Raw genomic sequence first — 42,587 nt, 5'->3', positions numbered from 1 at the left:
CCTCTTCCTGCTGAACCAGCAGTTGGAGTGGCTCAACGGCCAGGGCGGCCTCGCCTTCTCCACGGCCCGGACGAAGGACTCCTCAACCCGCCTGCGCGCGACCGGCCCGGCGCGGGACGGCGCCCGGCCCGGCGCGGGACGGCGCCGTGCGTGACTGCGGACGGGCACACCCGCCACCGGCCTGGGCCACGGGACCGGGACCGCCGTCCAGCCGTACCCGGCGGCCCGGCCGACAGGTCGGTGGACAGCCGCAGGACGCGCCGGGCCGAGACCGCCGGCCATCCCACGCCGAGACGCCGGACGGCCGCCCGGCTGGGGTGCCGGGCGGCCGTCGGGGGACCTGTCCGTCGTCAGCCCTGGCGGGCCTTGAAGCGGGGGTCCTTCTTGTTGATCACGTAGACCACGCCGCGGCGGCGGACCACCTGGGCGCCGGGCCTGGCCTTCAGTGAGCGCAGGGACTTGCGCACCTTCATGTCTCTGTCCTCCTCGGGTCAGCCGCGGGCGGGGGCGGTGCGGCCGTAGCGGCGCTCGAAGCGCTCCACCCGGCCGGCGCTGTCCAGGACCCGTGTCCGGCCGGTGTAGAAGGGGTGCGACGCCGACGAGACCTCGACGTCGATCAGCGGGTAGGTGGTGCCGTCCTCCCACTCGATCGTCCGGGACGAGTCGGCGGTGGAACGGGTCAGGAACGCGGTGTCCGCGGCGCGGTCGCGGAAGACCACGAACCGGGAGTCGGGATGGATGCGGGACTTCATGGGGTTCCTTCCAGGGGCGGTGGGGTGTTTCGCGTCAGCGCTCTTCGCGGAAATCCACGTGGGCGCCGGCCACCGGGTCGTACTTGCGCAGGACCAGCCGGTCGGGGTCGTTCCGGCGGTTCTTGCGGGTCACGTAGGTGACGCCCGTCCCGGCCGTCGACTTCAGCCTGACGACGGGACGCGCGGTGCTGCGGGCCATGAGGTCCTCCCTTCCTCCACACCCGGAGTTCGTGATCCGAGCATGTCAATCACGACCGGTCCAACAACGCCCCCCGCCGTCGCATTCCCGGGCCGCGCTCCCGGGCCGCGGGACCGGCTAGCGCAGGAGCAGTTGCAGACCGCCCACGATCGTCGCCGCGATGACCAGCTGCTCGAACAGCCGCTGGTTGATCCGGTTCACGGCCCACTTCCCGAGGAACGCGCCGGGGACGACGAACGCCACGAGGGCCGCGTCGAGCAGCAGCGACTCGCCGTCGATCAGGCCGAGCCCGGCGCTGAAGGGGACCTTGGAGACGTTCACGATCAGGAAGAAGAAGGCCGACGTGCCGAGGAAGCCGAGTTTGCGGAAGCCGGCCGACAGCAGGTACATCGACATCACCGGGCCACCCGCGTTGGCGACCATCGTGGTGAAGCCGCCGAGGACACCGTACGAACCGGCCTTCGCCCGGCCCGCCCGGGTGGTGACCGCGTCCGGGTCGTCCGGCCCCGCGGCGGAGCGCCGCCGCCACAGCGTGACGCCGGCCATGAGCAGCAGGATCGCGCCGATAGATGTTCGTACGACCCCGTCGCCGGCCCACACCAGGAACAGGGTGCCGATCACCACTCCCGCCGCCACCGCCGGGAACAGCCGCCACAGCGTCGGCCAGTGGGCGTGCCTGCGGTAGGTGGCGACGGCCAGTACGTCGCCCGCGATGAGCAGCGGGAGCAGGACGCCGGTGGAGGCGCGGGCCGGGAGGACCGCGGCGAAGACGGCGAGGCTGACGGTGTTGGCGCCGCTGACGGCGGTCTTGGAGAAGCCGACGAGCAGTGCGGCGAGTGCCAGGGCGGCGAACCCCCAGCCGGATATGTGCCAGAGCGTCATCGTGTTCATGCGGAGACCGATGCTATGTCCGGACAAGCCCCCGCGGTAAGTACCGTCCGGCGTGAGTACCGTCCCACCGATCGGCCCCGGCGCGCGTTTGCTCCTGGTCAGCGGGGGCATTCGGGCTTCCACGACCGCTCGGGACGAGCCTCCGGGCGAACCGCTCAGAACGGAAGGAAGACGCGCGCCATGACCGTGGTGAAGAGCACGCTGCCCGACGGGGCACTTCAGGTCACCGGGACTGCTCTGCAGGAGACGCTGGTGGATCTGCTGGGCCTGTCACTGGTCGGGAAGCAGGCCCACTGGAACATCGTGGGTCCGCGCTTCCGGTCGATCCACCTCCAGCTGGACGAGGTGGTCGCCACCGCGCGCGCCTACTCCGACACGGTCGCGGAACGCGCCGCCGCCCTGGGCGTGCCGCCGGACGGCCGCCCGGAGACCATCGCGGCGGCCTACGCGCTGCCGGACGCCAAGGAGGGCTGGCTGCGGGACGACGAGGTCGTGGAGCTGATGGTGCGGACGCTGGAGGCGGCGATCGGACGGCTGCGCGAGCGGATCGCCGCGACCGACGAGCCCGACCCGGTCACCCAGGACCTGCTGATCACCATCACCGCCGACCTGGAGAAGCAGCGCTGGATGTTCGCGGCCGAGAACAGCTGAGCGCCGGGGACGTCCTCCCCGTGAACCGGTCCGACGTGCACACGTCGGACCGGTTCGACGTGTGCACGCGAACCCGGCCGCCCGACTCCCCGGCGCCGGTCCGCGTTCCGCGGTTCGGCGCGGGAAGCGTGAAACCCTGACCGGTAGGCGCGCATCCGAGCCCGTCGAGGAGGACGTCGTATGCCACCCCTGGTCGACCCCGTGCCCGGCGGGCACCCCGGCGATCTCGCCCGTGCGCACGCCCTGGCCCACGAACTGTCCGCACAGGGCGTGCGCGGCATCGTGCTGGCCTACGTGGACACCGCCGGGATCTGCCGGGTGAAGACGGTCCCCTGGCAGGGGCTGCACTCGGCGGTGGCCCGGGGCGTCGGCATGTCGCCGGTGTTCGACACCTTCCTGGCGAACGACGCGATCGTACGCACCGACGTCCTCGGCTCCCCCGACGGCGACCTGCGGCTCTACCCGGACCTGGACCGGCTCGTGGTACTGGCCGGGCAGCCCGGCTGGGCGTGGGCGCCCGTCGACCGGCTGACCCAGGAGGGCGACCGGCACCCGGGTTGCAGCCGCACCTTCCTGCGCCGGGTCGTCGCCGACGCCGAGGACCGGCACGGCGTCACCTTCCGGGCGGGCGTCGAGATCGAGTGGTCGCTCGGCCGGGCCGGCGCACCGGCCGACGAGTTCACGCCCGCGACCTCGGGTCCGGCGTACGGCGCGACCCGGCAGATCGAGCTGAGCGACTACACCGCCGACCTGCTCACGGCCCTGGAGGCGCAGGAGGTGCCGGTCGCCCAGCTGCACCCGGAGTACGCGCCGGGCCAGTTCGAGCTGTCCACCGGCGCCCTGGACCCGGTGGCGGCGGCCGACCAGAGCGTCCTGGTACGGCAGACCGTTCGCGCCGTCTCGCAGAAACACGGCCTGCGGGCCTCCTTCGCGCCGGCCGTCGCGGAGCGGGGTGTCGGCAACGGTGGCCATCTCCATCTCTCCGTGTGGCGCCACGGCGTCAACCTGCACGCCGGGGGCGACGCCCGGTACGGCATGACGGCCGCGGCGGAGTCCTTCGTGGCCGGGCTGCTGACGCACCTGCCGGCGCTGACGGCGGTGACCGCGCCGAGCCCGGCCAGCTATCTGCGGCTCAAACCCTCCCAGTGGGCGGGGGTGTACACGGCCTGGGGCCGGGAGACCCGCGAGACCGCGATCCGCGTCGTCACCGGCACGACCGGCCACCAGAGCGAGGACGCCAACCTGGAGATCAAGCCGGTCGACCTGGCCGCCAACCCGTATCTCGCGCTCGGCTGCGTGATCGCCGCGGGACTCGACGGGCTCACCACGGCGGCGCCGCTGCCCGCCGAGGTCACCGGCGACCCGGCGACGCTGATCCCCGACGAGGCGGTGGCCCGGGGGGTGCGGCGGTTGCCGACCTCGCTGCCGCAGGCCGTCGAGGAGTTCCGCAAGGACGAGGTGCTGCGGGCCGCGCTCGGACCGGTTCTCGCGGACGCGGTGATCGCCGTGCGCGAGGGCGAGACGGGATCCGTCGCCGGGCTCGACGACGCCGGGGTGGCGGCGGCCTACCGCTGGAAGTACTGATGACGGGGCCGGTCAGGGAAGCCCTCGACGCGCTGCCCCTCATCGACCACCACTGCCACGGCGCGGTCGCCGCCGACCTCACCGCGCCGGAGTTCGCGGCGCTGCTCACCGAGGGCGAGGCCTGGCCGGGCGTGTCACCGTTCGACAGCCCGGTGGGCATCGCCGTACGTCGGCACTGCGCGCCGCTGCTCGGCCTGGACCGGCACGCCCCGGCCGCCGACTACCTGGCGCGCCGGGCGGAACTGGGCTGGCAGGAGGTCAACCGCCGGTTCCTGAGGGCCGCGCACGCCGAGGCTTTCTGCCTGGACACCGGGTACGCGCCGGACCCGGTCACCTCCCCCGCCGAACTCGCCGAGGCGGCCGGCTCCGCCGCCTACGAGGTGGTGCGGCTGGAGGGCGTCGCCGAGGAGGTGGCCGCGCGGGGCGTCGAGGCGGGCGAGTACGCGGGCGCCTTCCGGGCGGCGGCCGAGGCGGCGGTACGGCGGCCGGGGGTGGTCGCGGTGAAGTCGGTGGCCGCCTACCGCACCGGGTTCGACCTGAACCCGGTGCGGCCCACGTACGCCGAAGTGACCCGGGCCGCCGCGCTGTGGCTGGCGGACGGCGGCGGCCGGCTCACCGACCCGGTGCTGATGCGCCATCTGCTGTGGACCGCCGTCGCCCTCGGGCTGCCGCTCCAACTCCACGCCGGTTTCGGGGACTCGGACCTCAGGCTGCACCACGCGGATCCGGCGCTGCTCACCGACTGGCTGCGGCTGACCACCGGCACCGTCCCGGTACTGCTGCTGCACTGCTGGCCGTACCACCGCCAGGCCGCCTATCTGGCCACGGTGTTCGAGCATGTGCACCTCGACGTGGGGCTGGCGCTGCACTACGTGGGCGCGGCGCGGGCCGGGGCGGTGCTCGCGGAGGCGATGGAGATCACCCCGTTCCGCAAACTGCTGTACAGCTCGGACGCCTATGGTGTGGCCGAGTTCCACCATCTCGGGGCGCTGTCCTTCCGGCAGGGGCTGGCCGGACTGCTCCAGGACCGGGTGGACGCCGACGAACTGAGCCCGGCCGACGCGGTGCGGATCGCCGCCTGGACGGGCCGCGAGAACGCCCGCCGCATCTACGGACTTCCCGCATCCGACACCGGCCGCGACTGAACGCGCGCCCCGCCCGGAAAGTATGATCAAGCAATGTCTGACATGACCGATACCACGCCCGGTTGGCTGTCCTCCGACGAGCTGGAGATGGCTCGCGCCCGCATGCCGATCCTGTACGTGGAGGCCGTGCCCGTGCGCGTCGACGACAGCGGCGAAGTCACCAGCATCGGACTGCTGCTTCGCATCGGCCCGGACGGCACGGTCAGCCGGACCCTCGTCTCCGGCCGTGTGCTCCACCACGAGCGGGTCCGCGACGCCCTGCTGCGCCATCTGGAGAAGGACCTCGGCCCGGTCGCGCTGCCCCGGGTACCGGCCTCGCTCCAGCCGTTCACGGTGGCCGAGTACTTCCCGACGCTCGGCGTCACCCCGTACCACGACCCGCGTCAGCACGCGGTGTCGCTGGCCTACATCGTGCCGGTCACGGGAGACTGCCGGCCCCGGCAGGACGCTCTGGACCTGGTGTGGTTCAGCCCGCAGGAAGCCATGCTGGAGGCCGTGCAGAGCGAGATGCCCGGCGGTCACGGAGTGCTGCTGAAGCAGGCCCTGGCGCATGTCGGGTTCGTGAGCTAGGAGTCGGCCGGCCGGACGCCGTCTCAGGGAGCGGCCACCTCGGCGGTGGCGGCGAGCCGGTCGCCGAAGCCGTTCGCGGCCGACCGGGAGGCCGACGCCTGGGCGGCGCTGCGGGCGGGGGCCGCCGGCGGGATGTCCTGTTCGGTCCAGATGCACTTGGCGTCGCTGAGGTAGCGGGCGCCCCAGCGCCGGGACAGGGCGGCGACCAGCTGGAGGCCGCGGCCCCCCTCGTCGGTGTAGGTGGCGTGCCGGATGCGGGGGGTGCTCAGGCTGCCGTCGTAGACCTCGCAGGTCAGGCTGCGGCTGCGCAGCAGCCGTAGCCGCATGGGCCCCTTGGCGTGCCGGATCACGTTGCCGACCAGCTCGCTCACCAGGAGTTCGGTGGTCATCGACAGTTCGTCGAGGCCCCAGCGGGAGAGCTGGTCGCGGACGAGCTCCCGGGCCCGGCCGGCCGCCCGGGGGTCGTCGGGCAGGCCGAAGGAGGCGACGTCGTCGGCGGGCATGGCCCGGGTGTGGGCGATGAGCAGCGCCGCGTCGTCGGTGGTGTGCTCCCGGTCCGGCAGCAGCTCCGAGACGACCGTGTCGCACAGCTCCTCCAGGCCCCGCGCGTCCGCCTCCTCGTCGGAGGAGGTGAAGCGGGCCGGGCGGACCGCGGCCCGGGACAGTACGCGCAGCAGCTCGGTCAGTCCCTGTTCGGCGTCCTGGGCGCCGGATTCGATGAGCCCGTCGGTGCACAGGACCACCAGACTCCCGTCGGGCAGCGGCAGTTCGTGCGCGGCGAACGGCGGCGTGGCGGCGCCGAGCGGTGGGTCGGGGCTCAGCACGGGGCTGTGGACGGTGCCGTCCGGGTACACGAAGACGGGCGGCGGGTGACCGGCCAGGGAGTAGCTGCACCTCCGGCCGACCGGGTCGTACACGGCGTACAGACAGGTCGCGTAGAAGTCCTCGCCGAGGTCGCTGACCAGGTCGTTGAGATGGCCCAGCAGTTCGTCGGGGGACATGTCGAGGTCGGCGAGGGTGCGGACGGCGGTGCGCAGCCGGCCCATGGTGGCCGCCTCGGCGATGCCGTGGCCCATCACGTCGCCGATCACCAGGGCGACCCGGTCGCCGGAGAGCGGGATCACGTCGAACCAGTCACCGCCGACCTGCTCGCCGCGGCCCGCGGGAAGGTATCGGGCGGCCGCGACGGCGGCGGGCGGTCTGGGCAGGGTGCGGGGCAGCAGGGCGCTCTGCAGTTCCTGGGCACGGGCGTGCTCCAGGTCGTACAGGCGGGCCCGCTCCAGGGCCTGGCCGACCAGGGCACCGCACGTGGTCAGCAGGGTGCGGTCCGCCTCGCCGAAGGAGTGCGGCCGGCTGTAGGACAGGATCGCCACCCCCACCACCCGTCCGGAGGCGGCCAGCGGCAGGAACGCCCACGCCATCTTCGGCGAGGTGCCCATCAGGATCCGGTCGGTGACCGCGGGGTAGCGCTGGTAGATGTCGGCCGGTGACTCCAGGAACAGCGGGCTGCGGGACCGCAGTACGTCGGTGACGGGCAGGCCCGCCTCGAGCGGCCCCTCGAACCGCTTCAGGTAGTCCACCGGGTAGCCGACCTCGCCGACCCGGGTGAGCCGGCCGTTCTCGAACACGGAGACGATCAGTCCCTCGGCGCCGAACGGGGCCAGGACGTGTTCGGCCACGGCTCCTACGACGTCCTGGACCGTCACCGCCTCGGCGAGCGCCGCGGTCAGCTCCGCGGCCCTGACGGTCCGCTCGTGCTCGGGCACGGACTCCCCGTGCGGGGGCCGGCCGTCGGCGCGCTCCAGGTGCTGGGCGGTCCAGGCGGCCACGGCATGGAGGAAGGACAGCTGTACGTCGTCGGGTCCGTCCGTCCCGGACAGCAGCACCGTCAGGGCGCCGATCGGGCCGCCGGCCCCGACCAGCGGTACCGCCACCGTGCCGGCGGCGCCGGTCGCGAGGCGGTCCCCGGCCGTCCGGACGAGGACACCGCGGCGCAGCGCACAGGACGGCGGCACGTCCTGCTCCTCGCTCAGCACGGCCCAGCGCCGGGCGGCCTCGGCGCTGACACCGTCCGACGCCACCAGGTCGAGCCGCCCCGTGCCGGGGTCCCATCGGTGCACGAGGGCGCCCCGGCCTCCGACGCCCGCCACCGCCTGCCGAAGCGCCAGGGCCAGCGCCTTCGCCCGCGCCCCCACGGCCGGGGACGGGTCGGTTTCGGCCCCCTCCGGGCGGTTCGGGCACATAACGACAGGTTAGCGCCGCGGATCGGGGCGACCACCGGAGAGGGGTCGGCCTCGGGGCGCCGGGCGGGGCTGTCGGCGAGCCGCTCAGCGGCTTACGAAATGTCCGCTCAATCCCGGATGACCCTTTGTGTTACGGGGCACTCAGCAGGCAGAAGGAGCGATCCCGGCAGTGACGAGGAGTAGTCATGGCTGAGCAGAAGACGTCCTCGGCCCTCACCGCGCCCCTGCGGAACGCGGCCTCGGCGGTGCGGAAGGTACCCGGCGCCGGAGCCGTGACCAAGGCCGCGGAGGGAACCCTGGACAAGATCGGTGCGGTGTCGCCCCGAGGCCGCCGGATGGCGGTGTACGCGGGAGCCGGGGTGTTGGGGGTGGCCGGAGTCGTGGAGTGGCCGGTCGCGCTGACCGGCGCCGCGGTGGCCTGGCTGACCCAGCCGCGGCCCGGGCAGGGCGAGAGCCCGGCCATGACGGCGACGACCGCGGAGACGACGGAAAGCGCGGGCCACGGCGCCTACGTGGCGATGGGCGACGCCGTGACGGAGCCCGGACCGGGCGCGGGCGTGGCGGGTCCGGGCCCGCTGCGCGGGGACGAGATGCCGGACGGACCGGCGACGGCGTCGGCCGGGTCCGCCACCACCGCGGCCGCGGCCGCCGCCCTCGGACCGGACGCACCGTCCGCGGCACCCCACGACCAGCCCGCACCCGCCGACCTCGACAGGCCCACCGGACAGCACCTGTCCACCGGCCTCGACGCACCCGCCGAGCAGGACGCCACGGCTGGACCGGGCATCTCCGCCGAGCAGGACACAGCGGCCGGCCCCGGCGGGCCCGCCGAGCAGGACACGGCAGCCGAACCGGGCACGCGCGCCGAACCGTACGACCTCGATCCGTACGACGACCCGCTCGCCCCACCCACCGGATCGACCGCACCGGGCCCGGCCGACGAGGACGATTCCCCCCACGTGGTCGCGCCGCCCGCCGACCCGACCGCGCCGCCCGCCGGCTGATGCAAACCGGGGGTGACGGGTGATGGCGTTCGGACTGCCGACAGTGCCGTCCCTGGCCGCGCGGGCGGTGTCCGCAGCGCCCGGGCTGCTGGCCAGGGCGGCCGCGCCGGGGATCGGCGCGGTCGCCGGCGCCGCCGCCGGGACCGCACGGGCCGGTGTCCGGAGCCTCGACACGGCCACCCGCATGACGCGCGCGGCACGCAACGCGCTGCTCGGGGCCGAACGGCAGTGGCGCTCCGGCGCCCGGGCGCACCTGGCGCTGCGGGCGGCGGACCCGGCGCGGGCCGGGAGGGCCGGCGGGGTACGCCGGCTCGCCGTGCAGGTCGCCGCCGAGCTGGCCGAGCACCCGGACGTGCTGTTCGCCTACTGGGACGAGGGGCTCGGGCGGCTGGTGGTGGCCGCGACCGAGGAGGCGGTCACCGACGACGTCCTGGCGTACGCGAGCGACCTCGCCGTCCGCTCCGGTCTCGTGGCGGACGACGGCGGCCCCGAGGACATCACGCACCCGGCGGACCGGCAGGGCATCCGCGCGGCGCTGGCGACCCTCGCGGCCGACCTGGTCGGCACCGGCGTGGGCGTCGCCGCGTACACGCTGCGGCTGCCGCCGTCGCCGCGGGCGGTGACCGCGGTGGTGACCGTCCTGCGGGAGAACCCCCGCTTCCGCGGCCTGCTCCGCGACCGCCTGGGTGCCGACGCCATGGACCTGCTGCTGACGTGCGCGAACGCGGCGGCCCACGGAGCCGGGCAGACCCCCGCGGCGCTGCTGCTCGACGGGGCCCTGCGCGGCTGCCGGCTCGCCGACACGATGGCGCGGGCGGCCGCCTTCGAGCTGTTCCACGACGAACTGTGCAACCCGGACCGGCCGAGCACCGGCGACGACGGCCGCCCGCGCCCGCCCCTGCGCACCACCCCGGCCGCGGACTACGCCAGCCACGCGTTCGCCGGCAGCGTCCTGGGCGCGGCCGCCACCCTGCTGGTCAAGCACGACGTCACCGAGGCGGCGGAGGCGGTGCTCGCGGCATCGCCGAAGGCCGCCCGGTACGGGCCGACCGCCTTCGAGTCGGTCCTCGGCGCCGTACTGGCCCGTTCGGGGCTGCTCTTCCGCGATACCGAGCGGCTGCGTGAGCTGGAACTGGTCGGCACCCTCGTGCTGCATCCGAGCGCGGTCCGGGGCGCGGACGGGGAGGCCGACCCCTGGACGGAGCCGGTGCTGGACGCGGCCCGGCGTGCCGGGCTGCGGGTCGTCCTGGTGGACGATCCGGCGCTGGAGGACTTCACCGGCCTCGCCGACCAGGTGGTGGACGCCCGACGGCCGCTGGACGACGTGGTGTGCTCCCTGCCCGAGGACTCGGGTGCGGTGATCACGGTGGCCCGGCTGTGGTCGGAGCGGGACCACGGGCTGTTGGCCGGGCTGCTCGCCGGGGACATCGCGCTCGCGCTCACCGACGCCGGCAGCACGGTCGTCTGGGGTGCCGACGCCCTCGCCCTGCACGGCCTGCCCGACGTGTGGCGGCTGCTGACCGCGATACCGGCCGCGCGCCGGGTGGGCCGGCGTTCGCAGATCCTGGCCCGGTCGGGGGCCGCGCTGTCCGGTCTGCTGGTGGCCGTCGGCGAGTCGAGGAGCGGGCGCGGCCGGCTGGCCGCGCTGCCCGGTATGCGGCACGCGCCGGTGGACGGTGCCGCCGCGACGGCACTGCTGTCGGGGACCTGGGAGGCGCTGCGGGTGGCACGGGCCGACGCGCCGCACCCCAGGGCCCGGGTGCACTGGCACGAACTGGGCGCGCGGGAGACCCTGGAGCGGCTGGAGCACGAACGGGAGCCGGGGTCGCCCGAGGAGCGGCAGCGGGCCGCGGAGCCGTCCCGTAACCCGCTGCTCACGCCGGTGCGGTGGACGCTGCGGCTCGCCGGTGCCGTGCGCAGCGAACTGGACGACCCGCTGACCCCGGTGCTGGCGGTCGGCTCGGCCGCGTCCGCGATCGTCGGCTCGGTGGTGGACGCCCTGCTGGTGGTCGGCGCGCTCGACCTGAACGCGCTGATCGGCGGCATCCAGCGGCTGCGGGCCGAACGGGCCGTGTCCGGGCTGCTCGCCGAGCAGAAGCGGCAGGCGCGGGTGGCGGACTCCCCCGACGAACCGGACACCCACACCGTCGACGCGGCGCGCCTGGCGCCGGGCGACGTGATCGACCTGCACACCGACGACGTGGTGCCGGCCGACGCCCGGGTGCTGTCGGAGGACGGCCTGGAGGTCGACGAGTCCGCGCTGACCGGGGAGTCGGTGCCGACGGAGAAGCACACCGCGGCGACCCCGCACGTGCCGGTGGCGGACCGGCACTCCATGGTCTTCGAGGGCACCACGGTGGCCGCGGGGCAGGCGCGCGCGGTGGTCGTGGACACGGGCGAGCGCACCGAGTCCGCCCGCGCCGTCCACCTGGCCGCGCGCACGCCGCCGGCCGCCGGAGTACAGGCCCGGCTGCACGAACTCACCGCGCAGGCCCTGCCGTTGACGCTGGGTGGCGGCGCGGCGGTCACCGGTCTCGCACTGCTGCGGGGCAGCCCGATCAGGGAGGCGGTCAGCGGCGGTGTCGCCGTGGCCGTGGCCGCCGTGCCGGAGGGGCTGCCGCTGGTGGCGACGGTCGCCCAGCTGGCCGCCGCCCGGCGGCTGAGCCGGGACGGGGTACTGGTCCGGGCGCCCCGGGCGCTGGAGGCGCTGGGCCGGATGGACACGGTCTGCTTCGACAAGACCGGCACGCTCACCGAGAACACCCTGCGCCTGGTGCGGGCGACCGACGACGAGGGACACGGCCACGCGGTGGGCGACGAAGGCGTGGCCGGCACCCTGCGGGTGGCGGCCCGGGCCTGCCCCCAGCTCGGCAACGGCGACGGGCCGCCGGACCACGTCACCGACGCGGCGGTTCTGGCGGCGGCCGAACCCGACCCCGACTGGGTCCAGTTGGAGGGACTTCCGTTCGAGGCGGCCCGCGGGTACGCGGCCGCCGTCGGCCGGTCCGGCGACGGACCGCCGCTGCTGGTGGTGAAGGGAGCACCGGAGACCGTCCTGCCGGCCTGCTCCGGCCTCCCCGAAGCCGCCTCGGCGACCGCGCAGTCGCTGGCCGCCGAGGGCCTGCGGGTCCTCGCCGTCGCCCAGCGCCGGCCCGACGCCGCGGAGGACGTCTCGGGCGTCCTCGAACAGCCTCTGGAGCAGTTGGAGTTCGTGGGCCTGCTCGCCCTCGCGGACTCCCCGCGCGAGACCTCCACCGCCTTGGTGCGCGGCCTCCAGGAGGAGGGCGTACGACCGGTGATGCTCACCGGCGACCATCCGGGGACCGCCCGGACGATCGCCGCGGAACTGGGCTGGCCCGCGGACACCGTCGTGGTGACCGGCGACGACCTCGCGGCCGCCGACCGCTCGGGCAGGGCTCGTGTGCTGCGCGACGCCGGTGTGGTGGCACGTGTCGCACCGGAGCAGAAACTACAGGTCATCGAGGCGCTGCGGGACGCGGGACGGGTGGTCGGCATGGTCGGGGACGGCGCCAACGACGCGGCGGCGATCCGGGCCGCCGATGTCGGCGTGGGCATCAACACCCGCGGTTCGGCCGCCGCCCGCAACGCCGCCGACCTCGTCCTGACCGACGACGACCTGACGGTGCTGATCGACGCGGTGCGGGAGGGCCGGGCGCTGTGGCACGGGGTCGCGGACGCCGTGGCCATCCTCATCGGCGGCAACGCGGGCGAGGTCGGTTTCGGTGTGCTCGGCACCCTGCTGGGCGGCCGGGCTCCGCTGTCCACCCGGCAGATGTTGCTGGTCAACCTGCTCACGGACCTGTTCCCGGCGATGGCGGTGGCGGTCACCCCGAAGGAGCCGGACGAGCCGGAGGACCCCGGCTCGCCGTCGGCCGCGCTCGGAGCGCCGCTGCTGCGGGGGATCCGGCACCGGGCGCTGACGACCAGCATGGGCGCGCTCATGGCCTGGCTCGCCGGCCGGGCGACACCGGGAACGGCCCGCCGTTCCAGCACGATGGCGCTGGCCGCGGTGGTCGGGACCCAGCTCGTGCAGACCCTGCTGGACCGCCGTGACAGCCCGCTGGTCCGGCTCACCGCGCTCGGCTCGGCGGCGGTGCTGGTCGCGCTCATCGAGACACCGGCGGTCAGCCACTTCTTCGGCTGCACGCCGCTGGGCCCGGTGGCCCTGACCGCGGTGGCCGCGTCGATCGCGCTGGCGGTCTGGAGTCAGCGCGCCCTGCCGTTCCTGGAGCGGAAGGTCACGGATCTGCTGCCCGGCACGTGAGCGCCTGCCGCCACCCGAGCGCTGCGTGCCCGCGGTGCGGAGCGGGTCAACGACCGCCGCTGGACGGCCGGATGGCGAGGCGTGAGACTGAGGGGATCCGACACCCCCGCCGCCAGGACGGTGACCATGGACGAGACGACAGCTCCGCCGCGGGTGGAGCTCACTGCGCGGGCCGCCGATCTGGTGCGTCGGCTGCACGCCGAACACGGGCCGCTGATGTTCCACCAGTCCGGCGGCTGCTGCGACGGCAGCGCGCCCATGTGCTACCCGGACGGCGAGTTCCGCACCGGCGGCTCGGACGTGCTGCTGGCCGAACTCGCGGTGGACGGCGTCACGGAGCCGGTCACCTTCTGGATGTCCCGCAGCCAGTACGAGGTGTGGAGCCACACCCGCCTGATCGTGGACGTGGTCCCCGGACGCGGTAGCGGATTCTCGCTGGAGGCGCCCGAGGGGGTGCGTTTTCTCACCCGTTCTCGCGTAGTCGACGGCTAGCCGCCCCGTAGGTCACCGACGTCTGCTGCACTTCCCTGTGTCCTGTGGAACTTGACGAGACATCAGGGGGTGCGGTGACGCATCGTCGGAGACGACCGGCAGCGACGACCCGAACTCTGTTCACGCTTCTCACCACGTCCGGCGTGCTGGCCGGTGCGGCCCTCACGGGGGCGGCACCGGCCGGCGCCGTGTCGGGGGCCGGCCGGATCTCGTCCGGGATCACCTATCGGCAGTTCGACGTCCCGGCGGCCAGGGGCACGGCCCACGCCCACGTCCTGACCGTCGACCTGACCGACCCGCACGTCCGGGTGGACCTGCTCACCCCGGGCGCGGTGGCCGCCCGTGCGCGGGTGTCCGCGATGGTCGACGCGGCCGGTGCCGTCGCGGGCGTGAACGGCGACTTCTTCGACATCACCGAGACCCAGCACCCGGGCGTCGAGGCGACCGGCGCGAGCGTCGGCCCGGCGATCGCCCACGGCCGGGTGCTCAAGTCCGCGGTGCCCACGGCCCAGCGGTTCGGTCCCTCGCTGCCGCCGGGCACCGCCACCACCGACGTCTTCGGCGTGGGCATGGACCGCCGGGCCCGGCTCGACCGGCTGGTGTTCACCGGCACGGTACGCACCCCCGCGGGAAGCCTCCCGCTGCGCGGGCTCAACCAGTACGCGCTGGCGCAGGGCACCGTGGGCGCCTACACCGCCGCCTGGGGTTCGGCCTCCCGCAGACGGGCCACCTGCGGTTCGGACGCCGACCGGGTGGCCGGCTGCAGCACCGACACCTTCGAGGTCCGGGTCCGCGACGGCAAGGTGGTCGGTACCTCCCGGGCCCCGGGCGGCGGCCCGATCGCGGCGGGTACGACCGTCCTGCTGGGCCGGGAGGCGGGCGCGGACCGGCTGCGTCGGCTCGTCAGGGGCGAACCGGTCGCGGTCCGCGGGCGGCTGGTGGCGTCCGGCGCCAGGACCCCCTACCGCTTCGCGGTCGGCGGCTACCCGGTGCTGCGCGACGGCGAGCCGTTGCCCGGTCTGGACGACAACGTCTCGGCCGTGCGTACGGCGGTGGGCTACGCGAGCGGGGGACGCAGACTCCTGCTCCTCGCCCTCGACGGCGCGACCGCCTACCGCAAGGGCATGACGATCGCGGAAGTCGCTTCGGAGATGCGGAAGTTGGGCGCGGCCGACGCGTTCAGCCTGGACGGCGGAGGCTCCTCCACGATGGTGGCCCGGACGGCGGGGGCGAAGACGGTGAGCGTGCTCAACCACCCGACCGACCGTCCGGAGCGCGCCGTGGCGAACGGCATCGGGGTGTTCTGGAAACCCTGACCGGCGGTCCCTGGGCCGACGGCGAGGGCCGTCGGCTCACGGCCGCAGGCTGCTGACCAGGTCGGCGGTCGCGGTGAGGCCCGTGCTGATGGTGGGCGCCATGCTGGTACTGGCCAGGAAGAAGCCGAGCACCATGCAGACCAGGGCGTGCGAGATCTTCAGCCCGCCCTGGCGCATGAAGAGCACGGCCACGAACAGGAGAAGCAGCACCACAGAGATGGAAACGGCCATCGCGAACCTCCTCCGCCACGCCCTGTCCGGGGCGCTCGGCCGCAAGTGTGGCGTAGCGGAGGGTCGGCCCGCGCAGGTGACACGTCCCCCGTTCGAGTGGTGTCACGCCGCGTGGTCAGCGTCGGGGCTGCCGCCCGGTCACGGCGCCTGGAGGTCGACGAGCCCGGCAAGCGTCTCCCGGTGCACCCCCGCCGTCCCGAAGGCGATCGAATCCGCCTTGGCGCGCTTCAGATACAGGTGGATCGGATGCTCCCACGTCATTCCGATCCCCGCGTGCAACTGCAACGCCTCCTCGGCCGCGTGCACGGCGACCGGCCCCGCGTAGGCCTGGGCGACGGCCACCAGGACATCCGCGTCCTCGCCGGAGGCGAGCGCGTCGGCCGCGCCCCGCGCGGCGGCCCGCAGGTTGACGACCTCCAGCCACAGCTGCGCCAACCGGTGCTTGAGCGCCTGGAACCCACCCACCGGCCGGTTGAACTGCTTGCGTTCCTTCAGGTAGCGGACGGTCTCCGTCAGCGCCCACTCGGCGACCCCGAACTGCTCCGAGGCCAGCAGCCCGGCCCCGGCCCGCAGCGCACGCCGTACGGCCGGTTCCGCGTCACCCAGGCGACGCCCCGCGGCCCCGTCGAGCGTGACCGTGGCCGGCGGCCGGGTGAGGTCGAAGGCCGGCCGCGGGGTGACGGTCACCGCCGCCGCCTCTACCGCGTACAGGCCGCCGTCGTCCCCCGGCACCAGCAGCACGTCCGCGGCGACCGCGTCCGCGATCCCGGTCAGCTCGCCGCGCAGCAGCCCGTCCTCGACCCGTACGGCGGCGAACGCGGCGCCCGGCGCCACATGCAGCCCGACGGCCAGCGTCCCGATCGTCCGCCCGGACGCCAGTCGCCCCAGCAGCTCCGCGTCGCCGCAGGCCAGCAGCGCCTCGGTCGCCACCACGGCACTGGTCAGATACGGCACGGGCGCCACCGCCCGCCCCAGCTCCTCCAGGACGACGGCGGCTTCCCGGTGCGAGGCGCCCTGGCCGCCCAGCTCCTCCGGCACCAGCAGACCGGCCAGCCCCATGCCGTCGGCCAGCGCCTTCCAGGCCGCCAGGTCGTGCGGGGCGTCCGACTCGGTGCGGGCGATGACGCCGGGGGCGTCACAGTGGTCGGTGAGCAGGTCCCGGACGGCGGAACGCAGCGCCTCTTCCTCCTCCGAGTACAGCAGGTCGGGCGGTGTGCTCATCGGGCCAGGTCCTTCCATGCGACGTCCTTGTCGGTGCGCGGCTCCGGGGGCAGGCCCAGGACGCGCTCGGCGACGATGTTCAGCAGGACCTCGCTGGTCCCGCCCTCGATGCTGTTGCCCTTGGCGCGGAGGTAGCGGTAGCCGGCGTCACGGCCGGTGAAGTCGACCAGTTCGGGCCGGCGCATGGTCCAGTCGTCGTACAACAGCCCCTCCTCGCCGCGGAGTTCCACCTCCAGGCCGCTGATCTCCTGGTTGAGGCGGGCGAAGGCGAGTTTCATGCCGGCGCCCTCGGGGCCGGGCTGGCCGGCGACGAGCTGCTGGCGCAGGCGTTCGGCGGTGAGCCGGGCGACCTCGGACTCCACCCACAGCTTCAGCAACCGCTGGTGCAGGTCGTGGGTGCGCAGCCCGGGGCGTTCGCGCCAGGTCCTCGCGACCGGGCCGATCATGCCGCCCTCGCGGGGCAGCCGCATGCCGCCGATGGCGACGCGCTCGTTGTTCAGCGTGGTCTGGGCGACCCGCCAGCCGTCACCGACCTCACCGAGGCGGTGGGCGTCGGGGATGCGGACGTCGGTCAGGAAGACCTCGTTGAACTCGGCCTCGCCGGTGATCTGGCGCAGCGGGCGCACGTCCACGCCGGGGTCGGTCATGTCGCAGACGAAGTAGGTGATGCCCGCGTGCTTGGGCACGTTCGGGTCGGTGCGGGCGATGAGGATGGCCCACCGGGAGTTGTGCGCGCCCGAGGTCCACACCTTCTGGCCGTTGACCACCCAGGTTCCCCCACTCTCGGCTTCGCTCGAGCGGGAGGGACCCCCATCCTCGCGCACGGCGCGGGTGCCGAGCGCGGCGAGGTCGGAACCGGCGCCCGGCTCGCTGAAGAGCTGGCACCAGACCTCCTCGCCGGTCCACAGCGGCCGCAGAAAGCGCTGCTTCTGCTCGTGGGTGCCGTACTTGAGGATGGTCGGCGCGGCCATGCCGAGGCCGATGCCGTTGCGCCGGGGGTCGTTGTCGGGGGCGCCGGCGGCTTGCAGCTCGGCGTCCACGACGGCCTGGAGGGAGCGCGGCGCCCCGAGGCCCCCGAGGCCCTCCGGGTAGTGCACCCAGGCGAGTCCCGCGTCGAAGCGGGCCCTGAGGAAGTCGAGTCGCTCCGTCGTGGCGGGCGGGTGGGCGGCCAGCAACTCGGCTGTGCGGCGCTTCAGTTCGGCGGCGTCGGTCATGCCTCGGCTCCCTTCGGTACGACGGCGACCCGGCCGGTGGTGACTCCGTCGCCGACCCGCTGCACGGCCGCCGCGGCCTCGGTCAGCGGCACCCGCTCGCTGACCAGCGGCTTGATGGCGCCGCTCGTGGCCAGTTCGGTGAGCTGCTCGTGGCAGTGCGCGATCAGCTTGGGGTTCTTGGTGGCGTACAGGCCCCAGTGCAGGCCGAGGATCGAGTAGTTCTTCACCAGGGCGTGGTTGAGCGCCGGGCTGGGGATGGTGCCGCTCGCGAAGCCGACGACCACGATCCGGCCCTCGAAGGCGACGACCTTGGTGGACTGGGTGTAGGCCTCGCCGCCGACCGGGTCGTAGACCACGTCGGCGCCGCGGCCGCCGGTGGCCTCCTTCACGGCGGCGACGACGTCCTCGGCACGCCGGTCGATCACGGCGTCACAGCCCAGTTCGCGGGCCACGGCCGCCTTGTCGGCGCCGCCGACGACACCGATGACCGTCGCCCCGGCCGCCTTGCCGAGCTGCACGGCCGCGCTGCCGACCCCGCCCGCGGCGGCGTGCACGAGGAGGGTCTCGCCGGCCCGGAGCGCCGCCCGGCGGTGCAGGGCGAACCAGCCCGTCTGGTAGCCGATGTGCAGCGCGGCGGTCTCGGCGTCGTCCAGCGCGTCCGGCGCGGGCAGCAGGGCGGCGGCGTCCGCGACCGCGTACTCGGCGAAACCGCCGTACGGCAGCGCGGGGTTGGCGATCACCCGGCGTCCGTCCTCGGTCTCCCCGCAGATCTCCACGCCGGGGGTGAACGGCAGCGGCGGGCGCACCTGGTAGTGACCCCGGCACATCAGCACGTCCGGGAAGTTGATGTTGGCGGCGCGCACCTTCAGCAGGACCTGGCCGTCGCCGGGGGTGGGCCGCTCCACCTCCTGGAGCCGCATCACCTCGCTCGGTTCACCGTTCTCGTGCACTTGCCATGCCTGCATGCGGTGCCTCCAGGGACTGCTCCGTCGGGGTCCACCGCATACTAAGCGGTCGCTTGCCACGGGGGGAACAGTGTCCTGGGTAACAGCCTCAGGTCTTGGGGCGCGCCCGGACGTGCATCCGCTCCCCCTGCGGCCCGAACAGGCTGAGGAACTCCACCGGCCCCTCCCCCGTCGACCCGAACCAGTGCGGCACCCTGGTGTCGAACTCCGCCGCCTCGCCCGCCCCGAGGACGACGTCGTGCTCGCCGAGCACCAGCCGCAGCCTCCCCGCCAGCACGTAGAGCCACTCGTAGCCCTCGTGGGTGCGGGGGTCGGGTTCGAGGTTCCGTCTGGGTTCGACCACCTTGAAGGCCTGGAGGCCGCCCGGCTGCCGGGTCAGCGGGTAGAAGGTGCGGCCGTGCCGCTCCATGGGCCTCGCCCGCACCCGGGGGTCGCCGACCGGCGGGGCGCCGACCAGTTCGTCCAGGGGCACCTGGTGGGCCTGCGCGATCGGCAGCAGCAGCTCCAGGCTGGGCTTGCGCAGCCCGGACTCCAGCCGGGAGAGGGTGCTGACGGAGATGCCGGTGGTCTCGGCCAGGGCGGCGAGGGTCACCTCACGCTCCTTGCGGAGCCGGCGCAGGCGTGGCCCCACGCCCGCGAGGACGTCGTCGGTGGTCATGGCAGGCATTGCAGTTTCGGCAACGCGGTTTGTCAATCCCGCGGCGGCGCGCCGTGCGCGGCCGGCCCACGGGGGTTACGGTCGCCGAAGCGCACCCGGCCACCCGCCAGGGCGACCGGAACCGCGCCGGAGAACCGGTCCCGGGGCTTCCCGGACCGTGACGACGAGCGGGCCGAGGAGACGGTGTGGACGGTCGAGAACGGCAGGGGGCACCGGCGGCGCCCGGGTCCGCAACCGCCCGCAGGCGGTTCCTCGGTCTGTGCGCGGGCGTCGGACTGGGGACGGCGGCCGCCTGCGAGCGGGCCTCCCCGGCCCGCCGGCCCGCCGCGCCGGACACCCGGCTGCCCGAGGCGGAGCGCGAGCGTCCGGGCACCGCCGACTGGCGCATCGGGTCCCTCGGCGCGCCCGACGCGATCGCCGGCTACGCCGACCGGGTGAGTGTGACACCGGGCGAGGAGTTCGGCCTGTCCGTGTCGACCACGGCCGCCGCGTTCCGGATCTCGGCGCTGCGGGTCGGCTGGTACGGCGGGCAGCGGGCCCGGCGGGTCTGGCACTCCCCCCGCATACCGGGCCGCGCCCAGCCGTCCCCCGGGATCCTCGCCGCCACCCGCACCGTGCGCGCCGGCTGGCCGCGCACGCTCACCGTGGACACCGCCGGCTGGCCGGCGGGGGCGTACCTGCTGCGCCTGGAGGCCGAGAGCGGCCACCAGCGGTACGTGCCGCTGATCGTCCGCTCCACGCACGGCGCCGGCCGCACTGTCCTACTGCACGCCCCGGCGACCTGGCAGGCGTACAACAGGTGGGGCGGGCTGAGCCTCTACGCCGGGTCCGACGGCGGTTACGCGGGCCGCTCGCTCGCCGTCACCTTCGACCGGCCCTACGACCTGAGCGGCGCGGAGAAGTTCCTGGTGTACGAGTGGGCCGCGGTCGTGCTGGCCGAACGCCTCGGCATACCCCTCGCCTACACCACCGGGACGGACGTGCACGCCGACCCGGGCGTGCTGGCCGGGGCCGCCGCCGTCGTCTGCCTGGGCCACGACGAGTACTGGACGCCCGAGCAGCGCCGCCATGTCACGGCTGCCCGGGACGCCGGCACCAACATCGCCTTCCTCGGCGCGAACACCTGCTTCCGCCGGATCCGGCTGGAGGCCTCGGAGACCGGCCCCGGGCGTACCGTCGTCTGCTACAAGTCCTCGTACACCGCCGACCCCTGTTTCCCCGCCCGGCCCGCCCTGGTCACCACCGACTTCCGCGCCGCTCCGGGCGCCGACCCGGAGTCCTCCCTCACCGGGGTGCTCTACGAGGGCTACCCGGTGGACGCCCCCTACGTCGTCACGGCGCCGGACCACTGGCTGTACGAGGGCACCGGAGTCCGCGCCGGCCAGGGCTTCGACCATCTGGTGGGCGTCGAGTACGACCGGGTCCCGCCCGGTACGACCGCCCCGGGCCCGCTGGAGATCACGGCCCACTCCCCGCTGGTGTGCGACGGCCGGAGCAGCCACAGCGACTCGGCGTACTACACCGTGGCCGGCGGTGCCGGGGTCTTCGCGTCCGGCACCATGCGCTGGGTGGAGGCGCTGATGGCGGCCACCGGCGACGGCGGCGGGCACCACGGCATGGACGCTGCCACCCGCGTCTTCGTCACCCGCACCACGGAGAACCTGCTGCGTGCCTTCGCCGAGGGCCCGGCGGCCCGCCACCGCCCGGCGCCGCGCCCCAACACCCGGCAGGTGTACGCGACCGCCCCGCCGTGACCCCGGCACCGGCACCGGGTGTCGGCGGGCCGTATCCGGAGCACTATGGCTGCATGCTGCTGACCCGGCTCGCCGAAGTGTCCCGGGAGGTGGCCGCCACCGCGGCCAGGTCCCGCAAGACCGCCCTGCTCGCCGAGCTCTTCCGGGAGACGGCCCCCGACGACGTACCGGTCGTCATCCCCTATCTGGCCGGGCGGCTCCCGCAGGGCCGCCTCGGCGTCGGCTGGAAGGTGCTGAGCCGGCCCGTCGAGCCCGCCGCCGAACCGACCCTCACGGTCCGCGAGGCCGATGCCCGGCTGACCGAGCTCGGCAAGGTCTCCGGAGCCGGTTCGCAGGCCGAACGGATACGGATCGTGGGCGAGTTGATGGGCGCGGCGACCGCGGACGAGCAGCGGTTCCTGCTCGGTCTGATCACCGGGGAGGTCCGGCAGGGCGCCCTGGACGCGGTCGCCGTCGAGGGGCTGGCCCGAGCGACCGGCGCGGACGCGGCCGACGTGCGGCGCGCGGTGATGCTCGCCGGGTCGCTCCAGGCGGTGGCCGAGGCGCTGCTCGCCGACGGCCCGTCGGCCCTCGCCCGGTTCCGGCTCACCGTGGGCCGCCCGGTGCTGCCGATGCTGGCCCACACCGCCGCCTCGGTCGGCGAGGCGGTACGGAAGCTGGGCGGCTGCGCGGTCGAGGAGAAGCTGGACGGCATCCGGGTCCAGGTCCACCGGGACGGGGGCACGGTGCGCGTCTTCACCCGCACGCTGGACGACATCACCGACCGGCTGCCCGAAGTCACCGGCGCGGCACGCGAGCTGGCGGGCGACCGGTTCGTCCTGGACGGGGAGGTGATCTCCTTCGACGCGGCCGGCCGGCCGCGCTCGTTCCAGGAGACGGCGGGCCGGGTCGGTTCCCGCTCGGACGTGGCGAGGGCGGCGCGCGAGGTCCCGGTCTCGCCCGTCTTCTTCGACGTGCTCGCCGTCGGCGACCACGACCTGCTGGACCTTCCCTTCGCCGAACGCCACGCGGAGCTGGCCCGCCTCGTCCCCGAGCCGATGCGGGTGCGCCGGGCGCTGGTGGCCGGGGAGCAGGACACGACGGCCGCCGAGGAGTTCCTCACCGCCACCCTCGACCGCGGCCACGAGGGGGTGGTCGTCAAGGCCCTGGACGCCCCGTACAGCGCGGGCCGCCGGGGCGCCGCCTGGCTGAAGGTCAAGCCGGTGCACACCCTCGACCTGGTCGTCCTGGCCGCGGAATGGGGCCACGGCCGGCGCACCGGCAGGCTCTCCAACCTCCACCTGGGCGCACTCAACCCGGACGGCACCCTGGCCATGCTCGGCAAGACCTTCAAGGGCATGACCGACGCGATGCTGGAGTGGCAGACCGCCCGACTGAAGGAACTGGAGATCTCGGACGACGGCCGGGTGGTGACCGTACGCCCCGAACTCGTGGTCGAGATCGCCTACGACGGCCTGCAGCGGTCCACCCGCTACCCGGCCGGCGTCACCCTGCGGTTCGCCCGGGTCGTGCGCTATCGCGAGGACAAGCGGCCTCAGGAGGCCGATACGGTGGAGGCCCTGTTGGCCGCCCACCCGGAGGTACGGCGTTGACGGAGCCGAAGCGGAGCGCGGGTCTGCTGTTGTTCAGGCGCACCGATGAGGGCGTCGAGGTGCTGCTCGGGCACATGGGCGGCCCGTACTTCGCGAAGAAGGAAGCGGGGGCGTGGGGCGTCCCCAAGGGTGAGTACGAGCCCGGTGAACCGGCCTGGGAGGCGGCCCGGCGCGAGTTCCGGGAGGAGCTGGGCCTGGCGCCGCCGGACGGCGAGGCGATCGCCCTGGGCGAGGTCCGGCAGGCCAACGGCAAGATCGTCACGGCGTGGGCGGTGGAGGCGGACCTGGACCCGGCCACGATCGTCCCCGGTACCTTCACGATGGAGTGGCCGCCCCGCTCGGGCCGGATCCAGGAGTTCCCGGAGCTGGACCGGGTGGCCTGGTTCGCCCCGGACCGCGCCCGCGAGGTGATCATTCCCGCCCAGGCCGCGTTTCTCGACCGGCTGGCGGAGCACTCGGGCTGAACAGGGGCCCACGCGTTGCGGTCGCCCGGACCGCGCGGGAAGGTCATAACAAGCCCGCTCCCAGGGAGGTCAGCCATGCCCATCGCCACGGTCAATCCGGCGAACGGCGAGACGCTCGAAACGTTCGAGCCCATGGACGAGGACGAGCTCGAACGCCGGCTCGAACTCGCCGAGGCGACGTTCCGTACGTACCGCACGAGCAGCTTCGCCGAGCGCGCCCGGCTGCTGCACCGGGCCGCCGACCTGCTGGACGCGGACCGGGACGACATCGCGCGCACCATGACCACCGAGATGGGCAAGCCGCTGAAGCAGGCCCGCGCGGAGGCCGCGAAGTGCGCGAAGGCGATGCGCTGGTACGCGGACCACGCGGAGGAACTGCTGGCCGACGAGGAGCCGGCCGAGACGGACGTGAAGGAGTCGGGCGCGTCCCGGGTACGGGTGCGCTACCGCCCGCTCGGGCCGGTGCTGGCCGTGATGCCGTGGAACTTCCCGCTCTGGCAGGTGGTCCGGTTCGCGGCGCCCGCGCTCATGGCGGGCAACGTGGGCCTGCTCAAGCACGCCTCCAACGTCCCGGGGACCGCGCTGTACCTGGAGGACCTGTTCCACCGGGCGGGCTTCCCCGAGGGCTGCTTCCAGACCCTGCTGATCGGTTCCGGCGCGGTCGACGACCTCCTGCGCGACGACCGGGTGAAGGCGGCGACGCTCACGGGCAGTGAGCCCGCGGGCCGGGCGGTGGCGGCCACCGCCGGCGAGATGATCAAGAAGACGGTGCTGGAGCTGGGCGGCAGCGACCCCTTCGTGGTGATGCCGTCGGCCGACATCGACCGGGCCGCGAGCGTCGCGGTGACCGCGCGGGTGCAGAACAACGGGCAGTCGTGCATCGCGGCGAAGCGGTTCATCGTCCACACGGACGTCTACGACGCGTTCGCCGAGAGGTTCGTGGCCGGCATGCGGGCGCTCACGGTCGGCGACCCGATGGACGAGGGGACGGACGTCGGCCCGCTCTCCAGCGAGCAGGGGCGCGCGGACCTGGAGGAACTCGTCGAGGACGCGAAGCGGTCGGGCGCCGAGGTGCTGTGCGGCGGGGAGCGGCCGGACGGGCCCGGCTGGTTCTACCCGCCGACCGTGCTCGCCGGGATCCACCGGGACATGCGGATCCACCGCGAGGAGGCGTTCGGGCCGGTGGCCACGCTGTACCGGGCCGGGGACCTGGACGAGGCGGTCCTCATCGCCAACGACTCACCCTTCGGACTGAGTTCGAACGTGTGGACGCGTGACGACGCGGAGGTGGACCGGTTCGTGCGGGACCTGGAGGCGGGCGGTGTGTTCGTCAACGGCATGACCGCCTCCCACCCCGCGTTCCCCTTCGGGGGTGTGAAGCGGTCCGGATACGGCCGTGAGCTGTCCGGGCACGGAATCCGGGAGTTCTGCAACATCACCACCGTTTGGCAGGGTGCGTGACGGTCGCGCGGCTACGATCCCGGGTGTGAACCGCGAAGTGACCCTGCCTCTGATCGTCGACGACCGCGGTACCTTGCAGGTGGCCGCGGCCGACGTGAGTAAGTTGTTGCGGACGTTGGGGGCGCGGTGGCTGCGTCTTGTCGAGGCCGACGAGGGCGGGCTGGACGAGGACACGGTGGCCGCTCTGACCATCGAGCTCGCGAAGCTGGCCGACCGGATCGACGTGGCCTGCATCGCTCACAGCAGCGGGCAGGGGGGGTAGCTCGGCGGGTGCGGGTCGCAGTGGGTGCGGTGCAGCACCGCGCGCCGCTGCGGCCACTGCCCTGACCTGGTCTTCTTCAGCCTTTTCCGCGGCCGGGGCGGACGGCGCGTCCTGCTCCTCGGGGGTACCTCCAGGGTGATTCGACCCTGACACGGGGTCACCGGTTCGGAGTAGTCCGACGCGAGATCGTCGCCCTCTCGGGTGATCGTGAGGGGACCACCTCCTGAGGTGAACCACCTTCCAACCGGCGGCCCCAAACCCGCCGGAAGGCTGAAAGCAGGCACGGTTCATGGCGACTTTGTGCAAACCCTCAGTGTCGGTCCCGGAGTACGTGATCACGATGGAGGAGACGCTGGAACTGGCGCGCTCCCACCACGAGAACCACCCGCAGCTGCCGTTGGCGCTGAGACTGATCGAGAACACGGGCGTTCGCACCCGGCACATCGTGCAGCCGATCGAGGAAACCCTCAAGCACCCCGGCTTCGAGGAGCGCAACAAGCTCTACGAGGCCGAGGCCAAGGCCCGGGTCCCCGCAGTCATCCAGCGAGCGCTCGACGACGCCGAACTCCTCACCACCGACATCGACGTGATCATCTACGTCTCGTGCACGGGCTTCATGATGCCCTCGCTCACGGCGTGGCTGATCAACGAGATGGACTTCGACTCCACCACCCGTCAGCTGCCCATCGCCCAGCTGGGCTGCGCGGCCGGCGGAGCGGCGATCAACCGGGCGCACGACTTCTGCTCGGCGTACCCGGACGCCAACGCGCTCATCGTCGCCTGCGAGTTCTGCTCGCTGTGCTACCAGCCCACCGACCTCGGCGTCGGCTCGCTGCTCTCCAACGGCCTGTTCGGTGACGGCATCGCCGCCGCCGTGGTCCGCGGCCAGGGCGGCACGGGCGTCGAGCTCGAACGCAACGGCTCGTACCTGATCCCGAAGACCGAAGAGTGGATCATGTACGACGTACGGGCCACCGGGTTCCACTTCCTGCTGGACAAGCGGGTGCCCGCGACGATGGAGCCGCTCGCTCCGGCCCTCCAGGACCTGGCGGGACTGCACGGCTGGGACGCCGCCGACCTGGACTTCTACATAGTCCACGCGGGCGGCCCCCGCATCCTCGACGACCTGAGCAAGTTCCTCCAGGTCGATCCGCACGCGTTCCGGTTCAGCCGGTCCACGCTCACCGAGTACGGCAACATCGCGAGCGCCGTCGTCCTGGACGCGCTGCGCCGGATGTTCGACGAGGGCGGCGCCGAGCACCAGGCGCGCGGCCTGCTCGCCGGGTTCGGTCCCGGCATCACCGCGGAGATGTCGCTGGGTCGCTGGCGGCGTTCGGACGAAGGGGCGGCCTGACCGAGATGACGCTCACCGAACCACTCGACCCGGCCGACGAGGCACCCGGCGCGGTGCCCGTGGCGGCCGCCTGTCCGGTCCGGCACTGGGAGGTGCCGGACCTGGCGGGGGTGGACTTCGACCCCACCCTGGCCGAGCTGATGCGCGAGGGCCCGGTCAGCCGGATCCGGCTGCCGAACGGCGAGGGCTGGGCATGGCTGGTCACCCGCTACGACGACGTACGCATGGTGGCCAACGACCTCCGGTTCAGCCGCGAGGCGGTGCTGGACCAGCCGGTCACCCGGCTCGCCCCGCACTTCATCCCCGACCCGGGCGCGGTCGGCTTCCTCGACCCGCCCGACCACACCCGGCTGCGCCGTACGGTGGCCCCCGCGCTCACCAGCAAGGGGGTGGAGCGGGTCCGGGAGAAGGCGCGCCGGATGCTGGACGAGATCGTCGACGAACTCGTCCAGGACGGGCCGCCGGCCGACCTCACGGCGACGGTCCTCAGCCCGTTCCCCATCGCGGTGATCTGCGAGGTGATGGGCGTACCGGCCGCCGACCGGCACAGCATGCACATCTGGACCCAGCTGATCCTGTCCTCCAGCCACGGCAAGGAGACCAGCGAGAGGGCCAAGCGCGAGATGAGCGCCTACTTCGGCGATCTGATCGCGCTGCGCGAGGACAGCACGGGCGAGGACGTGACGTCGCTGCTCGGCGCCGCGGTGGGCCGCGGCGAGGTCACACTGGAGGAGGCGGTCGGTCTCGCCGTCCTGCTGCAGATCGGCGGCGAGGCGGTCACCAACAACAGCGGGCAGATGTTCTACCTGCTGCTGACCCGTCCCGACCTCCTCGACCGGCTGCGCACCGAGCCGGAGATCCGCCCCCGGGCGATCGACGAACTCCTGCGCTACATCCCGCACCGCAGCGCGGTCGGGCTGTCCCGGATCGCCCTGCGGGACGTGGAGATCGGGGGTGTCCTGATCCGCGCGGGCGACCCGGTCTACGTCTCGTACCTGGCCGCCAACCGCGACCCGGACGTCTTCCCCGACCCGGAGACGATCGACTTCACCCGCAGCCCCAACCCCCACCTCGCCTTCGGGTTCGGCCCGCACTACTGCCCCGGCGGCCGGCTCGGGCGGCTGGAGGAGGAGTTGCTGGTCGACGCCCTCCTCGACCGGCTGCCCGGACTGCGGCTCGCCGTGCCCCCGGAGCAGGTTCCCTTCCGGAAGGGCGCGTTGATCCGGGGACCCGAGACCCTACCGGTGACGTGGTGATCGGCCCATGACGACGACCGAGGGACTCCTCGTACCGCCGGGCCACGGGCGTGTGGTCCAGACGCCGGCCCAGCGTGTCACGTTCAAGGTGACGGGCACGCACTCCCGGATGGCGTCCACCTTCGAGGTGGAGGTTCCGCCGGGCTTCGACGTGGGCGCCCATGTGCACACCCGCAGCGAGGAGCTGTTCTACGTCCTCGAAGGCGAGCTGGACGTCCTCGCCTTCGAGCCACGCGTCCGCACCCCCGACAACTGGCAGCGCTGGGAGTCGAGTTCGGGCACAAGGGTGGTACGGGCGACGCCGGGCACGGTGATCGTCGTACCCCCGGGCTGCCCGCACGCCTTCGCCAACCCGACGGACGCCCCGGCGAAGATGTTCTTCCAGGCATCCCCGCCACCGGACCACGAACGCTACTTCGAGGAGCTGCTGGAGATCCTGGGAAGCGGCGGTCCCCCCGATCACGAGGCGATCGAGGCACTCCGCAAGCGCTACGACATCGAGCAACTCACGCCCTTGAAGCACCGGTGAGGAGATTTGCCCAGGGGCGCTGGGGGTACCCCCGGCCGAAGGCCGGGGGGAGGAACTGCGCGAGCAACCCAGGCGCACCGCGAGCCCGCGACGCACCCGCACCCCTACGGCGCTACCGGATCGGCATCCCCGCCAACGTGCGGGCGATCACCAGCCGCTGGATCTCACTCGTCCCCTCGAAGATGGTGTAGATCGCCGCGTCCCGGTGCATCCGCTCCACCGGATACTCCCGCGTGTAGCCGTTGCCACCGAGGATCTGGATCGCCTGCGCGGTGACCTTCTTCGCCGTCTCGCTGGCGAACAGCTTCGACATCGACCCCTCGGCCGCGGTGAACGGCTTCCCGCTGATCCCCATCCAGGACGCCCGCCACACCAGCAGGCGGGCCGCGTCGATGGAGGTACGCATGTCCGCGAGCTGGAAGGCCACCCCCTGGTTGTCGATGATCGGCCGCCCGAACTGTTCGCGGGTCCTGGCGTAGTCGAGGGCGACCTCATAGGCGGCGCGGGCGGTACCCACCGCCATGGCCCCGACGGCGGGCCGCGAGGCCTCGAACGTGGCCATCGCCGCGTTCTTGACGCGCTCCCCGCCCGACTTGGCCCGCTCCCGGGCCCGGGCCAGCCGCTCGTCCAGCTTCTCCTTGCCGCCGAGCAGGCAGGAACCGGGCACCCGGACGTTGTCGAGGACGACCTCGGCGGTGTGCGAGGCGCGGATCCCGTGCTTCTTGAACTTCTGCCCCTGGGCGAGCCCGGGCGTTCCCGGCGGCACGATGAAGGACGCGTGGCCCTTGGAGCCGAGCTCCGGGTCGACGACCGCGACGACCACGTGGACGTTGGCGATGCCGCCGTTGGTCGCCCAGGTCTTCGTGCCGTTGAGCACCCACTCGTCCTTGGCCTCGTCGTAGACGGCCCTGGTGCGCATGGAGGCCACGTCGGAGCCGGCGTCCGGCTCGGAGGAGCAGAACGCGGCGACCTTGATGTCGTTCGGGTCACCGTACATCTGGGGGATCCAGGTGCCGATCTGCTCCTCGGTGCCGTTGGCGAGGACGCCGACGGCGGCCAGACCCGTGCCCACGATGGACAGGGCGATGCCCGCGTCGCCCCAGAACAGCTCCTCCATGGCCATCGGGATGCCGAGGCCGGTGGGGTCGAAGTACTGCTGCGCGTAGAAGTCGAGGGAGTAGATGCCGACCTTCGCGGCCTCCTGGATGACCGGCCAGGGAGTCTCCTCACGCTCGTCCCATTCGGCGGCGGCGGGACGGATGACGTCGGCGGCGAAACCGTGCAGCCAGTCCCGGACCTCCTTCTGTTCGTCGTTGAGCTCCATGGTGAACTCGGCCATGACCCCTCCAGCGGCGGCGCATAATGTGTTACTAGCGGTAACCCAAGTCTGTTACTGGTCAGTAGGAAAAGTCAACTCCCGAGGTCACCTCGGCAGCCAGTTCGATACGGGACGACTGTCAGGTGTTAGTTTGCGCAGGCGTCAGCGAAACAGCACGGGGTGGGGAGAGCACATGGACACCACACAGCGGACCGAACAGCAGCGGTCCGCCGACCGCCGACGGCGTGAGCTGTTGGAGGCCGCCGACCGGGTGGTGCTGCGCGACGGCCCACAGGCTTCCATGAACGCGATCGCGGCGGAGGCCGGCATCACCAAACCGATCCTGTACCGGCACTTCGGCGACAAGAGCGGGCTCTACGCGGCGCTGGCCAAGCGGCACACCGACGCGCTGCTGAACTCGCTGCGCGCGGCGCTGGACGCGCCCGCGGACCGCCGTGAGCGGGTCGAGGCGACGCTGGACACCTACCTCGCGGCGATCGAGGCGCGGCCGCAGGTGTACCGGTTCCTGATGCACCCCGCCGAGGGCGGCACCGGGGCGGACCAGGGGTTCGATGTCGGCAAGCACTCGGCGCCGCTGTTGCGGAGGATGGGGGAGGAACTGGCGCAGGTCATCGAGGACCGGTTGGATCTGGGGCCGAACAGCCAGCAGCTGGCCCGGGTGTGGGGGCACGGGATCGTCGGGATGATGCATGCGGCCGGGGACTGGTGGCTGGGGGAACGGCCGTGCTCTCGTGACGAGTTGGTGAAGAGTCTGGCCGATCTTCTGTGGGGACGGCTTGCCGCGGCGGGGGACAGAGTGGGAGGTCCCGGGTTCTGAGGGTCGTGTGGCGTCGCACGGCCGGTGGGGGCTGGTCGCGCAGTTCCTCGCGCCCCCTTCGGGGCGCGTCCGCTCACCGGTGCCAAGAGGATTTCGTCACCTGTCGCATCAGTCTGCGCCTGCGCCAGCCGGTGACGTGGTCGGCGTAGACGTGGCCCTCCAGGTGGTCGGTCTCGTGCTGGAGGCATCTCGCGAAGAAGCCCGTGCCGTCGATCGTGACCGGGTCGCCCTGGGCGGTGAAGCCCTCGACCACCGCGTGGTCGTAGCGCTCCGTGCCCGCCTCCAGGCCGGGCAGGGACAGGCAGCCCTCCGGGCCGCGCAGTGTGACGCCGTCCGTCGTGACCAGGCGCGGGTTCACCACGTGGCCCAGGTGGCGGACGTCCTCGTCGTCGGGGCAGTCGTAGACGAACACCCGCAGCGACTCCCCCACCTGGTTGGCCGCCAGGCCCACCCCCTCGGCCGCGTACATCGTCGCGAACAAGTCCTCCACCAGACGGGAGAGTTCGGGGCCGAAGTCGGTGACCTCCGCGCAACGGGCGTGCAGGACGGGGTCGCCGAGCAGGGTGAGGGGCCGGACCCGCCCGCGGGCGCCCGGAATGGAACCGTGTCGCATGGCCGCAAGGGTACGGTTCGAATCGGCCCCTGCCCGCCGCGCTGGCGAGGGCCGCAATTCGGGTGTGCGAACGGATCTCGATAGGCTTACCTCACACCACGTTGCCGGATGGCTGAGGCGCGGCGCGTACGCAAGGAGGATCGAGAACTGATGGCAGGCAACTCGGACCCGCTCACGCCGCGGGCCAAGCTGGCCGTGACCGCGGGCAAGGCGGTCGCGGCGGCATCGCGGGCAGCGGGGCGCGGCAGCGGATCCGTGATCGGGGGCCGGGTCGCTCTCAAGCTCGACCCCGACCTTCTCGCCCGGCTCGCCCAGAACCTGGACGTGACGCTCGTCTCGGCCACGAACGGCAAGACGACGACCACCCGGCTCATCGCCGAGGCGCTGAAGGCCGCGGGGCCGGTCGTGTCCAACGCGCTCGGCGCCAACATGCCGGCCGGTATCACGTCGGCGCTCGCGGGCGGCTCGGAGTCCAAGTTCGGTGTCATCGAGGTCGACGAGAAGTACCTGGCCGGGGTGGCCCGGGACACCGACCCGAAGTGCATCGCCCTGCTCAACCTCTCCCGCGACCAGCTCGACCGCGCCGCCGAGACCCGGATGCTCGCCGAGAACTGGCGGGAGGGCCTGGCCGGGTCCAAGGCCGTCATCGTGGCGAACTGCGACGACCCGCTGGTCGTGTGGGCCGCGTCCTCCTCCCCCAACGTGATCTGGGTCGCCGCCGGGCAGATGTGGAAGGACGACGCCTGGTCCTGCCCGTCCTGCGGTGGCGTGATGCAGCGGCCGGGCGACGACTGGTTCTGCGGCGAGTGCGGGTTCCGTCGGCCGACGCCGAGCTGGGTGCTGTCCGGGGACCACGTGCTCGACCCGCACGGGTCCGCCTGGCCCATCCACCTCCAGCTCCCGGGCCGCGCCAACAAGGCGAACGCCGCCTCCTCGGCCGCCGTGGCCGCCGTCTTCGGAGTGCCGCCGCAGGTCGCCCTGGAACGGATGTACCAGGTGCAGGCCGTCGCGGGACGGTACGACGTCGTGCAGTTCCAGGACCGGGACCTGCGGCTGCTCCTCGCCAAGAACCCGGCCGGCTGGCTGGAGACGTTCTCGCTGATCGACCCGCCGCCGACCCCGGTGATCCTCTCGGTGAACGCGCGCGGCGCGGACGGCACCGACACCTCCTGGCTGTGGGACGTGGACTACACACGCCTCACCGGCCACCCGATCTGCGTGCTCGGTGACCGCAAGCTCGACCTCGCCGTCCGTCTGGAGGTCGCGGGCCAGCACTTCCAGGTCTGCGACTCCCTCGACCAGGCCGTACAGATGTGCCCGCCGGGCCGTATCGAGGTCATCGCGAACTACACCGCGTTCCAGGACCTGCGCCGCCGCGTCGGCAACTGACTGACCCCGAAGGAACGATCACCTCATGAGCGACAACCAACTGCGGCTGGTGTGGATCTATCCGGACCTGCTCAGCACCTACGGCGACCAGGGCAACGCCCTCGTGGTGGAGCGCCGGGCCCGGCAGCGCGGTCTCGACGTGGCCCGGCTGGACGTGCGCAGCGACCAGCCGATCCCGACCTCCGGCGACATCTACCTGATCGGCGGCGGCGAGGACCGTCCGCAGCGGCTCGCCGCGGAGCGGCTGCGCCGCGACGGGCACCTGTACCGGGCGGTGGAGAACGGCGCGATCGTGTTCTCCGTCTGCGCCGGCTACCAGATCCTCGGGCACGAGTTCATCAACGACCTGGGGCAGCGGGAGCCGGGACTCGGCCTGCTGGACGTGACGACCGTGCGCGGCACCGGCGAGCGGTGCGTCGGTGACGTGCTCGCGGACATCGACCCGCGCCTGGGGCTGCCCCAGCTCACCGGGTTCGAGAACCACCAGGGCGTCACCCAGCTCGGCCCCACCGCCCGCCCCTTCGCCCGGGTCCAGCTGGGCCGGGGCAACGGCACCGGGGACGGCACGGAGGGCGCCTACAACGAGACCGTCTTCGGTACGTACATGCACGGGCCCGTGCTCGCCCGCAACCCGCTCATCGCCGACCTGCTGCTGAAGCTGGCGCTCGACGTCAACGCGCTGCCGCCGATCGACGACCGGTGGTACGAGGCGCTCCGCAACGAGCGCATCGCCTCCGCCCAGCAGCCCGCCTGAGCTGCGTCGGCAAGGCCGGTTCCGGGCCCGCCTGACAGGGTGTCCGCTCACATGTGCGGGCACGTCCAGCAGGCGGACGCCCGGTGCGGAGGGACCCCCTCACGCGGGTAGGGTGACGGCGATGACAGCCGGACAGCGTGGTCCGGTCTTCGGCCCACGTGGAGAAGGTTGTTTCGGGCTATGCGCATTGGTGTCCTCACGTCCGGCGGCGACTGCCCCGGCCTGAACGCCGTCATCCGGTCCGTCGTCCACCGTGCCGTCGCCGACCACGGCGACGAGGTCATCGGTTTCCGGGACGGCTGGAAGGGCCTCCTGGAATGCGACTACCTCAAGCTCGACCTCGACGCCGTGGCCGGCATCCTGGCCCGCGGCGGCACCATCCTCGGGTCCTCCCGGGTCCAGCCCTCGCACCTGCGGGACGGCGTGGAGCGGGCCAAGGGGCACGTCGCCGAGCTCGGCCTCGACGCGATCATCCCGATCGGCGGTGAGGGCACGCTGAAGGCCGCCCGGCTGATGTCGGACGCCGGCCTGCCGATCGTCGGCGTCCCGAAGACCATCGACAACGACATCGCCGTCACCGACGTCACCTTCGGCTTCGACACGGCCGTGGGGGTCGCCACCGAGGCCCTCGACCGGCTGAAGACCACCGCCGAGTCCCACCAGCGGGTGCTCGTCGTGGAGGTCATGGGACGGCACACCGGCTGGATCGCCCTGCACTCCGGCATGGCCGCCGGCGCCCACGCCATCGTCGTACCCGAGCGGCCCTTCGACATCGAGGAGCTGGCCCGCCGGGTCGGCGAGCGGTTCGAGGCCGGGAAGCGGTTCGCCATCGTCGTCGCGGCGGAGGGGGCGAAGCCGAAGGCCGGCAGCATGGAGTTCGACGAGGGCGGCAAGGACATCTACGGGCACGAGCGGTTCGCCGGGATCGCCCGGCAGCTCTCCGTCGAGCTGGAGCAGCGGCTCGGCAAGGAGGCCCGGCCGGTGATCCTCGGGCACGTCCAGCGGGGTGGCACGCCCACGGCGTACGACCGGGTGCTGGCGACGCGGTTCGGGTGGCATGCGGTGGAGGCGGCGCACCGGGGGGAGTTCGGGAACATGACCGCGTTGCGGGGGACGGACATCGTGATGGTGCCGTTGGCCGAGGCGGTGGAGACGTTGAAGACGGTTCCCTCGGAGCGGTACGACGAGGCGGAGACGGTGCTGTAGGGGCTGCGCCGTAGGGGGTGCCGGATCGTCGCCGGGTGCGAGTCGTGCGTGGCTTGTCGCGCAGTTCCTCCCCCAGCCCTCGGCCGGGGGACCCCCAGCGCCCCTTTGCGTGGGCACGGCCGCCCCCGCTCGCAAGCGAGGTCGGGGGCGGTTCTAAGGTGGGGTCGGCAGTAAACGTACAACCCCCCACGAATCAGGAGCCGCCGGATGGATCACAGCGGGCACGGCATGACCATGGATCTGCCGCCGTTCACGCTGGGGCGGGGGCTGGAGTGGTCGGCGGATCCGTTCTTCCTCGTGGCCTGTGTCGCGGGGCTCGCGCTGTACGGGTGGGGTGTGGTGCGGCTGCGGCGGCGCGGGGACTCCTGGTCCGCGGGGCGCACCGCGTCGTTCGTCGTCGGCGTGCTGACCGTCGTGCTCGTGATGTGCACCCGGCTGAACGACTACGGGATGGTCATGTTCAGCGTGCACATGGTGCAGCACATGGTCATCAGCATGCTGTCGCCCATCTTCATCCTGCTGGGCGCCCCCGTCACGCTCGCCCTGCGGGCGCTGCCGGTCGCCGGGAAGGGGCGCAAGGGGCCCCGCGAGCTGTTGCTGGCCCTGCTGCACAGCCGGTACATGCGGATCATCACGCATCCCGCGTTCACCATCCCGCTGTTCATCGCGAGCCTGTACGCGCTCTACTTCAGCCCGCTGTTCGACTTCCTCATGGGGTCGAAGGCCGGGCACATCGCGATGATGGTGCACTTCCTCGCCGTCGGCGTCGTCTTCTTCTGGCCGATCATCGGTGTCGACCCGGGACCGCACCGGCCGGGACACCTCATGCGGATGCTGGAGCTGTTCGCCGGTATGCCGTTCCACGCGTTCTTCGGCATCGCGTTGATGATGGCGTCCGAGCCGATGGTGGAGACGTTCAGGAACCCGCCCGCCTCGCTCGGCATCGACGCGCTCTCCGACCAGAACGCGGCCGGCGGGATCGCCTGGGCGTTCAGCGAGATCCCGTCCGTGCTGGTGCTGATCGCGCTGCTGTTCCAGTGGTACGGCTCCGAGCAGCGCCAGGCGCGGCGCACGGACCGGGCCGCCGACCGGGACGGCGACAAGGAGCTGGAGGCGTACAACGCCTATCTGGCTTCGCTCAACGCACGCGAGGGCTGATCCGGGGCACCATGGAGGGGTGACGGACCACGAGGAGGGTGTCGCGATGCCCGGTTCTGCGAACGGTTCGAACGGTTCCACCAAGGCGATGGGGGTGCTGACCGTGGGCGGCCTGGTGGTGGTGAGCGCCTACTCGGTGGCGCTCGGCAGCAACGGCTGGCTGTGGTTCGGCTGGGTGGTGCTCGGGCTGCTCACGCTGGCGATGGTGATGACCCAGCAGAGCGGCTGACCGGTCAGTCCGTGGCGAGGGGGGCGGCCCGGTGCACGCCGGGCTGGTACTTGGGCAGCCTGGCGGTGATCTTCATGCCCGCGCCGACGGCGGTCTCGATGACGAGGCCGTGGTCGTCGCCGTAGACCTGGCGGAGCCGGTCGTCGACGTTGGACAGGCCGATCCCGCCGGAGGGGCTGACCTCGCCGGAGAGGATGCGGCGCAGCAGCGCCGGGTCCATGCCCGCGCCGTCGTCCTCGATGACGACCAGCGCCTCGGCGCCGGCGTCCTGGGCGGTGATCTGGATGTGGCAGGTGCCGGTCTTGCCCTCGAGGCCGTGCTTGACGGCGTTCTCCACGAGCGGCTGGAGGCAGAGGAAGGGCAGGGTGACCGGGAGCACCTCGGGGGCGATCTGGAGGGTGACCGTGAGACGGTCGCCGAAGCGGGCCCGGACCAGCGCCAGGTAGTGGTCGATGGCGTGCAGTTCGTCGGCGAGGGTGGTGAAGTCGCCGTGCCTGCGGAACGAGTAGCGGGTGAAGTCGGCGAACTCCAGGAGCAGCTCGCGGGCGCGTTCGGGGTCGGTGCGCACGAACGAGGCGATCACCGCGAGCGAGTTGAAGATGAAGTGCGGGGAGATCTGGGCGCGCAGGGCGCGGATCTCGGCCTCGATGAGCCGGGTGCGGGAGCGGTCCAGGTCGGCCAGTTCCAGCTGGACGCTGACCCAGCGGGCGACCTCGCCGGCCGCGCGCACCAGGACGGCGGACTCGCGCGGGGCGCAGGCGACCAGGGTGCCGTGCACACGGTCGTCGACGGTCAGGGGGGTGATCACGGCCCAGCGGACCGGGCAGTCCGGGGTCGCGCAGTGCAGCCGGAAGGCCTCGCCGCGGCCGGACTCCAGGGCGCCGGTGAGGCGTTCCAGGATCTCGGTGCGGTGGTGGCCGCCGACGCCGTCCCAGGCCAGCAGGTTCTCGTGGTCGGTGAGGCAGAGGGCGTCGGTGCCGAGCAGGGTGCGCAGCCGGCGGGCCGAGCGGCGGGCGGTCTCCTCGGTGAGGCCCGCGCGCAGCGGGGGCGCGGCGAGGGACGCGGTGTGCAGGGTCTCGAAGGTGGCGTGTTCGACGGGGGTGCCGAGGCCGCCGAGGCTCTCGGGGCGTGCGGTGCGTCGGCCCAGCCAGAAACCGGCGGTGAGCAGCGGGAGGACGGCCACGCACAGGCCCGCGAGGAAACCGGTCACGCCTTGGCCTCCGCCCGCAGTTCCTCCGGGAGGTGGAAGCGGGCCAGGATCGCCGCCGTCCCGGGGGGCACCCGGCTCGCGGTCGCCAGGGACACCAGGATCATGGTGAGGAAGCCCAGCGGCACCGACCAGAGGGCCGGCCAGGCGAGCAGGGCGTGCAGGTCGCCGGTGCCCGGGAAGTCGGCCATCGTCGCGGCGACCGCGCAGAACGCCGAGCCGCCGCCGACCAGCATCCCGGCGGCCGCGCCGGGCGGGGTCAGCCGCCGCCACCAGATGCCGAGCACCAGCAGCGGGCAGAAGGAGGACGCCGACACGGCGAAGGCGAGCCCCACCGCGTCGGCGACCGGCAGCCCGCCGACCAGGACGCCGGCGGCGAGCGGTACGGCCATCGCCAGTACGGTCCCGAGCCTGAAGTGCCGTACGCCGCGGGACGGCAGGACGTCCTGGGTGAGGACGCCGGCGACCGCCATGGTCAGGCCGGAGGCGGTGGAGAGGAACGCGGCGAAGGCGCCGCCGGCCACCAGGGCGCCGAGCAGTTCGCCGCCGAGGCCGCCGACGACACGGTCCGGCAGCAGCAGCACGGCGGCGTCCGCGTCCCCGGTGAGGGTCAGCTCGGGGGTGTAGAGGCGGCCGAGGACGCCGTAGACGGGTGGCAGCAGGTAGAAGAGGCCGATCAGGGCGAGGACGGCGACCGTGGTGCGGCGGGCGGCGACGCCGTGCGGGCTGGTGTAGAAGCGGACGACGACGTGCGGCAGGCCCATGGTGCCGAGGAAGGTGGCGAGGATGAGTCCGTACGTGGCGTACAGCGGGCGTTCCTCGCGGCTCTCGGCGAGCGAGGTGGACATGCCGCCGTTGGTGCCGCGCTCGGTGGCGGGGACCCGGGTGCCCTTGGCGAAGGTCAGGCGGGTGCCGGCGGCGATGCGGTGGCCGCCCTCGGGGAGGGTCACCCTGGTGTCCCGGTACGGGTGGCCGTCGACGGTGCCGGTGACGGTGGCGGTGAGGGGGCGGTCGAGCCTGAGGACGAGGGCGTCCTGGACGTCGACGGTGCGCCGGTCGCGGAAGGCGGCCGGTTCGTCGAAGGCGTGGGTGGGGGCGCCGGCGCTCTGCCAGGCGAGGACGAGGAAGAGGGCGGGGACGAGCAGGGCGGTGAGTTTCAGCCAGTACTGGAAGGCCTGGACGAAGGTGATGCTGCGCATGCCGCCCGCGGCGACCGTGGCCACCACGACGACGGCCACGATGAGGCCGCCGAGCGCGTCGGGCGCGCCGGTGAGCACCGCCAGCGTCAGTCCGGCGCCCTGGAGCTGGGGCAGCAGGTAGAGCCAGCCGACGCCGACGACGAACGCGCCGGCCAGCCGTCGTACCGGCTGCGAGGCGAGCCGGGCCTCGGCGAAGTCGGGGAGGGTGTAGGCGCCGGAGCGGCGCAGCGGGGCCGCGACGAACAGCAGCAGGACGAGGTAACCGGCGGTGTAGCCGACCGGGTACCAGAGCATGTCGGGGCCCTGCACGAGGACCAGCCCGGCGATGCCCAGGAAGGAGGCGGCGGAGAGGTACTCGCCGCTGATCGCGGCCGCGTTGAGGCGGGGGCCGACGGTGCGGGAGGCGACGTAGAAGTCGGAGGTGGTGCGGGAGATGCGCAGCCCGAAGGCGCCGACGAGGACGGTCGCGACCATCACCAGGGCCACGGCCGGTACGGCATAGCTGGAGTTCATCTCACCTCGTCGCGGCGGGAGTTCATCGGTCCTCGACGAGACGGACGAAGTCCTCCTCGTTGCGTTCGGCGCGGCGCACGTACCAGCGGGCGAGCAGGATCAGCGGGGCGTAGAGGCAGAAGCCGAGCACCAGCCACTCCAGTCGGCGCGCCTCGGGGGCGGCCGCGAAGACCAGCGGGAGCGGTCCGATGAGCAGCACGAGCACCGCGAAGACGGCGAGGGCGGCCCGCAGTTGGGAGCGCATGAGGGAGCGGACGTAGGTGTGGCCGAGGGTGGTCTGCTCGTCGATCTCGGTGCGCGGGCGGTAGTAGCCCGAGGCGCGGCGGCTGCGGCGGGGCGGCCCCGTGACGGTGACCCGGCGCTCGACGGGCTCGCCGGGCACGGTCAGACCCTCCTCATCAGCAGGTCCCGCAGCTCGCGCGCGTGGCGCCGGCTGACCTGCAGTTCCTCGCCGCCGACCAGGACACTCACCGTGCCCGCGTCCAGGCGGAGTTCGCCGATGTGCCGGAGGGCGACGAGGTGGCGGCGGTGGATGCGCACGAAGCCCCGGGAGCGCCAGCGGTCCTCCAGGGTGGACAGCGGGATGCGGACGAGGTGGCTGCCGCGGTCGGTGTGCAGCCGGGCGTAGTCGCCCTGGGCCTCGACGTGGGTGATGTCGGCGACGGCCACGAACCGTGTGACGCCGCCGAGTTCGACCGGGAGGTGGTCGGGGTCGGGTTCGTGGACGGGTATCCGCGGTGCGGCGCCGCGCAGTTCGGCGACCCGCCGGACCGCCTCCGCCAGGCGTTCCTTGCGGACCGGCTTCAGGACGTAGTCGACCGCCTCGAGGTCGAAGGCCCGCACCGCGAAGTCCTCGTGGGCGGTCACGAACACCACCAGCGGCGGACGGGCGAAGCCGGTGAGCAGACGGGCCATCTCCAGTCCGTCCAGGCCGGGCATCTGGACGTCCAGGAAGACCACGTCGACGGCCTCGGGGCCCTGCGGTCCCGACTCCAGGGCACGGGTGATGCGGCGCAGCGCCTCGGTGGCGTCACCGGCGCCCTCGACGCTGCCGATGCGCGGATCGGCGTGCAGCAGGTACAGGAGCTCCTCCAGCGAGGGGCGTTCGTCGTCGACGGCGAGAGCGCGCAGCATGAACGGAGTGTAGGCGGCGGGGCGGGGCGCTGGACACGTCGCGGACGTGGACGTCCGCGCCGGACGAAGCGGTGTTCCCGAAGTGCCGTTCCGCGTGGTTACAGTGCGGACATGAACAGCGGCACCGCCCCTTTCGACGATCTCGACCGGAAGATCACCACCGCGCTGATGGCGAACGCGCGGACCAGTTTCGCCGAGATCGGCGCGGCCGTCGGGCTCTCCGCGACGGCCGTGAAGCGGCGGGTCGACCGGCTGCGCGAGACCGGTGTGATCACCGGGTTCACGGCCACCGTGAAGCCGTCGGCGCTCGGCTGGCGCACGGAGGCGTACGTCGAGGTGTACTGCGAGGGCGCGGCGCCGCCCCGGCGGCTCGCGGAGGTGGTGCGCAACCATCCGGAGATCACCGCGGCCATGACGGTGACCGGCGGCGCGGACGCGCTGCTGCACGTACGGGCCCGGGACGTGGACCACTTCGAGGAGGTGCTGGAGCGGATCCGGGTGGAGCCGTTCATCCGGAAGACGATCAGCGTGATGGTGCTCTCGCACCTGCTGCCGGAGAGCCCGGAGGCGGGCGCGACGGCGGCGGCGCCGGAGTAAACGCATCGACACTGCGTTTGTATGACCGGAGACGCAGCATTCCTGCGCGGACGCGCAGCATTCGTTTCTTGTCGACCGTATCCGACGCTTTCTACCTTGGTGTCAACCCTCAGTCGACACCGCGGGAAAGCGGAGGAACCCCTCTGTGTCCGAAAGCCGTGTGCCGCGCCTCAGGCGCTTCCTTGTCTGTGAACCCAGACATTTCGCCGTGCAGTACGCGATCAATCCCTGGATGAACCCCGACACCAGGGTCGACGTCGACCTGGCCCAGGAGCAGTGGACAGCGCTGATCGACGCCTACCGCGCCCACGGCCACAGCGTGGACCGGCTGGATCCGGTCCCGGGCCTGCCCGACATGGTCTTCGCCGCGAACTCGGCGGTGGTCGTCGGCGGCCGGGTCTTCGGTTCGCTGTTCCACGCCCCCGAGCGGCGCCCCGAGTCGGGCCACTACGACCTGTGGTTCAAGACCGCGGGCTACGACGTGCACCGTCCCGGCTCGGTGGTCGAGGGCGAGGGCGACCTGGTCTGGACGGGCCGCTACCTGCTGGCCGGCACCGGCTTCCGGACGTCCCGGGAGGCGCACCGGGAGGCGCAGGAGTTCTTCGGCCACCCGGTGATCAGCCTGACGCTGGTGGACCCGTACTTCTACCACCTGGACACCGCGCTGTTCGTCCTGGACGAGGAGAACATCGTCTACTACCCGCAGGCCTTCTCCCCCGGCAGCCGGGACGTGCTGCGCCGGCTGTTCCCGGACGCGGTGCTCGCCACCCGTGACGACGCGCTGTCCTGGGGGCTGAACTCCGTCTCCGACGGCCGCCACGTCTTCATCGCGCCGCAGGCCGAGGCGCTGGCCGGCCGGCTCGCCGACCAGGGCTACGAGCCGGTCCCCGTCGACCTGTCGGAGTTCCACAAGGCAGGCGGCGGCATCAAGTGCTGCACCCAGGAAATCCGCTGAGGACCAGGAGATCCCCCTCATGACCGCACCCGTACGCACGCGCACCTCCGCCGAGCTGATCCAGGCGGAGCAACCGGTCCTCGCGCACAACTACCACCCGCTGCCCGTCGTCGTGGCCCGCGCCGAGGGCGCCTGGGTGGAGGACGTCGAGGGCCGCCGGTATCTCGACATGCTGGCCGGCTACTCGGCGCTCAACTTCGGCCACCGGCACCCCGCCCTGATCGAGGCCGCGCACCGCCAGCTCGACCGGCTGACCCTCACCTCCCGCGCCTTCCACAACGACCGGCTCGCCGAATTCGCCGCCCGGCTCGCCGGGTTGACCGGCCTGGACATGGTGCTGCCGATGAACACCGGCGCGGAGGCGGTGGAGAGCGGCATCAAGGTGGCCCGCAAGTGGGCCTACGACGTGAAGGGCGTCCCCGCCGACCGGGCCACGATCGTCGTCGCCGCGGACAACTTCCACGGCCGTACCACCACGATCGTCAGTTTCTCCACGGACGAGACCGCGCGCGCCGGTTTCGGCCCCTTCACGCCGGGCTTCCGGATCGTGCCGTACAACGACCTGGCGGCGCTGGAGGCGGCCGTCGACGGGACGACCGCTGCCGTGCTCATCGAGCCCATCCAGGGCGAGGCCGGAGTGCTGATCCCCGACGACGGCTACCTGACCGGTGTCCGGGAGCTGACCCGGCGCGCGGGCTGCCTGTTCGTCGCCGACGAGATCCAGTCCGGTCTCGGCCGCACGGGGCGCACCCTGGCCGTCGACCACGAGGACGTCGTCCCGGACGTGCTGCTGCTGGGCAAGGCGCTGGGCGGCGGGATCGTACCGGTGTCGGCGGTGGTGGCCCGACGTGAGGTGATGAGCGTGCTGCATCCGGGCGAGCACGGCTCGACGTTCGGCGGCAACCCGCTCGCCGCGGCCGTCGGAACGGCGGTGGTGGAGCTGCTGGAGAGCGGCGAGTTCCAGCGCAGGGCGGCCGAGCTGGGAGTCGTCCTGCGGGACGGCCTGGCGGCGCTGGTCGGCAGGGGCGTGGTGGGCTTCCGGGCGCGCGGGCTGTGGGCCGGCGTCGACGTGGACCCGGCGATCGGCACCGGGCGGGAGATCAGCGAGCGTCTGATGCGCGAGGGCGTCCTGGTCAAGGACACCCACGGCTCCACGATCCGGCTGGCGCCGCCGCTGACCGTCACGGCCGACGAACTGCGCTCGGCGTTGGGGTCGCTGGAGAAGGTGCTGGCAGGCCCTGGAGGACGCCGAGGCGAGCAGCGGACGCCGGCTGTTCGGGATGCCCGTGCTGGAGACGCCCGACCCAGGTCAAGATCCGCGGCCACCGCATCGAACTCGGCGAGATCGAGTCGGTCCTCCAGCGGTACCCCTCGGTGGAACGGG

Annotated in this window: 39 protein-coding genes and 2 pseudogenes; 25 read left to right on the top strand and 16 right to left on the bottom strand. The window is 73.1% G+C overall.

The window, feature by feature from the left end:
• Positions 1–350: 350 nt before the first annotated feature.
• The 4 genes from ykgO to AB0958_RS33405 all read right to left on the bottom strand — a co-directional run bounded on the left by ykgO (position 351) and on the right by AB0958_RS33405 (position 1,842).
• Positions 351–473: a type B 50S ribosomal protein L36 gene (ykgO, locus tag AB0958_RS33420; RefSeq protein WP_240858519.1), complete on the bottom strand. Its 123-nt coding sequence runs from the start codon at positions 471–473 to the stop codon at positions 351–353.
• A gap of 18 nt (positions 474–491) precedes the next feature.
• Positions 492–752 carry a type B 50S ribosomal protein L31 gene (locus tag AB0958_RS33415; RefSeq protein WP_366894215.1) on the bottom strand — a complete coding sequence of 87 codons (261 nt, stop codon included), beginning with the start codon at positions 750–752 and terminating at the stop codon, positions 492–494.
• A 34-nt stretch (positions 753–786) separates the two neighbouring features.
• Positions 787–951: a 50S ribosomal protein L33 gene (rpmG, locus tag AB0958_RS33410; RefSeq protein WP_046728127.1), complete on the bottom strand. Its 165-nt coding sequence runs from the start codon at positions 949–951 to the stop codon at positions 787–789.
• Between the two features lie 117 nt (positions 952–1,068).
• The gene (locus AB0958_RS33405) at positions 1,069–1,842 is read right to left on the bottom strand and encodes a sulfite exporter TauE/SafE family protein (protein ID WP_366894214.1); all 774 of its coding nucleotides are present in this window, start codon (positions 1,840–1,842) and stop codon (positions 1,069–1,071) included.
• 180 nt (positions 1,843–2,022) lie between these two features.
• Between AB0958_RS33405 and AB0958_RS33400 the strand changes: the two genes are divergently transcribed.
• The 4 genes from AB0958_RS33400 (at position 2,023) to AB0958_RS33385 (ending at position 5,792) form a co-directional block, all read left to right on the top strand.
• Positions 2,023–2,493: a DNA starvation/stationary phase protection protein gene (locus tag AB0958_RS33400; RefSeq protein WP_366894213.1), complete on the top strand. Its 471-nt coding sequence runs from the start codon at positions 2,023–2,025 to the stop codon at positions 2,491–2,493.
• A 180-nt stretch (positions 2,494–2,673) separates the two neighbouring features.
• Entirely contained in the window at positions 2,674–4,077 is a 1,404-nt protein-coding gene (locus AB0958_RS33395) for a glutamine synthetase family protein (RefSeq protein ID WP_366894212.1), read from the top strand.
• The gene (locus AB0958_RS33390) at positions 4,077–5,222 is read left to right on the top strand and encodes an amidohydrolase family protein (RefSeq protein ID WP_366894211.1); all 1,146 of its coding nucleotides are present in this window, start codon (positions 4,077–4,079) and stop codon (positions 5,220–5,222) included. Before AB0958_RS33395 ends, AB0958_RS33390 begins: the two co-directional genes overlap by 1 nt.
• Before the next feature lie 42 nt (positions 5,223–5,264).
• A complete protein-coding gene (locus AB0958_RS33385) occupies positions 5,265–5,792 on the top strand; it encodes an NUDIX hydrolase family protein (RefSeq protein ID WP_165939308.1) in 528 nt (175 codons plus the stop codon).
• A 23-nt stretch (positions 5,793–5,815) separates the two neighbouring features.
• Here the strand turns inward: AB0958_RS33385 and AB0958_RS33380 are convergent, their stop codons facing one another.
• Complete coding sequence (locus tag AB0958_RS33380) at positions 5,816–8,035, bottom strand: SpoIIE family protein phosphatase (RefSeq protein WP_366894210.1); 2,220 nt, start codon at positions 8,033–8,035, stop codon at positions 5,816–5,818.
• Positions 8,036–8,220: 185 nt separating this feature from the next.
• Here AB0958_RS33380 and AB0958_RS33375 point away from each other — a divergent pair.
• The 4 genes and pseudogenes from AB0958_RS33375 to AB0958_RS33360 all read left to right on the top strand — a co-directional run.
• A pseudogene (locus tag AB0958_RS33375) lies at positions 8,221–8,481 on the top strand (hypothetical protein); the annotation flags it as partial.
• A 580-nt stretch (positions 8,482–9,061) separates the two neighbouring features.
• On the top strand, positions 9,062–13,324 hold the full coding sequence (locus AB0958_RS33370; RefSeq protein WP_366894209.1) for a cation-translocating P-type ATPase: 4,263 nt from the start codon (positions 9,062–9,064) through the stop codon (positions 13,322–13,324).
• 126 nt (positions 13,325–13,450) lie between these two features.
• Positions 13,451–13,816 (top strand): DUF779 domain-containing protein, encoded by a 366-nt coding sequence (locus AB0958_RS33365; RefSeq protein ID WP_366894208.1) that lies wholly within the window; start codon positions 13,451–13,453, stop codon positions 13,814–13,816.
• Between the two features lie 143 nt (positions 13,817–13,959).
• Positions 13,960–15,132, top strand: a complete 1,173-nt coding sequence (locus AB0958_RS33360; RefSeq protein WP_366894207.1) for a phosphodiester glycosidase family protein — start codon at positions 13,960–13,962, stop codon at positions 15,130–15,132.
• A 36-nt stretch (positions 15,133–15,168) separates the two neighbouring features.
• Here the strand turns inward: AB0958_RS33360 and AB0958_RS33355 are convergent, their stop codons facing one another.
• From AB0958_RS33355 to AB0958_RS33335, 5 genes are all read right to left on the bottom strand, one after another.
• Entirely contained in the window at positions 15,169–15,363 is a 195-nt protein-coding gene (locus AB0958_RS33355; RefSeq protein ID WP_132887893.1) for a hypothetical protein, read from the bottom strand.
• Between the two features lie 138 nt (positions 15,364–15,501).
• On the bottom strand, positions 15,502–16,584 hold the full coding sequence (locus AB0958_RS33350; RefSeq protein WP_366894206.1) for an acyl-CoA dehydrogenase family protein: 1,083 nt from the start codon (positions 16,582–16,584) through the stop codon (positions 15,502–15,504).
• On the bottom strand, positions 16,581–17,798 hold the full coding sequence (locus AB0958_RS33345; protein WP_366894205.1) for an acyl-CoA dehydrogenase family protein: 1,218 nt from the start codon (positions 17,796–17,798) through the stop codon (positions 16,581–16,583). The genes AB0958_RS33350 and AB0958_RS33345 overlap by 4 nt, the downstream gene beginning before the upstream one ends.
• Positions 17,795–18,763, bottom strand: coding sequence for an NADPH:quinone oxidoreductase family protein (locus AB0958_RS33340; protein ID WP_366894204.1), 969 nt, complete (start codon positions 18,761–18,763; stop codon positions 17,795–17,797). The genes AB0958_RS33345 and AB0958_RS33340 overlap by 4 nt, the downstream gene beginning before the upstream one ends.
• An 88-nt stretch (positions 18,764–18,851) precedes the next feature.
• Positions 18,852–19,421 (bottom strand): XRE family transcriptional regulator, encoded by a 570-nt coding sequence (locus AB0958_RS33335; RefSeq protein ID WP_366894203.1) that lies wholly within the window; start codon positions 19,419–19,421, stop codon positions 18,852–18,854.
• 185 nt (positions 19,422–19,606) lie between these two features.
• Here AB0958_RS33335 and AB0958_RS33330 point away from each other — a divergent pair, with 185 nt between their 5' ends.
• From AB0958_RS33330 to AB0958_RS33295, 8 genes are all read left to right on the top strand, one after another.
• Positions 19,607–21,175: a N,N-dimethylformamidase beta subunit family domain-containing protein gene (locus tag AB0958_RS33330; RefSeq protein WP_366894202.1), complete on the top strand. Its 1,569-nt coding sequence runs from the start codon at positions 19,607–19,609 to the stop codon at positions 21,173–21,175.
• A gap of 53 nt (positions 21,176–21,228) precedes the next feature.
• Entirely contained in the window at positions 21,229–22,767 is a 1,539-nt protein-coding gene (locus tag AB0958_RS33325; protein ID WP_366894201.1) for an ATP-dependent DNA ligase, read from the top strand.
• Entirely contained in the window at positions 22,764–23,231 is a 468-nt protein-coding gene (locus tag AB0958_RS33320) for an NUDIX domain-containing protein (RefSeq protein ID WP_366894200.1), read from the top strand. The genes AB0958_RS33325 and AB0958_RS33320 overlap by 4 nt, the downstream gene beginning before the upstream one ends.
• Positions 23,232–23,306: 75 nt before the next feature.
• A complete protein-coding gene (locus AB0958_RS33315; RefSeq protein ID WP_366894199.1) occupies positions 23,307–24,692 on the top strand; it encodes an NADP-dependent succinic semialdehyde dehydrogenase in 1,386 nt (461 codons plus the stop codon).
• Positions 24,693–24,717: 25 nt separating this feature from the next.
• A complete protein-coding gene (locus AB0958_RS33310; RefSeq protein ID WP_132887885.1) occupies positions 24,718–24,954 on the top strand; it encodes a DUF6213 family protein in 237 nt (78 codons plus the stop codon).
• A gap of 289 nt (positions 24,955–25,243) precedes the next feature.
• Positions 25,244–26,308, top strand: a complete 1,065-nt coding sequence (locus AB0958_RS33305) for a type III polyketide synthase (RefSeq protein WP_366894198.1) — start codon at positions 25,244–25,246, stop codon at positions 26,306–26,308.
• Positions 26,309–26,313: 5 nt separating this feature from the next.
• A complete protein-coding gene (locus tag AB0958_RS33300) occupies positions 26,314–27,564 on the top strand; it encodes a cytochrome P450 (protein ID WP_366894197.1) in 1,251 nt (416 codons plus the stop codon).
• Positions 27,565–27,571: 7 nt separating this feature from the next.
• Positions 27,572–28,093: a cupin domain-containing protein gene (locus tag AB0958_RS33295; RefSeq protein WP_366894196.1), complete on the top strand. Its 522-nt coding sequence runs from the start codon at positions 27,572–27,574 to the stop codon at positions 28,091–28,093.
• 112 nt (positions 28,094–28,205) lie between these two features.
• Here the strand turns inward: AB0958_RS33295 and AB0958_RS33290 are convergent, their stop codons facing one another.
• Positions 28,206–29,432, bottom strand: a complete 1,227-nt coding sequence (locus AB0958_RS33290) for an acyl-CoA dehydrogenase family protein (protein WP_366894195.1) — start codon at positions 29,430–29,432, stop codon at positions 28,206–28,208.
• Between the two features lie 172 nt (positions 29,433–29,604).
• Here AB0958_RS33290 and AB0958_RS33285 point away from each other — a divergent pair, with 172 nt between their 5' ends.
• Complete coding sequence (locus AB0958_RS33285) at positions 29,605–30,249, top strand: TetR/AcrR family transcriptional regulator (RefSeq protein ID WP_132887880.1); 645 nt, start codon at positions 29,605–29,607, stop codon at positions 30,247–30,249.
• Between the two features lie 73 nt (positions 30,250–30,322).
• Here AB0958_RS33285 and def read toward each other — a convergent pair whose 3' ends face one another.
• Entirely contained in the window at positions 30,323–30,862 is a 540-nt protein-coding gene (def, locus tag AB0958_RS33280) for a peptide deformylase (RefSeq protein ID WP_366894194.1), read from the bottom strand.
• Between the two features lie 150 nt (positions 30,863–31,012).
• Between def and AB0958_RS33275 the strand changes: the two genes are divergently transcribed.
• The 5 genes from AB0958_RS33275 to AB0958_RS33255 all read left to right on the top strand — a co-directional run bounded on the left by AB0958_RS33275 (position 31,013) and on the right by AB0958_RS33255 (position 35,598).
• Positions 31,013–32,251, top strand: a complete 1,239-nt coding sequence (locus AB0958_RS33275) for a MurT ligase domain-containing protein (protein WP_366894193.1) — start codon at positions 31,013–31,015, stop codon at positions 32,249–32,251.
• A gap of 25 nt (positions 32,252–32,276) precedes the next feature.
• A complete protein-coding gene (locus AB0958_RS33270; RefSeq protein ID WP_123978815.1) occupies positions 32,277–33,005 on the top strand; it encodes a type 1 glutamine amidotransferase in 729 nt (242 codons plus the stop codon).
• 180 nt (positions 33,006–33,185) lie between these two features.
• The gene (locus AB0958_RS33265; protein ID WP_366894192.1) at positions 33,186–34,211 is read left to right on the top strand and encodes a 6-phosphofructokinase; all 1,026 of its coding nucleotides are present in this window, start codon (positions 33,186–33,188) and stop codon (positions 34,209–34,211) included.
• 207 nt (positions 34,212–34,418) lie between these two features.
• Positions 34,419–35,369, top strand: coding sequence for a cytochrome c oxidase assembly protein (locus AB0958_RS33260; RefSeq protein WP_366894191.1), 951 nt, complete (start codon positions 34,419–34,421; stop codon positions 35,367–35,369).
• A 46-nt stretch (positions 35,370–35,415) separates the two neighbouring features.
• Positions 35,416–35,598, top strand: coding sequence for a hypothetical protein (locus AB0958_RS33255; RefSeq protein ID WP_366894216.1), 183 nt, complete (start codon positions 35,416–35,418; stop codon positions 35,596–35,598).
• Positions 35,599–35,602: 4 nt separating this feature from the next.
• On the opposite strand, the gene AB0958_RS33250 is transcribed toward AB0958_RS33255, so the two are convergent.
• Genes AB0958_RS33250 through AB0958_RS33235 form a run of 4 tightly spaced genes read right to left on the bottom strand, consistent with a single transcriptional unit; the run spans position 35,603 to position 39,651 of the window.
• Positions 35,603–36,808: a histidine kinase gene (locus AB0958_RS33250; protein WP_366894190.1), complete on the bottom strand. Its 1,206-nt coding sequence runs from the start codon at positions 36,806–36,808 to the stop codon at positions 35,603–35,605.
• Positions 36,805–38,517 (bottom strand): cation acetate symporter, encoded by a 1,713-nt coding sequence (locus AB0958_RS33245; RefSeq protein ID WP_366894189.1) that lies wholly within the window; start codon positions 38,515–38,517, stop codon positions 36,805–36,807. Before AB0958_RS33245 ends, AB0958_RS33250 begins: the two co-directional genes overlap by 4 nt.
• 22 nt (positions 38,518–38,539) lie before the next feature.
• Positions 38,540–38,899, bottom strand: a complete 360-nt coding sequence (locus AB0958_RS33240; protein ID WP_366894188.1) for a hypothetical protein — start codon at positions 38,897–38,899, stop codon at positions 38,540–38,542.
• Between the two features lie 2 nt (positions 38,900–38,901).
• The gene (locus AB0958_RS33235) at positions 38,902–39,651 is read right to left on the bottom strand and encodes a response regulator transcription factor (protein ID WP_366894187.1); all 750 of its coding nucleotides are present in this window, start codon (positions 39,649–39,651) and stop codon (positions 38,902–38,904) included.
• Positions 39,652–39,762: 111 nt separating this feature from the next.
• Between AB0958_RS33235 and AB0958_RS33230 the strand changes: the two genes are divergently transcribed.
• The 3 genes and pseudogenes from AB0958_RS33230 to rocD form a co-directional block, all read left to right on the top strand.
• Positions 39,763–40,248, top strand: coding sequence for an Lrp/AsnC family transcriptional regulator (locus tag AB0958_RS33230; RefSeq protein ID WP_132887869.1), 486 nt, complete (start codon positions 39,763–39,765; stop codon positions 40,246–40,248).
• Positions 40,249–40,393: 145 nt separating this feature from the next.
• On the top strand, positions 40,394–41,203 hold the full coding sequence (gene ddaH / locus AB0958_RS33225; protein ID WP_366894186.1) for a dimethylargininase: 810 nt from the start codon (positions 40,394–40,396) through the stop codon (positions 41,201–41,203).
• A gap of 19 nt (positions 41,204–41,222) precedes the next feature.
• Positions 41,223–42,434: pseudogene (gene rocD / locus AB0958_RS33220) on the top strand (ornithine--oxo-acid transaminase); the annotation flags it as partial.
• Positions 42,435–42,587: the final 153 nt, after the last annotated feature.

Origin of the sequence: Streptomyces sp. NPDC006655 (genome assembly GCF_040703965.1) — a bacterium.
Classification (GTDB): domain Bacteria; phylum Actinomycetota; class Actinomycetes; order Streptomycetales; family Streptomycetaceae; genus Streptomyces.
This window is presented reverse-complemented; position numbering and strand designations above follow the sequence as displayed.

Coding starts and splice junctions, on each gene's coding strand:
- ykgO (WP_240858519.1), bottom strand. CDS start 473: ATGAAGGTGCGCAAGTCCCTGCGCTCACTGAAGGCCAGGCCCGGCGCC.
- AB0958_RS33415 (WP_366894215.1), bottom strand. CDS start 752: ATGAAGTCCCGCATCCATCCCGACTCCCGGTTCGTGGTCTTCCGCGAC.
- rpmG (WP_046728127.1), bottom strand. CDS start 951: ATGGCCCGCAGCACCGCGCGTCCCGTCGTCAGGCTGAAGTCGACGGCC.
- AB0958_RS33405 (WP_366894214.1), bottom strand. CDS start 1,842: ATGAACACGATGACGCTCTGGCACATATCCGGCTGGGGGTTCGCCGCC.
- AB0958_RS33400 (WP_366894213.1), top strand. CDS start 2,023: ATGACCGTGGTGAAGAGCACGCTGCCCGACGGGGCACTTCAGGTCACC.
- AB0958_RS33395 (WP_366894212.1), top strand. CDS start 2,674: ATGCCACCCCTGGTCGACCCCGTGCCCGGCGGGCACCCCGGCGATCTC.
- AB0958_RS33390 (WP_366894211.1), top strand. CDS start 4,077: ATGACGGGGCCGGTCAGGGAAGCCCTCGACGCGCTGCCCCTCATCGAC.
- AB0958_RS33385 (WP_165939308.1), top strand. CDS start 5,265: ATGACCGATACCACGCCCGGTTGGCTGTCCTCCGACGAGCTGGAGATG.
- AB0958_RS33380 (WP_366894210.1), bottom strand. CDS start 8,035: ATGTGCCCGAACCGCCCGGAGGGGGCCGAAACCGACCCGTCCCCGGCC.
- AB0958_RS33370 (WP_366894209.1), top strand. CDS start 9,062: ATGGCGTTCGGACTGCCGACAGTGCCGTCCCTGGCCGCGCGGGCGGTG.
- AB0958_RS33365 (WP_366894208.1), top strand. CDS start 13,451: ATGGACGAGACGACAGCTCCGCCGCGGGTGGAGCTCACTGCGCGGGCC.
- AB0958_RS33355 (WP_132887893.1), bottom strand. CDS start 15,363: ATGGCCGTTTCCATCTCTGTGGTGCTGCTTCTCCTGTTCGTGGCCGTG.
- AB0958_RS33350 (WP_366894206.1), bottom strand. CDS start 16,584: ATGAGCACACCGCCCGACCTGCTGTACTCGGAGGAGGAAGAGGCGCTG.
- AB0958_RS33345 (WP_366894205.1), bottom strand. CDS start 17,798: ATGACCGACGCCGCCGAACTGAAGCGCCGCACAGCCGAGTTGCTGGCC.
- AB0958_RS33340 (WP_366894204.1), bottom strand. CDS start 18,763: ATGCAGGCATGGCAAGTGCACGAGAACGGTGAACCGAGCGAGGTGATG.
- AB0958_RS33335 (WP_366894203.1), bottom strand. CDS start 19,421: ATGACCACCGACGACGTCCTCGCGGGCGTGGGGCCACGCCTGCGCCGG.
- AB0958_RS33325 (WP_366894201.1), top strand. CDS start 21,229: ATGCTGCTGACCCGGCTCGCCGAAGTGTCCCGGGAGGTGGCCGCCACC.
- AB0958_RS33315 (WP_366894199.1), top strand. CDS start 23,307: ATGCCCATCGCCACGGTCAATCCGGCGAACGGCGAGACGCTCGAAACG.
- AB0958_RS33305 (WP_366894198.1), top strand. CDS start 25,244: ATGGCGACTTTGTGCAAACCCTCAGTGTCGGTCCCGGAGTACGTGATC.
- AB0958_RS33300 (WP_366894197.1), top strand. CDS start 26,314: ATGACGCTCACCGAACCACTCGACCCGGCCGACGAGGCACCCGGCGCG.
- AB0958_RS33295 (WP_366894196.1), top strand. CDS start 27,572: ATGACGACGACCGAGGGACTCCTCGTACCGCCGGGCCACGGGCGTGTG.
- AB0958_RS33290 (WP_366894195.1), bottom strand. CDS start 29,432: ATGGCCGAGTTCACCATGGAGCTCAACGACGAACAGAAGGAGGTCCGG.
- AB0958_RS33285 (WP_132887880.1), top strand. CDS start 29,605: ATGGACACCACACAGCGGACCGAACAGCAGCGGTCCGCCGACCGCCGA.
- def (WP_366894194.1), bottom strand. CDS start 30,862: ATGCGACACGGTTCCATTCCGGGCGCCCGCGGGCGGGTCCGGCCCCTC.
- AB0958_RS33275 (WP_366894193.1), top strand. CDS start 31,013: ATGGCAGGCAACTCGGACCCGCTCACGCCGCGGGCCAAGCTGGCCGTG.
- AB0958_RS33270 (WP_123978815.1), top strand. CDS start 32,277: ATGAGCGACAACCAACTGCGGCTGGTGTGGATCTATCCGGACCTGCTC.
- AB0958_RS33265 (WP_366894192.1), top strand. CDS start 33,186: ATGCGCATTGGTGTCCTCACGTCCGGCGGCGACTGCCCCGGCCTGAAC.
- AB0958_RS33260 (WP_366894191.1), top strand. CDS start 34,419: ATGGATCACAGCGGGCACGGCATGACCATGGATCTGCCGCCGTTCACG.
- AB0958_RS33255 (WP_366894216.1), top strand. CDS start 35,416: ATGCCCGGTTCTGCGAACGGTTCGAACGGTTCCACCAAGGCGATGGGG.
- AB0958_RS33245 (WP_366894189.1), bottom strand. CDS start 38,517: ATGAACTCCAGCTATGCCGTACCGGCCGTGGCCCTGGTGATGGTCGCG.
- AB0958_RS33235 (WP_366894187.1), bottom strand. CDS start 39,651: ATGCTGCGCGCTCTCGCCGTCGACGACGAACGCCCCTCGCTGGAGGAG.
- AB0958_RS33230 (WP_132887869.1), top strand. CDS start 39,763: ATGAACAGCGGCACCGCCCCTTTCGACGATCTCGACCGGAAGATCACC.